At 71.6% G+C, this 56,535-nt stretch carries 53 protein-coding genes (2 of these 53 running past the window's edge); 28 read left to right on the top strand and 25 right to left on the bottom strand.

Features of this window, described 5'->3' with window-relative positions:
- The 3 genes from ACLJT4_RS01915 to ACLJT4_RS01905 all read left to right on the top strand — a co-directional run.
- Positions 1-352: the 3' portion of a RidA family protein gene (locus ACLJT4_RS01915; protein ID WP_411120680.1), read on the top strand. It extends 59 nt beyond the left edge of the window; 352 of the gene's 411 nt are visible here — the last part of the coding sequence; its start codon lies off the left edge, out of view; it ends in the stop codon at positions 350-352.
- 142 nt (positions 353-494) lie between these two features.
- Positions 495-1,970 carry a GntP family permease gene (locus ACLJT4_RS01910; protein ID WP_411120679.1) on the top strand — a complete coding sequence of 492 codons (1,476 nt, stop codon included), beginning with the start codon at positions 495-497 and terminating at the stop codon, positions 1,968-1,970.
- Positions 1,971-2,242: 272 nt separating this feature from the next.
- Positions 2,243-3,124, top strand: coding sequence for a serine protease (locus tag ACLJT4_RS01905; protein ID WP_411120678.1), 882 nt, complete (start codon positions 2,243-2,245; stop codon positions 3,122-3,124).
- Positions 3,125-3,211: 87 nt separating this feature from the next.
- Here ACLJT4_RS01905 and ACLJT4_RS01900 read toward each other — a convergent pair whose 3' ends face one another.
- A complete protein-coding gene (locus ACLJT4_RS01900; RefSeq protein ID WP_411120677.1) occupies positions 3,212-4,252 on the bottom strand; it encodes a chitinase in 1,041 nt (346 codons plus the stop codon).
- Positions 4,253-4,602: 350 nt separating this feature from the next.
- Here ACLJT4_RS01900 and ACLJT4_RS01895 point away from each other — a divergent pair, with 350 nt between their 5' ends.
- From ACLJT4_RS01895 to ACLJT4_RS01830, 14 genes are all read left to right on the top strand, one after another.
- The gene (locus ACLJT4_RS01895) at positions 4,603-6,132 is read left to right on the top strand and encodes a hypothetical protein (protein ID WP_411120676.1); all 1,530 of its coding nucleotides are present in this window, start codon (positions 4,603-4,605) and stop codon (positions 6,130-6,132) included.
- Between the two features lie 75 nt (positions 6,133-6,207).
- On the top strand, positions 6,208-6,927 hold the full coding sequence (gene cpaB, locus ACLJT4_RS01890; RefSeq protein ID WP_016573412.1) for a Flp pilus assembly protein CpaB: 720 nt from the start codon (positions 6,208-6,210) through the stop codon (positions 6,925-6,927).
- Positions 6,928-6,940: 13 nt separating this feature from the next.
- Positions 6,941-8,380 carry a CpaE family protein gene (locus ACLJT4_RS01885; RefSeq protein WP_411120675.1) on the top strand — a complete coding sequence of 480 codons (1,440 nt, stop codon included), beginning with the start codon at positions 6,941-6,943 and terminating at the stop codon, positions 8,378-8,380.
- Positions 8,381-8,386: 6 nt separating this feature from the next.
- Complete coding sequence (locus ACLJT4_RS01880; RefSeq protein ID WP_411121060.1) at positions 8,387-8,803, top strand: TadE family protein; 417 nt, start codon at positions 8,387-8,389, stop codon at positions 8,801-8,803.
- Positions 8,800-9,210, top strand: a complete 411-nt coding sequence (locus ACLJT4_RS01875) for a TadE/TadG family type IV pilus assembly protein (protein WP_411120674.1) — start codon at positions 8,800-8,802, stop codon at positions 9,208-9,210. Before ACLJT4_RS01880 ends, ACLJT4_RS01875 begins: the two co-directional genes overlap by 4 nt.
- Positions 9,207-10,547, top strand: a complete 1,341-nt coding sequence (locus ACLJT4_RS01870; protein WP_411120673.1) for a CpaF family protein — start codon at positions 9,207-9,209, stop codon at positions 10,545-10,547. The genes ACLJT4_RS01875 and ACLJT4_RS01870 overlap by 4 nt, the downstream gene beginning before the upstream one ends.
- On the top strand, positions 10,544-11,491 hold the full coding sequence (locus ACLJT4_RS01865) for a type II secretion system F family protein (protein ID WP_016573407.1): 948 nt from the start codon (positions 10,544-10,546) through the stop codon (positions 11,489-11,491). The genes ACLJT4_RS01870 and ACLJT4_RS01865 overlap by 4 nt, the downstream gene beginning before the upstream one ends.
- Before the next feature lie 29 nt (positions 11,492-11,520).
- Entirely contained in the window at positions 11,521-12,414 is an 894-nt protein-coding gene (locus ACLJT4_RS01860) for a DUF5936 domain-containing protein (RefSeq protein ID WP_411120672.1), read from the top strand.
- 437 nt (positions 12,415-12,851) lie between these two features.
- Positions 12,852-13,016 carry a hypothetical protein gene (locus tag ACLJT4_RS01855; RefSeq protein WP_016573405.1) on the top strand — a complete coding sequence of 55 codons (165 nt, stop codon included), beginning with the start codon at positions 12,852-12,854 and terminating at the stop codon, positions 13,014-13,016.
- A 17-nt stretch (positions 13,017-13,033) separates the two neighbouring features.
- The gene (locus ACLJT4_RS01850; protein WP_411120671.1) at positions 13,034-13,708 is read left to right on the top strand and encodes a pilus assembly protein TadG-related protein; all 675 of its coding nucleotides are present in this window, start codon (positions 13,034-13,036) and stop codon (positions 13,706-13,708) included.
- Between the two features lie 100 nt (positions 13,709-13,808).
- On the top strand, positions 13,809-14,399 hold the full coding sequence (locus ACLJT4_RS01845; protein WP_038521498.1) for a hypothetical protein: 591 nt from the start codon (positions 13,809-13,811) through the stop codon (positions 14,397-14,399).
- A gap of 8 nt (positions 14,400-14,407) precedes the next feature.
- A complete protein-coding gene (locus ACLJT4_RS01840; RefSeq protein WP_411120670.1) occupies positions 14,408-15,010 on the top strand; it encodes an OmpA family protein in 603 nt (200 codons plus the stop codon).
- Positions 15,011-15,071: 61 nt separating this feature from the next.
- The gene (locus tag ACLJT4_RS01835) at positions 15,072-15,656 is read left to right on the top strand and encodes a TetR/AcrR family transcriptional regulator (RefSeq protein WP_411120669.1); all 585 of its coding nucleotides are present in this window, start codon (positions 15,072-15,074) and stop codon (positions 15,654-15,656) included.
- 142 nt (positions 15,657-15,798) lie between these two features.
- On the top strand, positions 15,799-17,019 hold the full coding sequence (locus ACLJT4_RS01830) for a Cmx/CmrA family chloramphenicol efflux MFS transporter (RefSeq protein ID WP_411120668.1): 1,221 nt from the start codon (positions 15,799-15,801) through the stop codon (positions 17,017-17,019).
- A gap of 32 nt (positions 17,020-17,051) precedes the next feature.
- Here ACLJT4_RS01830 and ACLJT4_RS01825 read toward each other — a convergent pair whose 3' ends face one another.
- Positions 17,052-17,396 (bottom strand): DUF192 domain-containing protein, encoded by a 345-nt coding sequence (locus ACLJT4_RS01825; RefSeq protein WP_037633098.1) that lies wholly within the window; start codon positions 17,394-17,396, stop codon positions 17,052-17,054.
- A gap of 40 nt (positions 17,397-17,436) precedes the next feature.
- Between ACLJT4_RS01825 and ACLJT4_RS01820 the strand changes: the two genes are divergently transcribed.
- Positions 17,437-18,174, top strand: a complete 738-nt coding sequence (locus ACLJT4_RS01820; RefSeq protein ID WP_411120667.1) for a prepilin peptidase — start codon at positions 17,437-17,439, stop codon at positions 18,172-18,174.
- Positions 18,175-18,399: 225 nt separating this feature from the next.
- On the opposite strand, the gene mgrA is transcribed toward ACLJT4_RS01820, so the two are convergent.
- Entirely contained in the window at positions 18,400-19,434 is a 1,035-nt protein-coding gene (gene mgrA / locus ACLJT4_RS01815) for an L-glyceraldehyde 3-phosphate reductase (RefSeq protein WP_411120666.1), read from the bottom strand.
- Positions 19,435-19,573: 139 nt separating this feature from the next.
- On the opposite strand from mgrA, the gene ACLJT4_RS01810 reads away from it, so the two are divergent.
- The 4 genes from ACLJT4_RS01810 to ACLJT4_RS01795 all read left to right on the top strand — a co-directional run bounded on the left by ACLJT4_RS01810 (position 19,574) and on the right by ACLJT4_RS01795 (position 25,236).
- Entirely contained in the window at positions 19,574-20,353 is a 780-nt protein-coding gene (locus tag ACLJT4_RS01810; RefSeq protein ID WP_016570306.1) for an isoprenyl transferase, read from the top strand.
- A gap of 624 nt (positions 20,354-20,977) precedes the next feature.
- The gene (locus tag ACLJT4_RS01805; protein WP_016570305.1) at positions 20,978-22,315 is read left to right on the top strand and encodes a PhoH family protein; all 1,338 of its coding nucleotides are present in this window, start codon (positions 20,978-20,980) and stop codon (positions 22,313-22,315) included.
- A 409-nt stretch (positions 22,316-22,724) separates the two neighbouring features.
- Positions 22,725-23,420: a transglycosylase SLT domain-containing protein gene (locus ACLJT4_RS01800; protein WP_411120665.1), complete on the top strand. Its 696-nt coding sequence runs from the start codon at positions 22,725-22,727 to the stop codon at positions 23,418-23,420.
- A gap of 136 nt (positions 23,421-23,556) precedes the next feature.
- On the top strand, positions 23,557-25,236 hold the full coding sequence (locus ACLJT4_RS01795; protein ID WP_411120664.1) for an AI-2E family transporter: 1,680 nt from the start codon (positions 23,557-23,559) through the stop codon (positions 25,234-25,236).
- 134 nt (positions 25,237-25,370) lie between these two features.
- Here ACLJT4_RS01795 and ACLJT4_RS01790 read toward each other — a convergent pair whose 3' ends face one another.
- Both ACLJT4_RS01790 and ACLJT4_RS01785 read right to left on the bottom strand, forming a co-directional pair.
- On the bottom strand, positions 25,371-25,904 hold the full coding sequence (locus tag ACLJT4_RS01790; RefSeq protein ID WP_411120663.1) for an alkyl hydroperoxide reductase: 534 nt from the start codon (positions 25,902-25,904) through the stop codon (positions 25,371-25,373).
- A 5-nt stretch (positions 25,905-25,909) separates the two neighbouring features.
- Positions 25,910-26,464 carry a peroxiredoxin gene (locus ACLJT4_RS01785; RefSeq protein WP_351463051.1) on the bottom strand — a complete coding sequence of 185 codons (555 nt, stop codon included), beginning with the start codon at positions 26,462-26,464 and terminating at the stop codon, positions 25,910-25,912.
- Positions 26,465-26,605: 141 nt separating this feature from the next.
- On the opposite strand from ACLJT4_RS01785, the gene ACLJT4_RS01780 reads away from it, so the two are divergent.
- Positions 26,606-27,565 (top strand): LysR substrate-binding domain-containing protein, encoded by a 960-nt coding sequence (locus ACLJT4_RS01780; RefSeq protein ID WP_411120662.1) that lies wholly within the window; start codon positions 26,606-26,608, stop codon positions 27,563-27,565.
- A gap of 6 nt (positions 27,566-27,571) precedes the next feature.
- Here ACLJT4_RS01780 and ACLJT4_RS01775 read toward each other — a convergent pair whose 3' ends face one another.
- The 8 genes from ACLJT4_RS01775 to ACLJT4_RS01740 form a co-directional block, all read right to left on the bottom strand.
- Positions 27,572-28,171, bottom strand: a complete 600-nt coding sequence (locus ACLJT4_RS01775) for a Uma2 family endonuclease (protein ID WP_411120661.1) — start codon at positions 28,169-28,171, stop codon at positions 27,572-27,574.
- 95 nt (positions 28,172-28,266) lie between these two features.
- Positions 28,267-30,687, bottom strand: coding sequence for an FtsX-like permease family protein (locus ACLJT4_RS01770; protein WP_411120660.1), 2,421 nt, complete (start codon positions 30,685-30,687; stop codon positions 28,267-28,269).
- Positions 30,684-31,370, bottom strand: coding sequence for an ABC transporter ATP-binding protein (locus tag ACLJT4_RS01765; protein ID WP_016570297.1), 687 nt, complete (start codon positions 31,368-31,370; stop codon positions 30,684-30,686). Before ACLJT4_RS01765 ends, ACLJT4_RS01770 begins: the two co-directional genes overlap by 4 nt.
- Positions 31,367-31,891: a PadR family transcriptional regulator gene (locus ACLJT4_RS01760; protein WP_016570296.1), complete on the bottom strand. Its 525-nt coding sequence runs from the start codon at positions 31,889-31,891 to the stop codon at positions 31,367-31,369. Before ACLJT4_RS01760 ends, ACLJT4_RS01765 begins: the two co-directional genes overlap by 4 nt.
- Positions 31,892-32,036: 145 nt before the next feature.
- Entirely contained in the window at positions 32,037-34,409 is a 2,373-nt protein-coding gene (locus ACLJT4_RS01755) for an FtsX-like permease family protein (protein ID WP_411120659.1), read from the bottom strand.
- Positions 34,406-35,092: an ABC transporter ATP-binding protein gene (locus ACLJT4_RS01750; protein ID WP_016570294.1), complete on the bottom strand. Its 687-nt coding sequence runs from the start codon at positions 35,090-35,092 to the stop codon at positions 34,406-34,408. Before ACLJT4_RS01750 ends, ACLJT4_RS01755 begins: the two co-directional genes overlap by 4 nt.
- Before the next feature lie 144 nt (positions 35,093-35,236).
- Positions 35,237-35,581 carry a hypothetical protein gene (locus ACLJT4_RS01745; protein WP_411120658.1) on the bottom strand — a complete coding sequence of 115 codons (345 nt, stop codon included), beginning with the start codon at positions 35,579-35,581 and terminating at the stop codon, positions 35,237-35,239.
- Positions 35,578-36,522 carry an SPFH domain-containing protein gene (locus ACLJT4_RS01740; protein ID WP_411120657.1) on the bottom strand — a complete coding sequence of 315 codons (945 nt, stop codon included), beginning with the start codon at positions 36,520-36,522 and terminating at the stop codon, positions 35,578-35,580. The genes ACLJT4_RS01745 and ACLJT4_RS01740 overlap by 4 nt, the downstream gene beginning before the upstream one ends.
- A gap of 272 nt (positions 36,523-36,794) precedes the next feature.
- Here ACLJT4_RS01740 and ACLJT4_RS01735 point away from each other — a divergent pair, with 272 nt between their 5' ends.
- Positions 36,795-39,107: a transglycosylase domain-containing protein gene (locus ACLJT4_RS01735; protein WP_411120656.1), complete on the top strand. Its 2,313-nt coding sequence runs from the start codon at positions 36,795-36,797 to the stop codon at positions 39,105-39,107.
- Positions 39,108-39,177: 70 nt separating this feature from the next.
- On the opposite strand, the gene ACLJT4_RS01730 is transcribed toward ACLJT4_RS01735, so the two are convergent.
- From ACLJT4_RS01730 to ACLJT4_RS01705, 6 genes are all read right to left on the bottom strand, one after another.
- Positions 39,178-40,641 (bottom strand): catalase, encoded by a 1,464-nt coding sequence (locus ACLJT4_RS01730; protein WP_411120655.1) that lies wholly within the window; start codon positions 40,639-40,641, stop codon positions 39,178-39,180.
- A gap of 231 nt (positions 40,642-40,872) precedes the next feature.
- Positions 40,873-43,368: a SpoIIE family protein phosphatase gene (locus ACLJT4_RS01725; protein ID WP_411120654.1), complete on the bottom strand. Its 2,496-nt coding sequence runs from the start codon at positions 43,366-43,368 to the stop codon at positions 40,873-40,875.
- A gap of 87 nt (positions 43,369-43,455) precedes the next feature.
- Complete coding sequence (locus ACLJT4_RS01720) at positions 43,456-44,139, bottom strand: class I SAM-dependent DNA methyltransferase (protein WP_411120653.1); 684 nt, start codon at positions 44,137-44,139, stop codon at positions 43,456-43,458.
- Positions 44,140-44,385: 246 nt separating this feature from the next.
- Positions 44,386-45,120, bottom strand: coding sequence for a DUF402 domain-containing protein (locus ACLJT4_RS01715; RefSeq protein WP_411120652.1), 735 nt, complete (start codon positions 45,118-45,120; stop codon positions 44,386-44,388).
- 56 nt (positions 45,121-45,176) lie between these two features.
- Complete coding sequence (locus ACLJT4_RS01710) at positions 45,177-46,571, bottom strand: class II fumarate hydratase (RefSeq protein WP_411120651.1); 1,395 nt, start codon at positions 46,569-46,571, stop codon at positions 45,177-45,179.
- Between the two features lie 300 nt (positions 46,572-46,871).
- Entirely contained in the window at positions 46,872-47,075 is a 204-nt protein-coding gene (locus ACLJT4_RS01705; RefSeq protein ID WP_411120650.1) for a hypothetical protein, read from the bottom strand.
- A 217-nt stretch (positions 47,076-47,292) separates the two neighbouring features.
- On the opposite strand from ACLJT4_RS01705, the gene ACLJT4_RS01700 reads away from it, so the two are divergent.
- The gene (locus ACLJT4_RS01700) at positions 47,293-47,496 is read left to right on the top strand and encodes a hypothetical protein (RefSeq protein WP_411120649.1); all 204 of its coding nucleotides are present in this window, start codon (positions 47,293-47,295) and stop codon (positions 47,494-47,496) included.
- Positions 47,497-47,535: 39 nt separating this feature from the next.
- Here the strand turns inward: ACLJT4_RS01700 and ACLJT4_RS01695 are convergent, their stop codons facing one another.
- The 4 genes from ACLJT4_RS01695 to ACLJT4_RS01680 form a co-directional block, all read right to left on the bottom strand.
- Positions 47,536-48,276: a hypothetical protein gene (locus ACLJT4_RS01695; RefSeq protein ID WP_411120648.1), complete on the bottom strand. Its 741-nt coding sequence runs from the start codon at positions 48,274-48,276 to the stop codon at positions 47,536-47,538.
- Between the two features lie 660 nt (positions 48,277-48,936).
- Complete coding sequence (locus tag ACLJT4_RS01690; protein ID WP_411120647.1) at positions 48,937-50,139, bottom strand: putative T7SS-secreted protein; 1,203 nt, start codon at positions 50,137-50,139, stop codon at positions 48,937-48,939.
- A 57-nt stretch (positions 50,140-50,196) separates the two neighbouring features.
- On the bottom strand, positions 50,197-50,541 hold the full coding sequence (locus tag ACLJT4_RS01685) for a WXG100 family type VII secretion target (protein ID WP_411120646.1): 345 nt from the start codon (positions 50,539-50,541) through the stop codon (positions 50,197-50,199).
- A gap of 251 nt (positions 50,542-50,792) precedes the next feature.
- Positions 50,793-52,469: a fumarate hydratase gene (locus ACLJT4_RS01680; protein WP_411120645.1), complete on the bottom strand. Its 1,677-nt coding sequence runs from the start codon at positions 52,467-52,469 to the stop codon at positions 50,793-50,795.
- A 289-nt stretch (positions 52,470-52,758) separates the two neighbouring features.
- On the opposite strand from ACLJT4_RS01680, the gene ACLJT4_RS01675 reads away from it, so the two are divergent.
- The gene (locus ACLJT4_RS01675) at positions 52,759-53,544 is read left to right on the top strand and encodes a DUF1707 domain-containing protein (RefSeq protein ID WP_411121059.1); all 786 of its coding nucleotides are present in this window, start codon (positions 52,759-52,761) and stop codon (positions 53,542-53,544) included.
- A gap of 203 nt (positions 53,545-53,747) precedes the next feature.
- Positions 53,748-54,107, top strand: a complete 360-nt coding sequence (locus tag ACLJT4_RS01670; RefSeq protein WP_020929595.1) for a WhiB family transcriptional regulator — start codon at positions 53,748-53,750, stop codon at positions 54,105-54,107.
- A gap of 124 nt (positions 54,108-54,231) precedes the next feature.
- On the opposite strand, the gene glpX is transcribed toward ACLJT4_RS01670, so the two are convergent.
- Entirely contained in the window at positions 54,232-55,263 is a 1,032-nt protein-coding gene (glpX, locus tag ACLJT4_RS01665) for a class II fructose-bisphosphatase (protein ID WP_016570439.1), read from the bottom strand.
- Between the two features lie 228 nt (positions 55,264-55,491).
- Here glpX and ACLJT4_RS01660 point away from each other — a divergent pair, with 228 nt between their 5' ends.
- Positions 55,492-56,028 carry a DUF4245 domain-containing protein gene (locus tag ACLJT4_RS01660; RefSeq protein ID WP_411121058.1) on the top strand — a complete coding sequence of 179 codons (537 nt, stop codon included), beginning with the start codon at positions 55,492-55,494 and terminating at the stop codon, positions 56,026-56,028.
- 197 nt (positions 56,029-56,225) lie between these two features.
- Here ACLJT4_RS01660 and ACLJT4_RS01655 read toward each other — a convergent pair whose 3' ends face one another.
- On the bottom strand, positions 56,226-56,535 hold the 3' portion of the coding sequence (locus ACLJT4_RS01655; RefSeq protein ID WP_411120644.1) for a malonic semialdehyde reductase. Its footprint extends 284 nt past the window's final position; 310 of the gene's 594 nt are visible here — the last part of the coding sequence; the start codon falls outside the window, past its right edge — the gene reads right to left on this strand; its stop codon occupies positions 56,226-56,228.

Genomic DNA, 56,535 nt, shown 5'->3' with positions numbered 1-56,535 from the left:
GCACGGCGTCAAGAAGGGCAACATCCTCCAGGTCGCCGGCCAGGTCGGCTTCCTGCCGGCCGTCGCGGGCCAGCCCCCGACGCCGGCCGGCCCGACGCTGCGCGAGCAGACCCTCCAGACCTTCGCCAACGTCAAGGCGATCCTCGAAGAGGGCGGCGCCACCTGGGACGACGTGATGATGATGCGCGTCTACCTCACGGACGTGGACCACTTCGCCGAGATGAACGAGATCTACAACGCCTACTTCGAGGAGCAGGACCTGACGGCCCCGCCGGCCGCCCGGACCACCGTCTACGTGGGCCTGCCCAAGGGCCTGCTCATCGAGATCGACGCCCTCGCCGTCCTGAGCTGAGGCACCAACCCCCTTGCTCCGCCCGCCGTTAGCGCACCGCCGCGCGCACCGCCCGCCGCACGGCACGGCACCCCGTAATGCCGGGGTGCCGTGCCGCGGTCCCCCCTGCCTGGACACACCCGGCCTGACAACGGAGTCACCCATGGTCCTTGCTGCCGCGACCCCCGCCCCGCCCGCACCACCACACACCGGTGGACTGCTCGCCCTGATACCGGGCACGCCCGGCCTGTTGGCCGTCGCCGCCCTCGGCATCGCCCTGCTGCTCTTCCTGATCATGAAGGTCAGGCTGCAGCCCTTCGTCGCCCTGCTCGGCGTCTCCGTCGCGGTCGGCCTGGCCGCCGGCCTCTCCGTCACCGAACTCTTCGGCACGGTCCAGAAGTCCGACGCGGTCTCCATGATCGAGGCCGGTATGGGGGGCATCCTCGGCCACGTCGCCATCATCATCGGCCTGGGCACCATGCTCGGCGCGATCCTCGAAGTGTCGGGTGGCGCCGAGGTGTTGAGCGCCCGGCTGCTGGCCCTCTTCGGCGAGCGGCGCGCCCCGCTGGCGATGGGCCTGACCGGCCTGATCTTCGGCATCCCGGTCTTCTTCGACGTCGGCATCTTCGTCCTGGCGCCGCTGGTCTACGCGGCCGCCAGGAAGAGCGGCAAGTCGGTCGTGCTCTACGCCATGCCGCTGCTGGCCGGACTGTCCATGACGCACGCGTTCCTGCCGCCGCACCCCGGACCGGTGGCCGCGGCCGGCCTGTTCAAGGTCGACCTGGGCTGGGTCATCCTGATGGGCGTGGTGTGCGGGGTGCCCGCGGTGCTCGCGGCCTGGGGGTACGCCGCCTGGATCGGCAAGCGGCTGTTCGTGCCCGTCCCGCAGGACATGGCCGAGGCCGCCGAGGAGGCGCGGGCCGCGGTCGCCGCCGAGCAGGCGGCTTCGGGAAGCGCCCCGCGGGAGCGGCCGGTCGCGCTGGCCACCGTCCTCGCCATCATCGGCACCCCGCTGGTGCTGATCCTGCTGGCGACCTTCTCCTCCATCGCGCTGGCCCCGTCCACCGGCCGCTCGGTGATCGAGTTCTTCGGCCACCCCTTCGTCGCCCTGACGCTCGCCCTGCTGCTGGCGTACTACCTGCTGGGCGTGCGGCGCGGCTGGTCCCGCAAGTCCCTGGAGACGGTCTCCACCGCGTCCCTCAAGCCGGTCGGCAACATCCTGCTGGTCGTCGGCGCCGGCGGGATCTTCGGCGCGGTGCTCAAGGGCAGCGGGGTGGCCGCCGCGCTGTCGGACACCTTCCACCACGTCGGCCTGCCGGTGATCGTGCTGGCCTACCTGCTCTCGCTGGTGCTGCGGGTGGCCCAGGGCTCGGCGACGGTGGCGATCGTGACCACCGCCGGCATCGTGCTGCCGCTGGTCGAGGCGCAGGGGCTCTCCCAGGCGCACCTGGCCCTGGTCATCATGGCGATCTCGGCCGGCTCGATCTTCGCCTCGCATGTGAACGACGGCGGGTTCTGGATGGTCAGCAAGTACTTCGGGATCTCCGAGCGGGACACGCTGAAGTCCTGGACGGTGCTGGAATCGGTGCTCTCGCTCGCCGGGTTCGCGGTGGCGGCCGTGGTGAGCCTGCTCGTCTAGGGAGCCGTCGGGGGAGGGCCGGGCGGTGCCCCGGAGCGCGACGCGGCGCTCCGGGGCACCGCTCTTCCGTGTCCGCCGGGGTGGTCGAGTGGGTGGCGTGGGTAGGGAACACCGGCGTCCGCTCGTGGGTGCGGCGCGGGGCGGGTCACCGATTTACGGAAAATCCTTGCCGCGCGGTCCCCGTCAGCGAACAATGCGCATGACAAATCCGGAGCGGTGCACGGAAACTGACGCCGCGGAACTCCGGACACACAGCTGAGAGGACCCCCCACATGTATCGACCTCTCGTCGGCACCCTGGCCACCGCCGTCATGGGAGCCGCCGCCCTGGTGACCGCCGCCAGCCCGGCGGGCGCCGCCCCGGCCGGCGCCCCCGCGCACCACGCCCCGAAGCCCCCGCACACCAAGGCCGTTGACTTCGCCGGCACGGTGGCGCTGGACGACTGCTCCGGATCGATCGTCAAGATGCCCACCTCCCAGCCGAACGACCCGGCGCTGGTGATGACCAACGGGCACTGCCTGGAGAGCGGCATGCCCGACCCGGGCCAGGTGATAGTCGACCAGCCCTCCAGCCGCAGCTTCACCGTCCTGGACAAGTCCGCCGGCGACCTCGGCACGCTCCAGGCCACCAAGATCGTCTACGCGACGATGACCGACACCGATGTGACGCTGTATCAGACCGGCTCGACCTACGCGCAGATCGAGCAGAAGTACGGCATCAAGCCGCTGGAGCTGTCCACCGACCACCCCGCCAAGGGTGCCGGGATCACCGTCGTCTCCGGCTACTGGAAGAAGACCTACACCTGTAGCGTCGACGGCTTCGTGCCCACCCTCAAGGAGGGCGGCTGGTCCTGGAAGGACTCGGTCCGCTACACCCCGGAGTGCAAGACGATCGGCGGGACCTCCGGCTCGCCGGTGGTCGACAACACCACCGGCAAGGTCACCGCCATCAACAACACGGGCAACGAGAACGGTGAGCGCTGCACCGAGAACAACCCGTGCGAGGTCGACGAGAACGGCAACGTCACCGTCCACAAGGGCATCAACTACGCCGAGGAGACCTACTTCATCCCCAAGTGCTTCGGCGCCGGCAACACGCTGGACCTGAACGCCTCGGGCTGCACCCTGCCCAAGCCGTCGGGCGTCCGGCACTGACCCGCACGACGCGCGACCGGGCCCCGCGCACCTCGTGCACGGGGCCCGGCCCTTTCAGGGGGGTGGCGTCTCATGGGAGGGCGCCGGCTACGGCAGCCCGTGGACGTGGCCGCCCACCTGACTCGCGAAGGCACCGCCGTTCGCGGCGTCCCAGTTCGTCGACCAGGTCATCGCGCCCCGCAGCCCCGGATACGTCCTGGCGGGCTTGAACGAGCCGCAGTTGGTGCCCGTGGTCAGGCAGTCCAGCGCCGCGTTGACCACGGCCGGCGCGACGTACCCGCCGCCCGCCGCGCTCGGGGAGGCCGGCAGGCCCAGGCCGACCTGGGACGGGTCCAGACCGCCCTCCAACTGGGTGCAGGCGAGCGAGGTGAGGAAGTCCACCGTGCCCTGGGAGTAGACCTTGCCGTCGCAGCCGTTCATCGCACCGCTGTTGTAGAACTGCGTGTTGACGACGGTGAGGAAGTCCTTGATGCCCAGTGCGGTCTTGAAGTACTCGTTCTGCGGCGACAGCATGTCGATGGTCTGCGGGGCCATCGTCACCACGACGCCGGGGTGCTTGGCGTGCACGGCCTTCAACGCCTGTGTCATGTAGGTGGAGTTGAGGCCGTTCTCCAGGTCGATGTCGACGCCGTCGAAGCCGTACTCGTCCATCAGGCCGTTGATCGAATCGGCGAAGTTCTGCGCGGACGTGCCGTCGTTGACCGCCACCGCGCCCTTCTCGCCGCCGACCGAGAGCACCACCGACTTGCCGGCCGCCTGCTTGGCCTTGACGTCGGCCTTGAAGTCGGCCGCCGAGCCGTAGCCGACCGCCGGATCGAGGGTGAAGGTGACGGCGCCCGGCTGCCCGGTCGCGTCGGCGAAGGCCACCGCGATGATGTCGTAGGCGTCGTCGACGTCCTTCAACTTCTGCACTTTGGCACCGTTGTTGAAGTTCTGCCAGTACCCCGTCAGGGCGTGCTTGGGGACGGCCGCGGTGCGGGCCGTCGGGCCGACCGCCCCGGCGGTGGCGGCCGGGCCGGCCGCCACCAGGCCGGCCGAGGTCAACACGGCGGCGGCCACCCCGGCCAGCAGCCGTCCGCGGGCGTACCGCGACCGTGCCGCGCGGGTCGTGCGTGTCCTGACCGTCATCCTCGTCGTACCTGTTCCTCCATGTGCGCGAACCACGACTGCCTCCGTGTGGGGGGTGGTTGGGGGAGTGGTGCCGTGTGCGCTCAGGGGCCCCTGGGCTTGTCGTACAAGGTGGTCCAGACCAATAAACGGTGTCAAGGGTCCGGTCGGAAGCCGGTGTTCCGATGCTCGCCGCTTGAGGGGTATGGGGGGGTTCCCTGTGGACCAACGGGCAAGACGAGTAGCCCAGAACGTGTTCTCCGGGACGTATCTCTGTGGATAAAGTGCAGAGCGTATGGCGCCGATGGCGCAGAGCTGTGCCGATCCGCGGTCCCGGGAGCCCCGGAGGCCGGAAGGAGTGGGGGAGCGACGTGCCGACCGCGATTGCCGTCACCAGCCCGGACCTCGCGCTGCCCGCGACGGATCGCCAGACCCCCGCCGCGGTCGTGCTGCGCGCCCCGCACCTGGCGCCGCTGGACGAGGCGTTGGCGGAGACCAGCGCGGTCCTCGAACACCACGGCCACCTCATCGTGCTGTACTCCACCGCCTGCCCGCCGGAGCACGTCCGTCGCCTGCACACCCTGCGCTCCGTCCTGGAGAGCGACCGGATCGCGATCCTGCCCAGCGCCCTGCCGCCGCTCGGCGTCGCCGTACTCGCCCGCCAGCTGAGGCAGTTGTCGATGTGCGGCTTCAGCCCCGGCGTGCTGGCCTGCGCCGCCCGGCTGCTCGCGCACTACGTCCACGCCGGGGCCCTGCTGGGCAGCGTCAGCGGCTTGGACCGGGTCGAGGTGGACCTGCGCTCCCACATGAAGTCCTGGCTGCCCGGCGTGCACTTCGCGGTCCTCGCCACCCCGCAGCCCCAACTGCTCCACCTCGACCGGCACAGCACCCGGGCCGGCCTGCGCCCGCCCGGCTTCGCCACCCAACTCGCGGTCGCCCGCGGCCAGCTCAGTGCCGACTGGGTGACCTCCGCGCTGGCCCCGGCCTGGCAGGTGCAGGGCGTCTACGAGGCGCGGCTGCCCGGCGAGTCCGCCCGCTGGTGGGGCACCCAGAAACTGATCGAATTCGCCGCCGCCATCCCCGATCCGGCGCTGCTGAGCCGTCTGGTGGCCTCCGTCCGGCGCGAGGAATGCGACTGGTGCGGCCAGGAAGTCATCGGCGACCGCTGCGCGTTCTGCGCGGCGCCGCTGGCCCGGGACCGGGCGGGCAGCGGCTCCGCGGGACGGGAACCCGCCGCCATAGCCGGGGCGCCGGCCGCGGTCGCCGCGCCGGCGCCCGCGCTGGAGCCGCCCCCCGCCGCGTCCGACCCGGCCGGGTCGCCGCTGCGGCAGCGCGGGCTGTCACCCGTGGCGCCCGCCGGCGTCCCCGGGGTGGTCGGGGTGGTCGGCTTCAACGGCGTGCCGCTGCCGGGACCGCCGGACGCCCCCCGCGGCACCGACGCCCCACACGCCGCTCATGCCCCGCACGTCACCGACGTCCCGCCCGCCGCGAACTCCCCGCACCTGGCCAACTCCCCGCGCGCCACGGGTACCCCGCACGGCGCCGGGGGCCCGCCGGAGACGGGCGTCCCCGGAAACACGGGCGTCCCCCGCGCCACGGGGGGCGCGCCCGTCCCGGGCACCCCGCCCGCCACCGGAGCGCCCCACGGCACAGGCGCGCCCCACGGCGCCGGAGTTCCCGGTGGCGCGGGCGGACCGAGCCTGACCGGCGTCCGCGGCGGCGCCCCCGGCGTCCGCGGCCAACTCGACGTCCGCGGACCGGACGTGATGGGCGCGGGCCAGCGGCCGCTCGGCCCCCCGAGCGCCGGGCCGCGCGGCCTGCCCGGCCACCCGGACTACTCCGGCCACCCCGACCTCCGCACCCTCCCCGGCGGCGCGCGTCCGGTGGCCCACGTGCGCTGAACCGCCCCCGTACCGCGTCCCGCCGCCGTCCACCGCCCGCCCTGACCGCCCCGTCCCGATCGAGGTCCCGCGCCCATGAACTCACGCCAGCGCCGCGGAGTGATCCTGCTGCTCCTGTCCGTCCTCTGTGCGGTCGGCGCCTTCATCGGCGTGCTGTCGGTGATCCACAACGTGGAGTCCAAGGTCGGACCGGAACGCACCGCCTACCGGCTCAAAACGGATGTCGCGGCCTATAGAACGCTGGATCCGGGGCAGTTCGAAGAGGTGAGGATCCCGCAGCGGTGGCTGCCGCCCACCGCCGTCACCGACCTGGACAAGGTCAGCGGCAAGATCGCGGTGACCCCGCTCAGGAAGGGCTCGCTGCTCCAGGACGACATGATCGTCGACCGGCCGGCGCTCCAACCGGGACAGCAGGAGATCGCCATCATGATCGACGCCGCCACCGGCGTGGCCGGCAAGATCAACCCCGGTTCGCGGGTCAACATCTTCGCCACCTTCGACGGCCGGCGTCCCGAGGACAAGCCGGTCTCCAAGGTCATCGTCGCCGGTGCCCAGGTCATCGACGTCGGCAAGCTGTCCCCCCTGGAGGCCAAGGACCCCGGCAGCGCCGGCGCCACCAGCCGCCAGCCCGGCCAGGCCGTCCCGATCACCTTCGCGCTCGACACCCAGGACGCCCAACGGGTCGCCTACGCGGAGTCGTTCGCCTCCCACGTACGGCTCGCCCTGCTCGCCCCCGGCACCCAGGCCACCATCCCGCCCGGCGAGCGCACGTACACCCTCGACGGCGACAAGTGACCAGGAGGCCCAGGTGACCATCCGCATCCTCCCGGCAGTCGGCGACCCGGACGCCGCCCGGGCCCTGGCCGCCCTGCTCGGCCAGATGCCGGACGCCGAACCGGCACCCGCCGTCCCCGACGGGACCGCGCTGCTCAATGCGCTGGCCGGGGCCGCCGGACAGACCGGCCCGGCGTCGTCGGCCCCCACCGGCGGCTCCGCCGGCCCGGTGGCAGTCCAGGCGCTCCCCGAGGTCGTCCTGGTCCACGAGGGCATCGGCCCCGGCCCGGCCCTGGAGCTGATCCGCGAGGTGGCCCTCCGGTTCCCCGCCGTCGGCGTCGTCCTGATCACCGCCGACGCCGGCCCCGCCCTGTTCTCCGCCGCGATGGACGCCGGCGCCCGGGGCATCGTCGCCCTCCCGCTGGGCTACGACGAACTGGTCGCCCGGGTGCAGGCCGCGGCCCAGTGGGCGGCCGGGGTCCGCGTCCACCTCGGCGGCAACCCGGACGCGCTGCCCGCACCGACCGGCACCCTGGTCACCGTCACCGGCGCCAAGGGCGGCGTCGGCACCACCGTGACCGCCGTCCACCTGGCGCTCGCCGCCCGGGCCGCCGGCCGCCGGGTCGCGCTGGTCGACCTCGACCTGCAGTCCGGCGACCTCGGCTCCTACCTGGACGTGCAGTTCCGCCGCTCGGTGGTGGACCTCGCCGGGATCCAGGACATCTCCGCCCGGGTCCTGAAGGAGGCGGTGCACGCCCACCACACCGGGCTCGGACTGCTGCTCGCCCCCGAGGAGGGCGAACGCGGCGAGGAGGTCGACGACCGCGCCGCCCGCCAGATCGTCACCGCCCTGCGCGGCCGCTACGACGTGGTGATCGCGGACTGCGGCTCCCAGATGCAGTCCGCCAACGCCGCCGCCGTCGAACTCGCCGACACCGCCCTGCTGGTGATCACCCCCGACGTGGTCTGCGTGCGCGCCGCCAAGCGGCAGGTGCGCCTGTGGGACCGGCTCCGGATCCGCAAGGCGGAGGACACCACCACCGTCGTCAACCGCCTCACCCGCCACACCGAGATCCAGCCGCCGCTGGTCGCCAAGGCCACCGGCACCCACGTCGCCCGGACCCCGGTACCGGCCGCCTTCAAGGAACTCCAGCCCTGCGTCGACGCGGGCCGGCTCCAAGACCTCGACGCCCGCTCCACGGTCCGCGCGGCCCTGTGGGAACTCGCCGCCGAACTCGGCCTGACCGGCGCCGAGGCCGCCCCGCCGGGCCGCGGCGGCCACCGCAACCGCCCCATGCTGACCGGGCGCAAGCGCAAGGCCCTCCCGCTCGGCACGGCGGCCCCGGCCGGAACGGGCCCGGGGGCGGCGCCGGGCTCCGGCCCCGGCGGCCCGTTCGGCGCCCGGCGCGGCAACCCGGCCGGCCCCGGCGGCGCCGGCCCGTTCGACCAGGCCGGCCCCTACGAGGAGGGCTGAGGGATGATGCGGCGTCCCCGAGGGACCGGCCGGTCGCCGGACGACCGCGGCCGCGCCGACGACCGCGGTCAGGTCTCGGTCGAGTTCCTCGGACTGCTCCCGCTGATCCTCGTCGTCCTCGCCCTGCTGTGGCAGTGCGCGCTGACCGGCTACACCTACGCCCTGGCCGCGCACGCCGCCGACCGGGGCGCGCGGGCCGCCACCGCCCTGGAGGACGGCGGCAGCGGCGCCTGCCGGGCCGCCGCCACCCACCAACTCCCGCACGCCTGGCTGGGCGGCGCCAGCACCGACTGCACCACCGTGGCCGGCCTGTGGAAGGCCACGGTCCGGATCAAGGTCCCGGTGCTCTTCCCCGGCGCCGGCGACTTCCCGTGGACGGTCACCGGCACCGCCGGCGCCGCCAAGGAGGCACGCGACGGATGACCCACCGGCCCCCCACCCCCGCACGGAGCAGCCGGCGCGCCCGCGACCGCGGCTCCGCCTCCCTGGAGTTCCTCGGCATCCTCCCGGTCCTGCTGGTCGTCGCGCTCGCCGCCGTCCAACTGGGCCTGGCCGCCTACGCCGTCCAACAGGCCGGCACCGCAGCCCGCGCCGCGGCCCGCACCGCCTCGATGGACCGCGCCGACCAGGAGACCGACCCGCAGACCGCCGGCCTCGCCGCGATCAGCGGTTGGCTCGCCGAGCACGCCGCGATCGCCGTCGGCGGCTCCGGCGACAGCGTCAGCGCCACCGCGACCGTGCAGATCCCCTCGATCGTCCCCGGCGCGGACTTCGGCTCCGCCCGCCGCAGCGCCACCATGCCCCGCCCCGAAGGAGCGCCACCGCGATGAGCCTGAAAGCCCGGATCGTCGCACCCGAACCGGCCGGCGAGGAGCACCAGGACGGCCACCTGGTCGCCGTCTACCGCGCCAAACTGCTGGAGGAGATCGACCTCGCCGAGATGTCCTCGCTGACCGCCGCCGAGCGCCGCTCCCGGCTGGAACGCGTCCTGGGACACATCATCAGCCGCGAGGGCCCGGTCCTGTCCACCGCGGAACGCGCCCAGCTGATCCGCCGGGTGGTCGACGAGGCGCTCGGCCTCGGCGTGCTCGAACCGCTCCTGGAGGACGCCTCGGTCACCGAGATCATGGTCAACGGCCCCGACCAGGTCTACGTCGAACGGCACGGGCGGGTCGAGCTGGTGCCCGTCCGCTTCGCCTCCCACGAACAGCTCATGCAGACCATCGAGCGGATCGTCTCCACCGTCAACCGCCGCGTGGACGAGTCCAATCCCATGGTCGACGCCCGCCTGCCCACCGGCGAACGCGTCAACGTCATCATCCCGCCGCTGGCCCTCAACGGCGCCACCCTCACCATCCGCCGCTTCCCCCGCGCCTACACCCTCGCCGAACTCCTCGGCATCGGCACCCTCGACGAGCAGATGCTGATGCTGCTGGCGGGGCTGGTGCGCGCCAAGTTCAACGTGGTGGTCTCCGGCGCCACCGGAGCCGGCAAGACCACCCTGCTCAACGCCCTGTCCGGACTCATCCCGGACGGCGAGCGGATCATCACCGTCGAGGACGCCGCCGAGCTCCAGCTCCAGCAGACCCACGTCATCCGGCTGGAGTCCCGCCCGCCCAACGTCGAGGGCAAGGGCCGGATCACCATCCGCGACCTGGTCCGCAACTCACTGCGGATGCGCCCCGACCGGATCATCGTCGGCGAGGTCCGCGGCGGCGAGACCCTCGACATGCTCCAGGCGATGTCCACCGGCCACGACGGTTCGCTCGCCACCGTCCACGCCAACAGCACCGAGGACGCCCTGATGCGGCTCCAGACGCTCGCCTCCATGTCGGACGTCACCATCCCCTTCGAGGCGCTGCGCGACCAGATCAACAGCGCCGTCGACTGCCTGGTCCAACTCACCCGGCACGCCGACGGCACCCGCCGGATCAGCGAGGTCGCCCTGCTGGACTCCCGGGGCCACGAGGACTACCGGCTCGTGACCATCTGCCGCTTCGAGGCCGAACCGATGGGCGCCGACCGCGTGGTGCACGGCGCGTTCCGCTACTACCCGCTGCCCCGCCGGGTCGCCGAACGCCTCTTCATGGCCGGCGAGCCCACCCCGCCCGCCTACGGCGTCGCGGCCACCGACGACCAACTCGCCACCCGGAAGGCCACCGCATGACCGGCGGCAGCACCCTCGCCCTGCTCGCCCTCGGCGCCACCGTGCTCTGCGGCGCGCTCGCCGTCGCGGGGGTCCGCAGCTACGCCGCCGGGCGGGCCCAGCGGCAGGCCATCGTCGACCGGCTCGACGACGCCCGCGGACTGCCCGTGGTCGGCCGGCGCCGCCGCTTCCCGTCCGTCGACCGCACCCTGCGCACCACCCGCTTCGGCCGCCGCCTCGCGCTGCGGCTGGCCGCCACCGGACTGGACCTCACCCCGGGCGAGTTCTTCGTCTCCATGGTCGCCGCGGTGATCGGACTGTGGGTGGCCGCGCAGGCCGTCCTCGCCCCGTTCTTCGGGCCGATCGCCGCGGTGATCGGGGTCTGGGCGGCGTTCGCCTTCCTCAACTGGCAGCGGCAGAAGCGCATCGAGAAGTTCATCAACCAACTCCCCGAACTCTCCCGGATCCTCGCCAACGCCACCCAGGCCGGCCTCGCCCTGCGCACCGCCCTGGCCATGGCCGCCGAGGAACTGGAGGCCCCCGCCGGCGAGGAGCTGGCCAAGGTCTCCGACAAGCTCGCCGTCGGCCACTCCGTCGACGACGCCCTCGGGGAGCTGGCCGAGCGGCTGCCCTCGCGCGAACTGGTCGTCCTGGTCACCACGTTGGTGCTCGCCAACCGCGCCGGCGGCACCGTCGTCGGCTCGCTGCGCAACCTCACCAAGACCCTGGAGGAGCGCAAGGAGACCCGCCGCGAGGTCCGCACCCAGCTCTCCCAGGTCGTGGTCACCGCCTACGTCGTCCCGCTCCTCGGCATCGGCACCCTGTTGCTGATGAACCGCATCGCGCCGGGCGCCATCGACCGGATGACGTCGTCCTTCCTCGGCCAACTCGCGGTCGTGGTGGCCTTCGTCCTGTACGGGTTCGGCTTCTTCCTCATCCGCCGGCTCTCCAAGATCGACGTCTAGGCGTCCGTCAGCTGCCGAAAGAAGGACTGATGGCAATCGGAATCGCGCTGGCCCTCGCCCTGGCCCTGTCGGTCGCCGGCGTCTGCTGCGGGATCGCGCTCTACCGCCGCGAGGCCCGGCTGCCGCCCGACCTCGCGCTGTCCCTGGAGGTCGGCGCGAGCCGGGCCACCGTCGTCGGCTCGGCCGTGGACCGCACCGGCATGCGCTACGCCCCGCTCGTCCTGCGGCTGATGGGCGAGAAGCGGGTGTCCCGGATCCGCCGCCGGATCGACCTGGCCGGCAACCCCGGCGGGCTCACCGTCGACCGCTACGCCGCCCGCCGCGCGGTCTACGGCGCGCTGGGGTTCTTCGGCGCGCTGGTGATGTTCCTGAAGGGGCAACCCCTCCTGGGCGTCCTCATGGTGCTGTTCGGCCTCTTCTGGACCGAGGTGGGCATCTGGGCGGCCATCCGGCAGCGCAAGGACACCATCGAGCGCACGCTTCCGGACTTTCTCGACGTGCTGGCGGTCGTGGTGAGCGCCGGCCTGAGTTTCCGGCAGGCGCTGGACCGGGTCGCCGAGAAGTACGAGGGCCCCTGGGCCGACGAACTGCGCATCACCCTGCGCCAGATGGACATGGGCGTCAGCCGCCGCGCCGCCTTCGAGGAGCTGCGAAAACGCAACGACTCCGAGCAGGTCGCGCAGTTCGTCACCGCCCTCCAGCAGGGCGAGGAACTCGGTTCGCCGATCGTCGAGACGCTCATCCAGATCGCCAACGACATGCGCCGCACGGACGCCCAGAACGCCCGGCGACGGGCGGCCCGCGCGGTCCCCAAGGCCACCATGGTCGTCACCACGTTCATGGTCCCGGCCACGATGATCCTGCTCATCGCCGGTTTCTTCCTCGGCTCGGGCACCGACTTCGGCTCCCTGATGAACAAGTGAGCCGCCACGCCCCTGAACCCGCGCACCGTCCTTGCGGATGCACATCGCCGTCGCGGCCGGATGAGACCGGTGCGCACTGCGCGTTCCCGTCAAACTCTTCGCAGGCGCAACGAGTTGTGCCACAGTGGTGGCGCCGTTCGGCCGGCGCACACCGCGGTGCGTGCGACGAACGGGCCGCATGGGCAGCAAGGCCGCGACGACGGGCGGCGCTCCGGGGGATTCCGGAGGGGGAGCGGGGGTGGCTGAGGTGGCGCACGGTGGCCAAAACGTGATGCCCGTTCCCTCGTTGGTGGTTTCGAACGAGGGGCAGGTTCGGAACCTCTGTTCCGGGAGCGCCGTTCCGGCGTACTTTTCTCGTGTCATGCGCGCGGACGAGCGCACCACGGGGACTCACCGGCCGGACCAGAGCGGGACGGCGGCCCATGGAGGGGTGGACGATGGCGAAGCGGATCGTACGGAACGACCGGGGACAGACCTCGATCGAGTACCTCGGCATCATCGCGGTGGTCGTGGCGATCGTCCTGGTCCTGTCGACCACCGACTTCGGCAGTCAGATCGCCAACGCCATCGCCAACAAGATCTCCGACGTCGTCGGGATCTAGCCCCCGACGCTCCGCCCGTGCCGGCCACCTCCGTCACGCGCCGCCACCGGCGCGACGCCGGGCAGACCCTGCCGATCTACGTCGTCGCGATCGGGGGCCTGCTCTTCCTCGCGCTCGCCTTCTTCGCCGTGGGCCAGGCGGCGGCGACCCGCAACGGCGCCCAGACCGCCGCGGACGCCGCCGCGCTCGCCGCCGGCCAGAAGTACCGCGACGACCTGCGCAAGGGCTTCCTCGACGAGCTCCGCGGCGGCGGCGCGGCCGACCCGGTGGCCTGGGAAGAGCTCCTCAACGGCCGCGGCGTCCCCTCCGGCGCGGCCTGCGAGAACGCCGGTTGGTTCGCCGGCCGCAACGACGCCGCGGTGTCGTCCTGCACGCCGGACTCCTGGCCGACGTCGTTCGCCGTCACCGTCAAGACCCGGCACGCGGTGGGCGATTCGGTGATCCCGGGCACCGGGAACACCCACGCCGAGGCCGAGGCGAAGGCGGTCGTCGCCCCCCGCTGCACCGTCGGACCGCCCGCCGGCGGCCCCACCGCCGGGCCCGCCCCGTCCCCCGGCGGCAAGGACGGCCCGGCCCCCGCGCCCGCCCCCCGCACCCTCACCTGCGACGGCAAGGGCTGGACGCTCGACCCCGACCGCCCCCAGGACCTCCCCACGGCCGCCGACCTGTTCTCCGTACGCCTGGCCCGGTGACCACCGCCCCGCCCGTGCCCCCACCACCCACTGCCCCGGGATCCCGCCGCCCATGACCCCCCACCGACCTCCCGACCGCACTGAGCGAAGGAACGCATCCATGAGCATTCGGCGCACCACGAAGGCCGCCAGGGGAGCGGTCGCCACGGCGAGCGCGGTCGGCCTGGCCCTCCTCGTGGCCGGCTGCGGTGGGGGCGGCGACGGCGGCGACGCGCCCGGCAAGGACGGCCGGAAGCCGGCCGCCCACAGCGCCACCCCCGACGGCGGCGGTGCCGGTTCCCCCGCGGCCGACGCCGACAAGGTGATCGGCGAGATGAAGGGCCCGGACGGCGTCGTGGTCACCCTGAACTCCGCGGTCCGCGACTCCGGTGGCTTCGTCACCGTCGAGGGCACCGTCACCAACCACGGCACCCGCGCCTTCAACGCCATCGACTGGCGCTCCAACGAGACCGAGCTGAAGTCGCGTTCGTCGATCTCCGGCGCCACCCTGGTCGACAAACTGGGCAAGAAGCGCTACCTGGTGCTCCGCGACACCAACGGCGAGTGTCTGTGCACGACGGGCCTGAGTGGACTGCTGCCGGGGCAGAGCCGGCCCATCTTCGCGCAGTTCCCGGCGCCACCCGCGAAGGTGACCGAGGTCGACTTCCAACTGCCGACGCTGCCGCCGGCCACCCTCAAGATCACCGACTGAGCCCCGCGATGACCGCCTCCCGCACGGCCCTCACGGCCACCGCCGCGCTCCTGTTGACCGTCGCCCTGACCGTCCCCGCCGCCCACGCCGACCCGCCGGGCATCACGGAGGACACCACCGCGCCGGTGCACATCGACCCCACCAACCCCAACCTGCGGATGGTCCAGGGCGCCAAGCTCGCCCCGCCCAAGGTCCTCAACATCAAGTCCATCGTGGAGTCCGACGACGGCTCCGAGCGCCGGCAGGACACCAACGACAACATCACCTTCGCGCTCCAGGCCGAGGTCCTCTTCAGCAAGGACAGCGCCGAACTGTCGACCGACGCGCTGGCCCGGATCAGTGCCATCGCCGACGAGGTCCGCCAGCGGCACGCCACCAACCTGCGGGTGTTCGGCTTCACCGACAACCTCGGCTCCGCCGCGCACGGGCTGGTCCTCTCCAAGCAGCGGGCCAACGCCGTGCAACGCGAACTCGCCGTCGACCTCGGCTCCTCGGTCACCTTCCAGATCCGCGGCTACGGCGAGCAGTACCCGATCGCCGACAACAGCACCGAGGCCGGCCGCCGGAAGAACCGCCGGGTCGAGGTGAGCTTCCCGCGCGGCGGCGGATAGTCCCGGACCGCCACCCGGCCCGTATTGGACTGATCGATCCAATAGGTGTTAGCGTTCCCTCATGGCCCGACCCAGGAAGTTCGAAGAGGAACGGGCGGTCGACGCCGCGATGCAGGCGTTCTGGGCCGCCGGCTACGAAGCCACGTCCACCCAGGACCTGTGCGACGCCACCGGCCTGGGGCGCAGCAGCATCTACAACGCCTTCACGAGCAAGCACGACCTCTTCGAGCGCGCCCTGGCCCGCTACATGGAGCACAAGAACGGCGAGCTGGCCGAACTCCTCGACGACGACGCCCGCACCGCCCGCCAGAAGCTCCGCGCCGTCCTCCAGCGGATCATCGACGAGGAGTTCACCCGCTACCCCGACGGTCGCGGCTGTCTCGTCGTCAACACCGCCATCGAGGTCTCGTCCCACGACGCCTCGGTGGCCGCGACCCTGGAGCGGGACTACGGCGTGCGCCTGGAGATGCTCCGCGCCGTGATCGAGTCCGGACAGCGTGACGGCCACATCGCCGCCGACCGGGACTCCCGCACCCTCGCCCACCTCCTCATCGCCGCGGTCGGCGGCATCCGCGTCTCGGCCCGCGCCGGCGTCGACCGGCCGACCCTGGAGGGCGTCGCCGACGCGACCCTGGCGGCCTTCTAGGTCACCCCGCGGCCCGCGCCGTACCGGCATTCACCCCTGGCCGCCCCCTGTCCCAGTTTTGAACTGGTCAATCCAAAACGGTCCGCGGCGCCGCGCCGCCCCGCCCGTTCACCCACCCACCGCTCCGACCCGAGAAGGAACCATGCCCCCAGCCGTCCACCTCCTCGGCCTGGCGATCTTCGCCCAGGGCACCTCCGAGTTCATGCTCTCCGGCCTCCTGCCCAACGTCGCCGCCGACCTCGGGGTCTCCCTCCCCGACGCCGGCCTCCTGGTCTCCGCCTTCGCCGTCGGCATGGTCCTCGGCGCCCCCGTGCTCGCCGTCGCCACCCTCCGGATCCCCCGGCGCACCGCGCTCGTCGCCTTCCAACTCGCCTTCGTCGTCGGCCACGTCGTCGGCGCCCTGGCCCCCGGATACGGAGTCCTCTTCGCCACCCGCATCCTCAGCGCCGTCGCCTACGCCGGCTTCTGGTCGGTGGCCGCCGCGACCGCGGTGGCCCTGGTGCCGCCGCAGGCCAAGGGCAAGGCGCTCGCCGTCGTCGGCACGGGCCTCACCCTCGCCACCGTCGTGGGTGTGCCCGCCGGAACGGTGCTGAGCCAACACGCCGGCTGGCGCACGGCGTTCTGGGCCGTGGCCGGCCTCACCGTGCTCAGCGCCCTCTCCCTCCTCATCGCCCTCCCGGCTCCCCGGCAGGCGCCCACACCCACCCGACGTCCGTCCATACGAGGCGAGTTGGCGGCCATGACGCGCCCCCGGCTCTGGCTCTCCTACCTCATCACCGCACTGACCTTCGGCGCCGGCGTCGTCACCTTCAGCTACCTCGCGCCCCTCCTGACCGAGGTGACCGGACTCCCCGCCGGCTGGGTCCCCGCGGTGCTCTCGCTCTACGGCGTCGGCGGCCTGATCGGCGTCACCGTCGGCGGCCGCTTCGCCGACACCGCGCCGCTGCGCACCCTCGCCCTCGGCATCGCCGTGCTCACCCTCGCCTCCGCAGCCCTGGCTCGAACCGCCACCCAACTGCCCGCCACCCTCGCCCTGGTCCTCGTCCTCGGTTGCGCCTCCTACGTCACCAACCCGGTCCTGCAGTCCCGGGTCTTCCGCCTCGCGCCCGAAGCCCCCACCCTGGTGCCCGCGGTCAACACGTCGGCCTTCAACGTCGGCATCACCCTCACCCCCGCGCTCGGCGGACTCGCCCTCGACGCCGGCCTCGGCTTCCCCGCCGTCGCGTGGGTCGGCGCCGCCACCGGCCTCCTGGGCCTCGCCGCCACGCTCTGGGCCGCCGCCCTCCAACGCCGCGACCACCCCGCCCCGCCGACCGTCCCCACCCGCACCCCGGTCGCCGCCACCGCCCCCACGGACGGCTGAACCCCGCCACGCCCCGGAACCCGGCGGCTCCGCTACCGCACCCGCACCCGCACCCCGCGGCGCACGCCCCACCGGGCCAGCTCCCCGGCCTCCGCCTCCAGCACGTGCCGGGCCCGCAGCCGCGGCCGCCCCAGCCGCCCCGGCCGCATGGTGCGGACGTCCAGCACGGTCAAGTCCCGGCTCAGATAGGCGACATCGATCGCGAACCGCATCCCGAACGTGTGCACCCCGCTCGCCGGGGTCAGCAACAACGCCCCCACGATCCCGTCCCGGCCCAACAGCCCCCGGGTCCGCGCCCGGTAGGACGCCGCGACCTCCACCGGAACCTCGACGTCCGCGCCCTGGAGCACACCCCGCCCATCCGCCCAACTCCCCATGCCCGCCGTTGTATCAACCACCGCGCTCTAGGGTCGAGAGGTGTCCGTCACGCTGATCGCCCTCGCCGCCGCCTACGGGGCCGTCGCCGGCCTGTTCCTGCCGCGGCCCGCGCACCGGTTCGCCGTGCCGCCCGAGGAGGAGTGGCGCGGGCACTGCCCCGACGGCCACCCGCTCACCGGACCGGGCCGCGGCTGGCTGGGCCGCGCCCGCTGCCCGACCTGCGGGACGTCCTACGGACCGGCCGCCGGGCCGGCCGCAACGGCCACCGCACTGGCCTGCGCGGCGCTGGCCGCCGCCACCGGAGCCCGTCCGGAGCTCGCCGTCTGGCTGCTCGGGGCGCCCGTGGCGGTGCTCCTGACCCTCGTCGACCGGCGGGTGCAGCGCCTCCCCGACGCCCTGACCCTGCCCCTGGCCGCCGGCACGGCCGCGGCCCTCGGTGCCGTCGGCTGGCTCACCGGCGCGCCGGCCGACGCCCTGCGCGCCCTCCTCGCCGGCCCGGCCCTCGCCGGCTGCTACCTGCTCCTGTCCCTCCTCAACCCCTCGGGCCTCGGTCTCGGGGACGTCAAGCTGGCGCTCGGCCTCGGGGTCGCCCTTGGGTGGTACGGCTGGCCCACCCTGGTCACCGGGGGCGCGGCCGGCGTGCTCCTCGCCGCGCTCTACGCCACGTACCTGCTGGTGACCCGCCGCGCGGGCCGCAAGGCGACCATGCCGCTGGGCCCGTTCATGATCGTCGGGGCCCTCTGCGGCCTGCTGCTGGGCGCCACCGCACCCCCCTGACCCCGCCCGCCACCGCCCCGAGCCACGCCGGTCACCCCGCGGTGCACCGAGCACTCCCCGCACGGGGTTATGGTGGAAGCCCCCCCTCGGGCCGGTCCGTATCCCCCCCCACGGACCGGCCCGCTTTTCGTTTCCCCCCGCCCCGCTCCTGCCCGGCAGCCGCCGAAAAAGCCGCTGACCAGCAGGAACGTCGTACGGGTCGGCTGCGGCCCGCGGGCCCTCAGCTCAGCGCCGGGCCCAGATGTTCACGCCCTCCGTGGTCCGGGCGAACTCGTCGATCTGGGCCAGCTCCGCATCGGAGAGCGCGGGGGCACCCAGCGCCGCGACATTGGCCTCCAACTGGGCGACGCTGCTGGCGCCGATCAGTGCGGAGGTCATCCGCGGATCCCGCAGCACCCAGTTCAACGCGAGCTGCGCCAGCGACTGGCCGCGCCGGGCGGCGATCTCGTGGAGCCCGCGCAGGCGGCGGACGACCTCGTCGGTGAGGAGGTTCGGGTCCAGGGACTTGCCCTGCGCGGCGCGCGAGCCGTCGGGGACGCCGTGGAGGTACTTGTCGGTGAGCATGCCCTGGGCCAGCGGGGCGAAGGAGATGCAGCCCATGTCGGCCTCGTCCAGCGCGTCCAGCAGCCCGTCGTCCTCGATCCAGCGGTTGATCATCGAGTACGAGGGCTGGTGGATCAGCGGGCGCACGCCCATCTCGCGCAGGATGCGGACCGCCTCCCGGGTCTGCTCCGCGTTGTAGGAGGAGACCCCGACGTACAGGGCCTTGCCCTGCTGGACGGCGGACGCCAGCGCGCCCATCGTCTCCTCCAGCGGGGTGTCCGGATCGAAGCGGTGCGAGTAGAAGATATCGACGTAATCCACGCCCATCCGCTTCAGCGAGGCGTCCAGCGAGGAGAGCAGGTATTTCCGGGAGCCCCATTCGCCGTAAGGGCCGGGGTGCATCAGATATCCGGCTTTTGTCGAGAGAATGATCTCGTCGCGGTAGCCGCGGAAGTCCTGCGCGAAGATCTTTCCGAAGTTCAGCTCGGCGGACCCGGGCGGCGGCCCGTAGTTGTTGGCCAGGTCGAAGTGGGTGATGCCCAGGTCGAAGGCGCGGCGCAGAATGGCCCGCTGCGAGCCGAGGGTGCGATCGTCCCCGAAGTTGTGCCAGAGTCCGAGGGAGATGGCGGGGAGTTTGAGGCCGCTGCGGCCGGTACGCCGGTACTCCATGGAGGCATAGCGTGAATCCGCGGCGCGGTAGTCGGTGCCAGTGGTCATGCTCCTCTCCCTATCACGGACTTGTGACGTACCTGATTGGGCTGTCGAGACAGCCGAGAAGTAAAGTTGCCCCCTTAGGCGACGGGGCGATGGCCATCGGCACGGAGGGGCTGGACCACACATGCTGCGATCTTCCGGGATGCGCATCCCGTATCCGCCGGCACTGCGCGATCTCGTCTACCGGCTGTACGCCCGTCGGGTGGAGGGCCGGCTGGACCACACCCAGGTGCCCAAGCACATCGGCGTCATCCTCGACGGCAACCGGCGCTGGGCCCGGGCCGACGGGCTGTCGGCCGAGCAGGGCCACCTGGCCGGTGCCGCCAAGATCGACGAGCTGCTGGGCTGGTGCGCGGAGACCGATGTGGAGGTCGTCACGCTCTGGCTGCTGTCCACGGACAACCTCGACCGGCCGGCGGACGAGCTGACCCCGCTGCTGGGGATCATCGAGAACACCGTGCGCAACCTGGCCGCGGACGGCCGTTGGCGGGTGCACCACGTCGGCAACCGCGACCTGCTGCCCGACGAGACCCAGCGGGTCCTCAAGCAGGCCGAGCAGGACACCCTCGACAACAAGGGCGTCCTGGTGAACGTCGCGGTCGGCTACGGCGGCCGCCAGGAGATCGCGGACGCGGTCCGCTCGCTGCTGCTGGAGCACGCCGAGCGCGGCACGAGCTTCGAGGAGCTGGCCGAGATCGTCGACATCGACCTGATCTCGGAGCACCTCTACACCCGCGGCCAGCCCGACCCGGACCTGGTGATCCGCACCAGCGGCGAGCAGCGGCTGTCGGGCTTCATGCTCTGGCAGAGCGCCCATTCGGAGTACTACTTCTGCGAGGTCTTCTGGCCGGCGTTCCGGAAGGTCGACTTCCTGCGGGCCCTGCGCGACTACGCGGCCCGGCACCGGCGCTTCGGCTTCTAGGGCGGGTCGGCGGGTCGGCGTGTCGGTGTGTTCTAGGCCCCGCCTCCAAGGGGCGGAACCCGGGCCGGGGGCCGCCCCGACACTCCGACAGATGACTTTCAGCCACGCCGTAGCGTGTGATCCGGCCAACTTTGACGGGTGCGTTCCGGTCACGGCGCGCCGTGTGGACCGCGGGCGCCACCGGGGTTCGCGCCTCCGGGGCGCATGCTCCGCGGGCTGACGGCGCTTCTCCTGACGCCCCTTCCGGCGCCCCTGGGCCCGGGGCGCTTCCGGGCGCCCCACCTGCGCCCCGTGGCTGCTTCGCCCGCCTTTCCGCCGGTCAGCGGGCACCTGTAACCAAAGGTTCATCGAGCGTGTGTCATATGCCGTGGCATGGGCGCGGGGGTTGAAGGGAATATCCCTGGCAGGTCGGTGCCCGGAACAAACAAGCCAGTGGGCACCGGATCTCAGTGGACGGCATGGGGCCGTCCGCCCGGGAGGCCCTTTGCGCATCACGGACGCTCGTGCCTTGAGCACGGACGACGCGGAGGGCCGGCGTTCGGCCCGCGCAGCGTGGCCAGAACCCGGTCCTGTCCCCGGCGACGTCGTCGCACCCCAACCTCATCCGAGGGGGTTCGTCCACCCGTGGTGAACAGCAAGAAGCGCCGTGAGAGCGACCGGCGCACCTATGTCCTCGACACCAGCGTCCTGCTGGCGGATCCGGCCGCCATGTCCCGCTTCGACGAACACGAAGTGGTGCTGCCGGTCGTCGTGGTCACGGAGTTGGAGGCCAAGCGGCACCATCCCGAACTCGGGTACTTCGCGCGGCAGGCGCTGCGCCGGCTGGACGAGTACCGGGTGCAGTACGGGCGGTTGGACGCCCCCATCCCCATCGGGGAGCTGGGTGGGACCCTCCGGGTCGAGCTCAACCACTCCGACCCCGGACTGCTGCCCGCCGCCTTCCTCAACGGACACAGTCGACCGGGCGACAACGACTCGCGGATCCTCGCGGTCGCCCGCAACCTCCAGGCCGAGGGGTTCGACGTCACCGTCGTCTCCAAGGACCTGCCGATGCGCATCAAGGCGTCCGCGGTGGGGCTGCTGGCCGAGGAGTACCGCGCCGAGCTGGCGATCACCGACTCCGGTTGGACCGGCATGGCCGAACTCGCCCTCTCCGCCGAGCAGGTGGACGATCTGTTCGCCGTGGAGACCGCCCACGTCCCGGGCGCGGAGGAGTTCCCGGTGCACACCGGGCTCGTCCTGCAGTCCGAGCGCGGCAAGGCCCTCGGCCGGGTCACCCCGGAGGGGGCGGTCCGGCTGGTGCGCGGCGACCGGGAGGCGTTCGGGATCCACGGCCGCAGTGCCGAGCAGCGGATCGCGCTGGACCTCCTGCTCGACCCGGAGGTCGGCATCGTGTCGATGGGTGGTCGGGCCGGCACCGGCAAGTCGGCGCTGGCCCTGTGCGCCGGACTGGAGGCGGTGCTGGAACGCCGTCAGCACAGCAAGGTGATGGTGTTCCGGCCGCTGTACGCGGTCGGCGGGCAGGAACTGGGGTACCTGCCGGGCACCGAGGCGGAGAAGATGAGCCCCTGGGCCCAGGCCGTCTTCGACACGCTGTCCGCGGTGACCACCAAGGACGTCATCGAAGAGGTGGTCGCCCGCGGGATGCTGGAGGTGCTGCCGCTGACCCACATCCGGGGCCGGTCGCTGCACGACGCGTTCGTGATCGTGGACGAGGCCCAGTCGCTGGAGCGGAACGTCCTGTTGACCGTGCTGTCCCGGATCGGCGCCAACTCCCGGGTCGTGCTGACGCACGACGTCGCCCAGCGCGACAACCTCCGCGTCGGGCGGTACGACGGAGTCGTCGCCGTCGTGGAGAAGCTGAAGGGGCATCCGCTCTTCGCGCACGTGACCCTGAACCGTTCGGAGCGGTCGCCGATCGCCGCACTGGTGACCGAAATGCTGGAGGACGACAGGATCTGACCGGTTGTGGAACGGTACGCCGCCCGGAAGAGCGAAGGAGCTTAGCCGGGCGGCGTTCGCGTGCGCTCGAATATCCGGAAATTCCGGGGGGTAAACGAGGTGTGAGCTTTCACACCCGGTAGGGAATTGCTTCCCGGTAGCCCGTTCGGGCAAAGTCTGGGTCCTGTCAGGCCCCGCATACGGCCCAGACGCACCCTCCAGGGTGTATGGACGACCCGAACTTCATAGCGAGTTGCCGTATGCCGCCCGAGCACCACGCGGACCCCCGAGGGGGTCGCACCGGGCCCGTGCCTCCCGTGACCAGCCGGTGCCCACCGCTCAACAGGTGCCGGAACAAGGGGAGGCCAGCGCCAGGGGCACGATTGCGTCCGCGAGGTCACCTAAGCGGGCGATGCTGGAAGGAAAACGTGTGAGCCGGATCTCGGTCCGGGGATTCGCAGTGGCCTCCGCCACCGCGGTCACCACCGTCGGCGCCGTCGTCGGCGTCGCATCGGGCAGCCAGGCATCGGTGGGCAACACCGAGGCCACGGCGGCCGACGCGACCATTGCCGACATCCCCGCGGGCCAGCAGGCCCAGGTGCAGACTGCGTCGCTGACGCAGCAGGCAGACACCGCGTCCACCCAGGCGGACACGGCGGCGCTGAAGTCCGCACAGGAGTCGGCTCGCAAGGCAGCCGCTGAGACCGCGCAGAGCAAGAAGGACGCGGCCGACAAGGCGAAGGCCGACAAGGAGGCCAAGGACCGCGAGAAGGCGCTGGCCGTCTCCCGCTCGGCCGTCCGGGACGCCAGCGACTTCGTTTCCAAGGCCTCGTACAGCATCGCCGAGACGCAGTCGATGGCGCGCCAGATGATCGCGTCCGACCAGTTCCAGTGCTTCAGCAACATCGTGGACCACGAGTCCGGCTGGAACTACCGCGCCACCAACGCCTCTTCCGGCGCCTACGGCCTGGTCCAGGCTCTGCCCGGCTCCAAGATGTCCTCCGCGGGGTCCGACTGGCAGACCAACCCGGCCACCCAGATCAAGTGGGGCCTGAACTACATGAACAGCCGGTACGGCAGCCCCTGCGGTGCCTGGTCGTTCTGGCAGGCGAACAGCTGGTACTAGGCCGCTGCACGGCCCGAACCAGCCGTGTCACCGTGCTCCGAAACCCCCGAACGCGACGCGTTCGGGGGTTTCGCACGTCCGGCACGGGTAACGTCGGGGCGTCAGATGGCCGCAAGGGCGGGGAAGAGGAAGCGACATGTCCAGATTGCCTCAGTGGGTCGGTGGCCTAGGCGCCGGTCTGACCCGGCTCTCGCAGCGGCTGGAGGAGCAGCGCCGCCGTGCGGAGTCGGAGCTGGAGGCCACCTCTGACCGGAGCCCGGCGGCACCCGCCGACGCGTCCGACGACGGGCGGGCGCCGGGGCGCGCCGGGCGCGCCGCCGGCCCCGGCGGGTACGGCGTGCGGGTTCCGGCGAACGGGGCACCCGCGGAGGGCGTGCCGGCCGGCCGCACCGCGACGGTCGCCTGGGGGCCGGATGCCATGACCGCCGCGGACGCGGTGGACGCGGTGGACGCCGTGGCGACCGACACCGCCGATGCCGCCGATGCCGCCGATGCCGCCGATGCCGCCGACACCGCGGGCGTCGCGAACGGGGCGCCGCGGCGCCGGCCGGAGGCGCCGGCCGAGCCCGAGGCCGCACCGCAGGAGACGGCGCCGGCCCCCGCCGCCGTCCGGGCGCCCGAATCGGTGCCCGCGCCGCCGACCTACGCGCCGGCCGTCGCCGCCCGTCCGGATCCGGTGGCCGCGGTGCCCTGGGGCGTCCGGGTCGCGGCCGAGGCCGGTTGGCGACTGCTGGTGCTGGCCGGGACGTTGTGGGTGCTGGCGAAGGCGATCACCACCGTCTCGCTGGTGGTGCTGGCCTTCGTCGCGGCGCTGCTGATCACGGCGCTGCTCCAGCCCACCGTGGCCTGGCTGCGGCAGCGCAAAGTGCCGCGCGGGCCGGCGACCGCGCTGACCTTCATCGGCGGCTTCGTGGTGATGGGCCTGGTCGGCTGGTTCGTCGTGTGGCAGGTCCAGGACAACATCGACTCGGTGTCCAGCCGCATCCAGGAGGGCATCACCGAGCTGAAGGGCTGGCTGCTCAAGAGCCCGTTCCATGTGACCGAGAGTCAGATCAACCACATCGCCAAGAACCTCCAGGACGCGATCGGCGCCAACACCGAGGCGATCACCTCGGCCGGGTTGGAGGGCGTCACGGTCGTCCTGGAGGTGTTCACCGGCATCCTGCTGGCGATGTTCACCACGCTGTTCCTGCTCTACGACGGCCGGCGCATCTGGGAGTGGACGCTCAAGCTCGTGCCGGGCGCGGCCCGCGAGGGGGTGGCGGGCGCCGGCCCGCGCGCCTGGCGGACGCTGACCGCCTACATCCGCGGGACGGTCCTGGTCGCGTTGATCGACGCCATCTTCATCGGCATCGGGCTGTACTTCCTCGACGTGCCGCTGGCCGTCCCGCTCGCCGTCTTCATCTTCCTGTTCGCCTTCATCCCGCTGATCGGCGCGGTGGTCTCGGGCGCGCTGGCGTGCGTGGTCGCGCTGGTCACCCAGGGCGTCTTCACGGCGCTGCTGGTGCTGGCCGTGGTGCTGGCGGTGAACCAGATCGAGAGCCATGTGCTCCAGCCGTTCATCCTGGGCCGGGCGGTCCGGGTGCACCCGCTGGCGGTGATCCTGTCGGTCGCCGCGGGCAGCCTGATCGCCGGCATCGGCGGTGCGGTGGTGGCGGTTCCGCTGGTGGCGGTCACCAACACCGTCGTCGGCTACCTCCGCTCGTACTCCCGGGAGCAGGCGCTGCGGATGACGGTGCCGCCGCGCGGCGCGACCGCGATCGCGGTCGCGCCGACCCGGCCGCCGCGGCACCGCGAGTCGCCGACGGAGGAGTGACGCCGGGCGGTCCCGGCGGCGCCCACGCGCCGCAGGGACCGCCCGGCGAACGCCACGAACCCCCGCGGACCCGAGGTCCGCGGGGGTTCGTTCGTGCGTGGTGCGGGGGTCGACGACGCCCGCCGCGCCCTGCCTTACTCGGCGAGCACGGCCTCGGCGTCGAGGACGGCGCCGACGGCCTGCAGGACGGACGCGATCTTGACGGCCTCCTGGATCGTCTCGCGCTCGACACCGGCCTTGCGCAGGACCTGCTCGTGCGAGTCCAGGCACATGCCGCAGCCGTTGATGGCGGAGACGGCGAGCGACCACAGCTCGAAGTCGACCTTGTCGACGCCCGGGTTGCCGATGACGTTCATCCGCAGACCGGCGCGCAGGTTGCCGTACTCCGGGTCGGAGAGCAGGTGGCGCGTCCGGTAGAAGACGTTGTTCATCCCCATGATGGCGGCGGCCGACTTGGCGGCGGTGTACGCCTCGGCGGAGAGGTTGGCCTTCGCCTCCGGCTCCAGCTCGCGCAGCACCTTGGGCGAGCGCGAGGCGATCGCGCAGGCCAGCACGGTGCCCCACAGCTGCTGCTGCGGAAGGTCGCTGTTGCCGATCACCGAACCGAGGTTCAGCTTCAGGTCCTTGGCGTAGTCCGGAACCGCGGACTTCAGGTCATCGAGAGCCATGGGTGTCACTCACCAGCCAGCAGGGCGACCGGGTCCAGGGTGTTCTCGCCCTTGCTCCAGTTGCAGGGGCACAGCTCGTCGGTCTGCAGGGCGTCCAGGACCCGCAGGACCTCCTTGGGGTTACGGCCGACGGAGCCGGCGGTCACCATGGTGAACTGGATCTCGTTGTTCTGGTCGACGATGAAGACGGCGCGCTGCGCGAAGCCGTCCTCGCCCTCGATGCCCAGGTCGCGCATGAGCTCGTGCTTGGAGTCCGCGAGCATCGGGAAGGGCAGGTCGGTCAGGTCCGGGTGGTCCTTGCGCCAGGCGTGGTGCACGAACTCGGAGTCGCCGGAGAAGCCGAGGATCTGGGCGTCGCGGTCGGCGAACTCCTCGTTCAGCTTGCCGAACGCGGCGATCTCGGTCGGGCACACGAAGGTGAAGTCCTTGGGCCAGGCGAAGACGATCTTCCACTTGCCTTCGTAGGTCTTGTGGTTGATCTGCTCGAACTCCTTGCCCTTCTCCAGCGAGACGCAGGCGGTCAGGTCGAACTCGGGGAACTTGTCACCGACAGTGAGCACGCGCTCTCCTTGTTGCAAGAAAGTCCCTTATGGGGGTCTTTCTGGTCTTTCCTTGAGGCTTGGACGGTTCACACAGTGCCACAGGAGGTATTGATCAGGGAAATAGCTAGACTTGTGGATGTTGATCGGAGGTGGTTATCAGTGGCATCCCCCACGAGCCCCGGCGGACGGACCCGCCAACCCAGCCTGGCCCAGCTGCGGGCGTTCGCCGCGGTCGCCGAGCACCTGCACTTCCGCGAGGCGGCGGCCGAGATCGGCATGAGCCAGCCCGCGCTCTCCGGCGCCGTCTCCGCGCTGGAGGAGGCCCTCGGCGTGCAACTCCTGGAGCGTACGACGCGCAAGGTGCTGCTCTCGCCGGCGGGGGAGCGGGTGGCGGCCCGCGCCCGGGCGGTCCTGGACGCGGTCGGCGCGCTGATGGAGGAGGCGGAGGCGGCCCGCGCGCCCTTCACCGGCGTACTGCGCCTCGGCGTCATCCCGACCGTCGCCCCGTACCTGCTGCCCGCCGTGCTCCGCCTCGTCCACGACACCTACCCGGACCTCGACCTCCAGGTGCACGAGGAGCAGACCGCCTCGCTGCTGGACGGCCTGGCGCACGGCCGGCTGGACCTGCTGCTGCTCGCGGTGCCGCTCGGCGCCCCACAGGTCACCGAAATCCCGCTGTTCGACGAGGACTTCGTGCTGGTCGCCCCGAAGGAGCACTGGCTCGGCGGCCGCGGCGACATCCCCCGCGCGGCGCTGAAGGAACTCGACCTGCTGCTCCTGGACGAGGGCCACTGCCTGCGGGACCAGGCCCTGGACATCTGCCGCGAGGCGGGCCGGGACGACAACACCCCGGTCACGACGAGCGCGGCCGGCCTGTCCACGCTGGTCCAACTGGTCGCCGGCGGCCTCGGCGTCACGCTCCTGCCGCGCACCGCACTGCGCGTCGAGACGGCCCGCAACGACCTGTTGACCACGGGCTACTTCGCCGATCCGGCGCCCTCCCGGCGGATCGCCCTGGCGATGCGCGCGGGCTCGGCCCGCCAACCGGAGTTCGAGGAGTTCGCGGCGGCGCTTCGCAGGACGCTGCGGGGGCTGCCGGTGCGGATCGTGCGGGGGTGAGGGGAGTTAGGGGCGGGCGGCTTCGAGGATCGCGCCGACGTCGAGGGTGACCTCGGCGCCGATCGAGTCGGGCAGCGTGACGTGCTGCCCTGCGGCGTGGAGTTCGTGGTGGTTGTACTCGTTGGCGAACGGATCCGTCAGGACGTGGATGCGCTCCGCGCGGCGGTCGACGATGACGTAGACAGGGACCTTGGCGACGGCGTAGGCGGCGACCTTCGTCCGGAGGTCGGTGGCGTAGTTGGAGGACGTCACCTCCACCACCAAGCGGAAGATCGCGGGGTCGTAGCAGTTGGCCTCGATGAGGTGGTCGCGGTAGTCGGCGTCCACCACGGCGAGATCTGGAACGGCATAGTCCTCGGGGCCGTCGGGGAGCCAGAGGCCGATGGCCTGGGCCACTCGTGTCTGCCCTTGGTGCGCCGGCGCGAACGCGAAGGTGAGGTTGGTCAGCGACTCGGCGTGCGAGCCGTCGGCGGGCGGTGTCACGGTGAGGTTTCCCCCGAGGATCTCGACGCGGTGCCCGGGCAGCAAGTGAGTGAGCTTCTCGGCCTCCTCGAGCAGACTCGGCAGCTTGCCCACATGAGGTCGTTCGACTGCTGCTGCAGACATGTGGTGCCTCCTGATGGCTGGTGTCGAGGTCATCATCGTAGGCAGAGGCGCCCGCACGCGTCGCGTACGACAAGCGTTCGCTCGTTCGGTGACGCCTACTCCGTCCGAAGCCCCTCCGGGCGCATCATGCGCCACAGCGGCGGCAGGCTCAGCGCGGTGACGAAGAGGATCACGCCGCCGCCGATGCCGATCATGCCGGCGACCACCGGCCAGTCGACCGTCACGTCGCTGTCGATGACCGAGAGCAGCAGCGAGCCCAGGGACAGGCCGCAGGCCAGCGCCAGGCCCAGACCGAGCGCGACCGGCAGGGCCGTCTGCCACAGCACGGACCAGCCGAGGGTGGCGCGGCGGATGCCGTACGCGTCGAGGGTGGAGAGCAGGCGGCGGCGTTCGTGGAGCTGCTCGATGGTGGAGATGATCAGGCCCGTGCCGATCAGCAGCAGGGTGATCGCCGCGCCGATGAAGACCGCCTTGCGGACGCCGTCGTACTGCCGGTCGTGCGGGTTGTCGAGGGACGCGCCCCCGTGCATCGTCGGGTCGATCCGGGTCGCGGTGTTGCGGATGTGCTCGACGGCGTCGGGGACGTCGCGGTCGAAGCGGACGAGGACTTCCATGGTGGGGTTGGTGAGCCGGGCCGCGTCGAGGACCGAGGGGGTCAGGAGCAGGTCGTAGTAGAGGCGGTGGCCGTCTTCGAGCGGGGCGAGGCGGGCGGCGCGGGCGGACGGCGGGACCGTCCAGGGCCGTGGGGTCGGGTGGAGGTTGTTGTAGGCGTCCGGCGGGTTGAGGTCGATGGTGGCGCCGGGGGTGACGCCTCGATCCGTGCCGGAGGCCCGGCGGGCGTCGGTGACGAAGGAGTCGCCGTCCCGGCAGGACGGCAGCCGGGCCACCTTGCGCAGCTCGGCGCAGGTGCCGACGCCGATGATGCTGGGGAAGTCGCGGCTGGGGTCGCGGTCCGGGGCGGGCATCCGGCCGGCGTTGGCGTCGAGGAGGGCGCGGGCCGTGGTGACCCCGGGGGTGGCGCGCAGTGCGTCCAGCGTCCGTGCGGTCTGCTGCCAGCTCGTGGTGTCGCCCCAGATGGTGATCAGCGGCACCCGGCCGGACTTGGCGTACGCGGCGGCGAACCCGGCCTGCGAGGCGGTCATCAGCATGTGGATGGCGATGGCGCCGGCCAACGCGACGGTGATGCCGCTGACCGCACGGGTCGCCGAGCCGCTGCTCAACTGGAGCCGGCGGATCGCCAACTGCCAGGGCACCGGGCCGCCGCGCAGCCGGCCGACGACCCGTTCGACCAGCCAGGGCAGCAGCGCCGTGACGCCGAACAGCAGCAGCGTCGAACCGGCCGCGAGCCGGGTGGTGGCGAGCGGATCGTCGATCGGGCCCGGCTGCACCGCCATCGGCACCAGCAGGCCCGCGCCGACGAGCGGCAGCGCGACGCGCCACCACAGCCGGCGGCGGACCGGCGGGCGGTTGCGGACGATGCCGAGCGGTTCGACGGTGATGCCGCGTTGGGCGACCAGGGTGACCAGTACCGCCGCGGTCGGGACGAGCACCGTGATCAGAAGCGCGGCGAGCGGGGCGGGGGCCACGTCCGCGGCGAAGACGTTGATGTCCCAGAGCGTGACGAGCGGGGCCAGCTGGCGGCCGAGCAGGAACAGCGCGGCGCCGCCCACCAGCCCGAGGAGCGATCCGAACAGCGCCTCGCCGGAGGCGATCCGCCGGGTGGTGCGGACGTCCGCGCCGACCAGTCGGAGGGCGGCCAGGCGCCGTTCCCGGCGTTCGTTGCCGAAGCGCACGGAGGTGCCGATGAAGACCATCACCGGCGTCATCAGCGCCACGCACGTCATGATCACCAGGACCAGGCCGGGCGTGGACAGCGGCTGCGCCTCCCAGTTCTTGCCGAAGTGGTCGATGCGGTAGCTGTTGCGCTCGTCGAGGGCGTCGTCGTGCGCGAGGTAGGTGAGCTCCCGGGGGCCCGCCAGGCCGCGGTCGCCGATCACGCCGACGATCCGGTAGGCGCTCAGCCGCTCGCGCAGCAGCGCGCTGTCGGGGGCGGCCAGCAGGTCCTTCAGGGCCGGCGAGACCACCATCTCGCCCGGGCCGGGGAGGTGCGCGACGCCGGGCGGCACCGGCGGGTGCGTGCCGTCCGGGTCGACCAGCCGGCCGCGGATGCCGGTGCCGTGGAAGGTGGTGTCCACCGTGGAGTAGAGGAGGGTGCGGTCGCTGCGCGGCGGCGGGTGCGCCTGGCCGAGGTTCTCGCGGGCCTTCTCCCGGCCGTGCCAGGCGTTCATCAGGGTCGGTGCGGAGGCGCACAGCAGCAGGATCGCCACGCCGAGGGCGACCCCGGCGGCCGTCAGTGCGGTGCGGATCCAGCCCTCCCGTCCACCGCTGGCGGCGAACCGCATGCCCATGGCGAGGTCGCGGGCCCAGGTGAGCGGGCCCGTCCGTCGGGGTACGGAGGGCAGTGCGGGTGCGGCGGTGTCCCGCTCGCCCTCGGGCTGCGAGCGGAGCAGGGTCATATCCGGCCCGCCATGTCCTTCACCCGGCCGTCGCGCACGACGATCTCCCGGTCGGAGTAGGCGGCGACCCGGGCCTCGTGGGTGACCAGGACCACCGCGGCGTTGGTGTCGCGGGCGGCGTTGGTCAGCAGCGTCAGCACCCGTTCGCCGTTGAGGGAGTCCAGGGCGCCGGTGGGTTCGTCGGCGAAGATCACCCGGGGCGTGGTGGCCAGCGCGCGGGCGACCGCGACCCGCTGGCCCTGGCCGCCGGAGATCTCACCGGGGCGCTGCTTGCCCACGCCCTCGACCTCCAGCTGCGCCAGCCAGTCGTGGGCGCGGCGTTCGGCTTCCTTGCGCTTGGTGCCGTTCAGGCGCAGCGGCAGGGCGACGTTCTCCAGGCAGGTCAACTCCGGTACCAGTTGGCCGAATTGGAAGACGAAGCCGAAGTCGGTGCGGCGCAGCGCGCTGCGCTGGGCGTCGCTGAGGTCGGTGAGGGCGTGCGGGCCGTAGCGGACCGTGCCGGAGTCGGGGCGGACGATGCCGGCGAGGCAGTGCAGCAGCGTGGACTTGCCGGACCCGGACGGGCCCAGCACGGCGACCACCTCGCCGGGGTGGATGGAGAAGTCCGCGCCGTCCAGGGCGGGCGTCGGCCCGTACGCCTTGCACAGGGCCTCCGCGGCGAGCAGGGATCCCTCGGGGGTCATCCGCCGACCGCCTCCGCGAGTTTGTCCAGGCGGGCCGCGGTCAGCTCCAGCCAGCGCAGGTCGGCTTCCAGGTGGAACAGGGCGTGGTCGCAGATCAACTGGTCGGCGAGGTCGCCGGTGCGCTTGCGCTCGGTCAGGCCGCGCATCAGCCGCAGGTGCTCGGCGCGCTGGGTGTCGAGGAGTTCGGCGGCGTCCCGGTCGGTCAGCAGGGCCAGCACGACCTTGGTGTAGAGCGTGGACTGGAGGTACGGCTCGGGCTTCTCCGGCCGGGCCAGCCACTGGGCGACGTCGGTGATCCCGGCGTCGGTGATGGCGTACCGCTTACGCTCCGGGCCCGCCCCGGCCTCCACGCCGTCGACCTCGACCAGGCCGTTCTTCAACAGCCGGGACATCGTGGAGTAGACCTGCCCGTAATGCAGCGGGCGGTCCTGTCCGAAGTGTTCGTCGAAGGCCCGCTTGAGGTCGTAGCCATGGCGGGGGCCGGACTCCAGGAGGCCCAGCAGCGTATGACCGATTGACATGCGGACCACCTTACTCGGGGGTGTATTGCTGGTGTATACGCGTGATGTATAGGTGTGCGGAACGGGTGGCGGAACGTACGGGTCGACGACGGTGCGGGGCAGCGGCCGCGGGCTCCCGCCGGCCACCGCCCCGCACCGTCCGCGCTCACTCCGTGCGCAGTCCGTCCGGGCGCATCATCCGCCACAGCGGCGGCAGGCTGAGCAACGTCACCACCAGGACCAGGCCGCTCCCGGCGGCGGCCAGCGGCCAGATCACCGACCAGTCGACGGTGCTCTTCCCGGCCATCCGCAGCAGGGCCAGGCCCAGTCCGGCGCCGCCGGCCACCGACAGGACCAGCCCCAGGGCCACCGGGACGGCGGTCTGCCACAGCACCGACCAGGCCAGCGTGGCCCGCCGGGTGCCGAAGGCGAGCAGGACCGAGAGCAGCCGGCGGCGCTCGCGCAGCTGCTCCACCATCGTCACCAGCATGCTGGCGGCGATCAGCGCCAGGGTGGCGGTGGAGGCGACCAGCAGCCCGGTCCGCACGCTGGTGTACTGGGCGTCCCGCTCCATGTTCTGCAGCGCGTGCACCGAGGTGAGCGGGTCGATCCGGGCCGCGGTGTTCCGGGCGTGCTCGACGGCGTCGGGGAACTGCGGGTCGATCTTGATCATGGCGCGGGCCTGGGGGTCGTCGAACAGCGTGGTGTCCAGCGCGCCCGGAGTGGCGAAGAGGCCGAACGACGGCATGCCCATGGGGTCGGGACGCGACTCGATGGTGCGGGCGTCCTTCGGGATGGTCCACAGCCGCGGGCGGGGCGGCTGCCCGGTGCGGTCGGGCCAGGCGAAGTCCACCGCGGCGCCGGGCCGTGCGGTCTGGCGGATGTAGGAGTCGTCGACCTGGCCGGTGTGGTCCCGGACGATGAAGACGTCGCCGTCCTTGCAGGGACCGGTGCGCGCCAGCTCGCCCAGCGAGGCGCAGTCGCCGACGGTGACCGACGTGGACGGGATGAACGGCTCGCCCTTGCGGAGCGGGCCGGGCCGGCTCGCGGTGGTGTCGATGGCGGCGATGACGCCGCGGACGCCCGGGGTCCGCTGGTACTCGCGGGTCATCTTCCGGATGGTCGCGACGTCGTGCGTCGGCAGCGACACCTCCAGCTGCGCCCGCTTCGAGTCCTGCCCGGTGATCTTCATGAAGTCGCCCTGGATCGCGGAGAACAGCAGCTGGAGCGCGATCGCCCCGGCCACCGCGACGGTGATCCCGCTGACCGCGCGGGCCGCGGCGCCCCCGCTGAGCTGGAGCCGCCGCACGGCCAACTGCCAGGGCACCGGGCCGCCGCGGAAGAGCCCCACCACCGCGTCCACGACCCACGGCAGCAGCAGCGTCACGCCGAGCAGGAACAGCGTCGCGCCGCCCGCGATGAGGAACGGGTTGACGACGCTCTGCGCGCCGCTGGTCCGGCCGTTGGCCAACAGCAGCGCCAGGCCGCCCAGGGGGAACGGCAGCCGCCACCACAGGCGCCGGCGGCGGCCCGCGCCGCTGCGGACGACGCCCAGCGGTTCGATGGCGACCCGGCGCAGCGCCAGAAGCGTGACCGCGACCGCGGCGAGCGGCACGACGAGCACGATGAGCGCCGCCAGCAGCGGGTTCGGGGTCAGGTCGGACGGGAAGGCGTTGGTGTCCCAGATGGTGATCCCGCCGACGAACTGCCGGCCGACCAGGAACAGCGCGGCGCCCACCAGCACCCCGCACACCGATCCGAACAGGGCTTCGCCGGCCGCCGTCCGCCGGGCCATCCGGGCGTCGGCGCCGATCAGCCGCAGCGCGGCCAGCCGGCGGTCCCGGCGCTCGCCGCCGAACCGGACGGCGGTCGCGATGAAGATCGCCACCGGCATCAGCAGCACCACGCACCCCACGATGACCAGCATCAGCAGCTGCGGGTCCAGCGGTTCGCTCTTCTGCTCGACGCCGAACCCGGCGACCCGGACCCCGCCGTTGTCCGTGCTCAACGTGGCGCTGCCCAGGTAGTACTTCAGCTCGGCGGGTCCGGCCAGGCCGGCCGGCCCGATCGTGCCGGTGTCCCGGAACGGCAGCCGCTGGCGCAGCAGCGCGTTGCCCGGTTCGGCGAGGAACTCCCGCAGCGCGGGGGAGAGCACCATCTCGCCCGGCTTCGGCAGCGCGGCCACCCCGGGCGGGGCGGGCGCCGCGGGACCGTCCGGCCGCAGCATCCGCCCGGTGAGGGGCCGGTCCCGGAACTGGGTCCGCAGGTCGGCCACGACCAGCGTCGACGCGCTCGGCGCCAGCGGCCCGTCGGCCTCCGTCGGCGTCGCGGCCAGTCGGCGCTCCGTGCGGTGCGCCTGGATCGCCGGGATCGTCGACGCGGCGAGCAGCAGCGTCACGCCGAGGCCCACGCCCAGCGTGGTGAGCAGGGTGCGGATCCACCCCTCGCGCCCGCCGCCGACGGCGAACCGGACCCCCATGCCGAGGTCCCGGGCCCAGCCGCGCAGACCGCCCCCGGAGGTCGTCGCATCGGTGCTCATGCCGCGCCCACCGCCTCGCGGGCGATGCCGTCCCGCACCACGACCTCGCGGTCCGCGTACGCGGCGACCCGGGCCTCGTGGGTGACCAGCACCACCGCCGCGCGGGTGTCCCGGGCGGCTTCGGTCAGCAGGCCCATCACGCGCTCGCCGTTGAGGGAGTCCAGGGCGCCGGTGGGTTCGTCGGCGAAGATCACCCGGGGCGTGGTGGCCAGTGCGCGGGCGATCGCGACCCGCTGACCCTGCCCGCCGGAGACGTCGCCGGGCCGCTTGGCGGCGAGGTCGTCCACCTCCAGCCGGGTCAGCCAGTCGCGGGCGCGGCGTTCGGCTTCCTTGCGCTTGGTGCCGTTCAGGCGCAGCGGCAGGGCGACGTTCTCCAGGCAGGTCAACTCCGGTACCAGTTGGCCGAATTGGAAGACGAAGCCGAAGTCGCTGCGGCGCAGTGCGCTGCACCGCGCGTCGCTGAGGTCGGTGAGGGCGTGCGGGCCGTAGCGGACCGTGCCGGAGTCGGGGCGGATGATCCCGGCGAGGCAGTGCAGCAGCGTGGACTTGCCGGACCCGGAGGGGCCCATGACGGCGACCACCTCGCCGGGGTGGATGGCGAAGTCCGCGCCGTCGAGCGCGGGCGTCGGCCCGTACGCCTTGTGCAGCGCACGGGCTTCGAGGAGGGAGCCGGCCGGGTTCATGTGGGGGCCTTCGGGAGTGCGAACAGGGCATGGCGAGGGGTGCGCGCGGTAGACGCAGCGCCGTCCCAGAGACATGGAACGCACTCTACATGAGGTGTATACGCGAGATGTATAGACGGCGTTTCTACTGGTGCGCCGCCCCCTTCACCGCCCGCCCGCCGCGCCGTCGGTCCCGTCCGCCGAATGTCCCCGCGGACCCACCGCCGCGTCGGGGTCCGTCTCCGGCGCCGGCTCGCGCCGCTTGGGCGGCCGGCCCCGCCGCGCCGGTCCGCCCGCACCGCGCGGCAGCCGCCCCGCCTCGGCCAGCGCCTTGCGGAGCAGGAACTCGATCTGTGCGTTGGTGCTGCGCAGCTCGTCGTTGGCCCAGCGGCTCAGGGCGTCGTGCAGGAGCGGGTCCAGCCGCAGCAGCACCTGCTTGCGCTGCTGCGGCCGGCGGCCCGCGGGCCGTTCGGGGTCCGTGCCGGCCCCTTGGGGAGCGTCGGCACTCACTGGTAGAGCGAGCCCGTGTTCAGGACCGGCTGGGCGGCCCGGTCGCCGCACAGCACCACCATCAGGTTGCTGACCATGGCCGCCTTGCGCTCCTCGTCCAGTTCGACGATGCCCTGCTCGTTGATGCGCTCCAGGGCCGACTCGACCATGCCCACCGCGCCCTCGACGATCTGCTGGCGGGCCGCGACGACCGCGCCGGCCTGCTGCCGCTGGAGCATCGCGGAGGCGATCTCCGGGGCGTAGGCGAGGTGGCTGAAGCGGGTCTCGATGATCTGCACGCCGGCGGCCTGCACCCGGGCGGTCAGCTCCACGGCGAGCTTCTCGGTGATCTCCTCGGCGTTGCCGCGCAGCGAGAGGCCGTCCTCGTCGTGGGCGTCGTAGGGGTACTCGATGGCGATGTGCCGGACGGCCGCCTCGGTCTGGGTGGCGACGAACTCCAGGAAGTCGTCGACCTCGAAGAGTGCCTGGGCGGTGTCCTCGACCTTCCAGACGACGATCGAGGCGAGTTCGATCGGGTTGCCGTAGGCGTCGTTGACCTTGAGGACCGAGGTCTCGTGGTTACGGACCCGGGTGGAGATCTTGCGGGCCGAGGTGAGCGGGTTGACCCAGCGCAGGCCGTCGGTGCGGATGGTGCCGACGTAGCGCCCGAAGAGCTGGATCACCCGGGCCTCGCCCGGCGCGACCATCTTCACGCCCGTCATGCAGAAGAACGAGCCCAGCAGCAACAGGATCCCGACGATCACCAGGGGGGCGGCGGCCGCGGCGTTCCCGTTGTTGCCCAGGACGCCGCCGGTGACGATCACGGCGATGCCGAGGGCGACGCCCAGGACGGTCAGCAGCAGGGCCAGCCCGCCCGGGATGCTGTGCGCGGCCCGCTCGCGGACCTGCGGCGCCGGCATCTCCGGGGTGTCCGCGGAGGCGGCGGGTGTCGTGTCGGTCATGGGGTCCCCGTTTCGTGGAGGGCGCGCGCCGAAGGGCGTGATGTGCGCCGCAGCGCGCGCTTTCGCTGGTCTAGCAAAGTGATATCACTTTAACGCGCTGGCCTGCTGCGGTCCAGAGCGATACGGTCCGGCGGCAGGGGGGTTGCCCTCGTCCCCCGTGCTCTTTGTCACGTCGGGAAAAGCCTTGATCGATGAGTATTTGTTGTCAGATGCGGTGTTAGCTTCAACAGCTGAGTTATGCCGGGGGCGGAACGACTGGAGTTGCACGAGCGATGGGCCGAGCTGATGCGAGGCGAGCGCGGCAGGGCAGCGCCCGCCGGGCCGGGAAGAACACCAAGAAGTCCGGCATAGGCCGCTTCTTCACCTGGAAGAAGGTCCTCGGGACCTTCCTCGGCGCGTGCCTGCTGGGGATCGTCGGATTCATCGGGCTCTACCTCTACGTGGACGTCCCGGCCGGCAACAAGCAGGCCAAGCTCCAGAGCAACGTCTTCAAGTACGCGGACGGCTCGGTCATGGCCCGGGTCGGCCAGGTCAACCGCGAGACGGTCCCGCTCAGCCGGATACCCAAGGCCGTCCAGCACACCTTCGTCGCCGCCGAGAACAAGACGTTCTACAACGACTCCGGCGTCGACCTGAAGGGCACCCTCCGCGGCGTCGTCAACACCCTGAGCGGCAAGGGCAAGCAGGGCGGCTCGACGATCACCCAGCAGTACGTCAAGAACTACTACCTGAGCCAGGAGCAGACGGTCTCCCGCAAGCTCCAGGAGATCGTCATCTCCCTCAAGGTGGACCAGAAGTTCTCCAAGGACGAGATCCTCGCCGGCTACATCAACACCAGCTTCTACGGCCGCGGCGCCTACGGCATCCAGGCCGCCGCCCAGGCCTACTACGGCGTGGACTCCGACAAGCTCACCGTCGCCCAGGGCGCCTACCTCGCCTCGCTGCTGCAGGCGCCCAACCAGTACGACTGGGCCATCGCCAGCGACGCCGGCAAGAAGCTGGTCCAGGAACGTTGGGCGTACACGCTCGACAACATGGTCGAGATGAAGTGGATCACGCCCCAGGAGCGTGCCCAGCAGAAGTTCCCGGTGCCCAAGCCGCCCAAGCCGCTGCCCGGCCTGTCCGGCCAGGCCAGCTACATCATCGACGCCGCCAAGAAGGAGCTCTTCGCGCACGGCGTCGACGAGAACGAATTCGAGGCCGGCGGCTGGACCGTCACCCTCGGCATCGAGAAGAACCGGCAGAAGGCGCTGGAGGAGTCGGTCAAGCGCAAGCTCACCGACGACCTGGAGCCCGGCCAGCGCCCGGTCGACCGCGACGTCCAGCTCGGCGCCACCTCGGTGGACCCGAAGACCGGCTACGTCGTGGCGCTGTACGGCGGCGCCGGCTACCCGAAGCACTACACCAACAACGCCACCCGCTCCGACTACCAGCCGGCCTCCACCTTCAAGCCGCTGATCCTGGCGTCGGCCATGGAGAACCACGCGGTCACCAAGGGCGGCGTCCCGATCAACCCGAACACGATCTACGACGGCCGCAACCGCCGTCCGGTCGTCGGCGGCACCACGCCCTTCGCCCCGCCCAACGAGGACGAGCACAGCTACGGGAAGATCAGCGCCCAGGTCGCGATGAACAACTCCGTGAACGCGGTGTTCGCGCAGATGGGCGCCGACGTCGGCCTGGACCAGGTCAAGAAGACGGCGGTCAGCCTGGGCATGGACGGCGCCAAGATGGACGTCCAGCCGGCCATGACCCTGGGCACCATGGGTGCCAGCCCGCTCCAGATGGCCGGGGCGTACGCCACCTTCGACAACCACGGGCAGAAGGTCACCCCGTCGCTGGTGAAGAAGGCCGTGCACACCCAGGACGGCACCGACAAGGAAGTCGACCTCAAGAACCCGATCGGCGAGCAGGTGCTGTCCCGGACCACCGCCGACACCGTCACCTCCGTCCTGACCGGCGTGGTCAACGACGGCACCGCCTCGGAAGCGGTGAAGAACACCGACTACAAGGCGGCGGGCAAGACCGGCACCTCCGACGACAACAAGTCGGCCTGGTTCGTGGGCTACACCCCCAACCTCGTCACCGCGGTCGGCATGTTCGGCGAGTCGCCCAACGGCGGCACCCAGGTCACCCTCAAGGGCGCCGGCGGCGGCGGCCGCGTCAACGGCGGCGGCTACCCGGCGCGGGTCTGGGCCGACTACACCCAGGCCGCGCTCGGCGACGGCACCGGCGGCGACTTCGACCTGGAGACCGACATGGGCGCCGCGGCACCCCCGCCGCCCAGCCCGACGGCGACCCCGACCGTGCCGGTCACCCCGACGCCGACCCCGACGCACTCCGCGACGACCTCGCCGACGCCGTCCACGTCCCCGTCGGACACCACCTCCGGCCGGCCGTCCGGCAGGCCCACGCCGACCGGCGGCGGCTCCACCCCGCCCGACGGCGGCACCGGCGGCAACCCCGGCGGTAACACCGGCACCGGCGGAAACACCGGTACCGGCGGCACCGGCGACGGCGGCACCGGTGGCAACCCCGGCGGCAACACCAGCAACGGCAGCAACGGTCTGCCGAACTTCGGCTGACCCACCGGCCCCCGGCAAGCGCCGCGGCCCGCACCCCTCGGGGTGCGGGCCGCAGCGCTTCCTGCGCGGCTCAGCCGCCGTTGACCTTCTTCGCGATCCGATCGCCGAGCTGCTTGTCGATGTTCCGCCAGTACTGGAGCGCCCGGTCCAGCACCGGCCGGCTCACCCCGCCGAGCAGGTGCCCGGCGACGTTGTCGACCAGCCGGTCGCGGGCCGCGTCGTCCAGCACCTCGCGGACCATCGTGCCCGGCTGCCCGAAGTCGTCGTCGTCCCGGCGCAGCGTGTACGCCTTGCGCACCATCGCCCCGCTGCTCTCCCAGCCCGCCGGCTCCCCGTACCGCACGGTGTCGGCCGCCGGGCCGCCGTAGGAGTTCGGGGCGTACGGCCGGGCCGCGCGCGACGGGTCGAAGCGCATCGGGCCGTCCTTGGCGTACGAGTGCGCCGGCACGTGCGGCCGGTTGGGCGGCAGCTGCGCGTAGTTGGGGCCGATCCGGTACCGGTGGGTGTCCGGGTACGAGAACAGCCGGCCGAGGAGCATCTTGTCCGGGGACGGGCCGACGCCCGGCACCATGTTGGACGGCTCGAACGCGGCCTGCTCGATGTGGATGAAGTAGTCCTCCGGATTCCGGTTGAGCGTCATGCGGCCGACCTCGATCAACGGGTAGTCGCCGTGCGGCCACACCTTGGTCAGGTCGAACGGGTTGAAGCGGTAGTCCGGGGCGTCGTCGAACGGCATGACCTGCACGTAGAGCGTCCACGACGGGGCGTTGCCGCTCTCGATGGCGTCGAAGAGATCCCGGCGGTGGTAGTCGGCGTCCTCACCGGCCAGCCGGTCGGCGTCGGCCTGGGTGAGGAAGTCGATGCCCTGGTCGGTCTTGAAGTGGTACTTGATCCAGAACTTCTCGCCGCCCGCGTTGACCCACATGTAGGTGTGCGAGCCGTACCCGTTCATGTGCCGGTACGTCTTGGGGATGCCGCGGTCGCCCATCAACCAGGTCACCTGGTGGGCCGACTCCGGCGAGAGCGTCCAGAAGTCCCACTGCATGTCGTTGTCGCGCAGCCCGCTGTCGGGACGGCGCTTCTGCGACCGGATGAAGTCCTGGAACTTGATCGTGTCCCGTACGAAGAAGACCGGGGTGTTGTTGCCCACCAGGTCGTAATTGCCCTGCTCGGTATAGAACTTGAGCGCGAAGCCGCGCGGGTCGCGCCAGGTGTCGGGGGAGCCCTGCTCGCCGGCGACGGTCGAGAAGCGGGCCAGCATCTCGGTTTCCTTGCCCGGCTGGAAGAGGTCCGCCTTGGTGAACTGGCTGACGTCGTTGGTGACCTTGAAGAAGCCGTACGCGCCGCTCCCCTTGGCGTGCACCACCCGCTCGGGGACCCGCTCGCGGTTGAACTGGGCCATCTTCTCGATCAGGTAGTGGTCATGGAGCAGGATCGGACCGTCCGGGCTCACGGTCAGCGAGTGCTCGTCGCTCTCCACCGGGATGCCGGTGTTGGTCGTCGTGTGCGGGACGTTGTGCGCGGTGCTGGTCATTGGAGGAATGCCTCCCGTTCGATGACTGGCGGTGGGTGGGTGGGGGCCGTCAGTCCCTTCCGGGGGCAGCTGGTCCCTTCAGTCCCTTTTGACCCACCCAAGCAGTCAACGCCCCCGACGGCATGTCGGCAAGGGGTCCCGGGCGTCCGGACGGGTCCGACCCGCCCCGCACACGAAGGGACCCCGCCCGAAACCGGACGGGGCCCTCGACACAACACACCGCGGACCGCCTCAGCGGCGCGCCCCCGGCGGCATCGACAGCTCGAACCAGACGACCTTGCCCATGCTCAACCGGGTCGCGCCCCACCGCCGGGCCATCCGATTGACCAGATACAGCCCCCGACCACCCTCGTCGGACGGCCGGGCATGCCGCAGCCGCGGCAGCTGCGGAACGTCGTCCCCGACCTCACAGCGCAGCACGTCGGTCCGCAGCAACCGCAACGTCACCGGCCGCTCGGCGTACCGCACCGCATTGGTCACCACCTCGCTGACCAGCAACTCCAACTGGTCCGACAGCTCGTCCAGGCCCCAGCGGGCGAGCGCCCGGCGGGCCAGCCGGCGGGCCTGCCCCGCGGTCTGCGCCTTCGGATCGAGATACCAGTACGCGACATCGCTCGGCGCGATGCCGTCGAACCGGGCCGCCAACAGCGCGATGTCGTCATCGCGGTCACCCGGCCCGAGCATGTCCAACACCTCGTCGCACAACGGCTCCAGCGGCGGCGGATTGGGCCCGGTCAGCCGGGCCGTCTCGGCCAGCCGCTCGCGCAACTGCTCGATGCCGGTCCACACGTCCCGGATCCGCGACTCCACCAGCCCGTCGGTGTACAGCACCAGCGTGGCGCCCGCCGGGGCGTCCAGCTCCACCGCCTCGAAGTCCACCCCGCCGACGCCGATCGGCGCGCCCGACGGCACCCGCAGCACCTCCGCACGCCCACCACGGTGCAGCATCACCGGCGGCGGATGCCCCGCGTTCGCGACGGTGATCCGGTGCGCCACCGGGTCGTAGACCGCGTACAGGCAGGTCGCCATCCGGTCCGAGCCCAGGCGCTGGGCCTGTTCGTCGAGGTGGTGCAGCACCTCCTGCGGCGGCAGGTCCAGCCCCGCGAGAGTCTGCGCGGTGGTCCGCAGCTGCCCCATGATCGCGGCCGACGTCATCGAGTGGCCCATCACGTCACCGACGACCAGCGCCACCCGGCTGCCCGGCAGCGGGATCGCGTCGTACCAGTCACCACCCACCCGGGCGGTCTCCGCGGCCGGCAGGTAACGGCTGGCCAGCCGCACCCCCGTCGGCTGCGGCAACGAGTCCGGCAGCATGGTGCGCTGCAACGCGTCGGCGATGTACGCCTCGCGGCCGTAGAGCACCGCCTTGTCCACGCCCAGCGCGGTGTGCGTCGCCAGCTGGGCCGCCACCAACAGATCATCCGGCTCGAACGCCGGCCGGTCCGGACGGCGCAGGAACACCGCCGCGCCGATCACCCGCCGGCGCCCGCGCAGCGGCGCCAGCACCACCCGGTGACCGCCCGGCAGCCGAGTGTCCGGACCCAACAGCTCGGGCAGCGCGGTGCGCGCCGCCTGGGCCTCGCCGAACAGCGGCCGCACCCCCCGCAGCACCTCCGCCAGCGGCCCGCCCGGGCGCACCTCGGCCAGCTCCGCGGCGCTGCCGCCCATCGCCGGCCCCAGGTCCGGCTGCGCCGGCAGCACCGGCAGCCGCAGCCCGTTCGTGTCCGGCTCCTCCGGGATCCGGTCGGTGCGGCGCAACCGCAGCACCACCGGGCCGGTCGGCCGCTCGTCACCCACCGGCAACGGATCGCGCAGGTAGACGAGGATCGCGTCGGCGAAGGTCGGCACCGTCGCCCGGCACAGCCCCAGCACGATCTCGTCCAGGTCTATGCCGCGGGCGATCCGCCGGGTCGCCGCCCCGATGAACCGCAACCGGTCCCCGCTCGCCTGCCGCGCCGCCGCGACCTCCCGGCTCTCCTGGCCCTCGCCCGGATGCGCCGACCGCGCGGGCGGCACCGTGGGCGGCCCCGCCGGAGGCGGCAGCTCCCCGTCGGCCGGACCGGACCGACCGCCGCCCCGCACGCCCGGCGGCGACCCCGGCGGCAACCCGCCCCGGCCCGACTCACCCCCGTGCGCCCGAGACCCCGAACCGCCCTCGCGCGGCCGCCCGATGCCCTCACCGCCGGGGCGCGGCTGCGCGTGCCCCGGCTCCTCGTCCGGCTCCGGCGCACCGGCGCGGTCCACCGCACCCTGCGCCACCGGCCGGCCCGCACGGACCGCCGCGCGCTCCGCGCCCGACTCTCCGTCCGGCCGCCCCTCCGCGGGCATGGCCACCTCCCCGTACGGGTCGTACGCGGCTCCGTACGCCCCGGTGTATCCACCGTAGAAACTGTCGCGGGACGCCCGGGCGGCGCCGTACGCCCGCGCGCCGTCACCGGCCGGGCCGTGATCGGCGGCCGGCTCGGCGTCCCCCTGCCCGCCCGGCGGCCCCGCCGCGGCCGTGGCGGCCAGCCCGCCGGCCGCGCCGCCGCAGCCGGTGTCGTCGTCCCCGCGCACCGCGAACCCGCTCCCCGGCGCCGGCTCGTGGCCGGCGTCGGAGGGTTGCTGGAGGGCGCTGCGCGGGTCGGGAACGCCGCCGAGCGGCGCCGTCCCCGCAGCAGGGGACGCCGAGGACGCGGCGGTCGGGGCCGACTGCCGCGTTTCGTGGGAGGTGGGATGCTCCGTCACGCGTGGGATTCCATCCGTCCGGGGCTGGCGCAGGCGCGCCGCGTTCGGTGCGCGCCGCCCGAGCGGACGCGCCTGACGCGGTGCGTCTCAAGCGCGTCGCAGGTGCAGGAAGAGCTGGATTTCGGGTGGTACGTCCGTACTCGACGGGGCATACGCATACGAGTCCTCCCCGACGATGTCGAAACCCGCGTCGCGCACGACCCGGCGCAGGTCGTCCCGCAGATATCCCGATACCCGGATCGTGCTGCCGAGGAACGGAATGGGGAAGTCGTCAATATCGGCCTCGACCATCGCCAGGGCCAGCAACCCGCCGGGTCGCAGGAGGTCGTGCAGCATGCCCAGGGCACACGGAATTTCCGCGCGAGGCATCATCAACAGGGAGAAATAGGCGGTGATTCCGTCGAAGGAACCCGGACCGCCCAGCCGGCCACCGCGCAGATCGGCGATGTCCAGTCGGTGGAATTCGCCGGCCGGGGCGTTGGCCTGGGCGATTTTGACCATCCCGGGGGAGAGGTCGATCCCCACGACCCGATGGCCCGCGTCGCAGAGTTGACGGGCGGTCGGCAGGCCGGTGCCGCAGCCGGCATCGAGGATCCGCGACCCGGCCGGCAGTTCGCCACTCAACCACGCGCCCGAAGCGATCTGACCTTCCTTATGCGGAAAAGCCGTTTCGTACTGGTCACCGATCGCGTCGAACGCCTCGGCCTGTCCGGCCCGGTCAAGTGCTAACCGGTTCAGGCCCTCGTACGCGTCGTAGCTCGTCGCGCTCACGACTTCGCCCCTCCTGCGACCGCAGTCAAGTTCGTTTTCTCGTTCTGGAGTTGCGCCTGTGCAGTCTTGCGGAGGACGATCCTACGTTTGAAGGCCCAGGGCACAGCAAGGGGGCTGGGTACCGCTTCTCGTCCGGTGGGACCCCCAAGGGAACCCGGCGGGAAACGGTTTCGCCCATAGGCGCACCTTTCCACCGTTCGCCCCCTTCACTCTCTTCACTCTCTTCTTTTCACGTTTGCTGTCTCGCTACCGCAAACAATCCGGCGGTCGATCCCAGTTCTCCGGAAGCGCGGGAACCTCCCAGGCCGGATCGGGCCGCCAGTCCTCCCAGCCGTCCGCGAACGGCCCTTCCCACGCCGCGATCTGTGCGACCGCGGCGCGTCCGGCGGACCGGACGGCGACCTCCTGGGCATCCGTCACCAGCCCGTCCCGCCGAGCCTGGGCGAACTCGTCCTCGTCCCGCCACTCCCAGCGCCGATCCGGATAGACGCAGATGTCGAGGAAATGATCGAGCGAGTCGATACCGCCCGACCAACGGTCGCGCGGCTCCTCCAGATTGACGTACCAATTCTTGAAGTGCCAGCCGCTCTCCCAGAACAGCCAGACCGACCAGGGATCTCCCGGGCGGGCCAACTTCAGCACGCCGTTGCCGAACCAATGGTCGCGCACGGTCCGCCGCGGTGTGGTGTAGCGGGTGGCCAGCGGCTCGTGGTGCACCGGGGTGCCGTCGGCGAGCACCGGCTTGATGCACGGCGTGCCGGGCGCCATCCACACCGCGAGCAGCTCCTCGGTGTCCTGGACGACGGTCATCGGCCGACAGATGTGGAACCGGCGGGGATCGGCGTTGTCGCGGTAACGCCACAGGACCTGGTCGCCGGGCGCCCAGCGCCCCGCTTCCGCCGCGCCCCGACCCGCCCCGGCCGCCGGCGCGGGCACGCCGGTCGTCTCACCCTCCGCCGTCTCCACCATGTCCGCTGTCATGCGCAGATCTTAGGGGCGTCGCGTTACGCGTGCGGTGACATGCGCCGCACTGGTGGTTACGGGTGGGTCATCCGCAACACGTCCAGCGCCTCGTCGAGCTGCTGCACCGTCAGCAGTCCACGCTCGACGTAACCCCCTTCGAGCACCACTTCCCGGATCGTCTTCCGCTCCGCCAACGACTGCTTGGCGACCTTCGCGGCCTCCTCGTAACCGAGGTACCTGTTCAGCGGCGTCACCACCGACGGCGACGATTCGGCGTATTCCCGGGCCCGCGCCACGTTCGCGGTGATGCCGTCCACCGTGCGGTCCGCCAGCAGCCGCGACACGTTGGACAGCAGCCGCACCGACTCCAGCACGTTCCGCGCGATCACCGGCAGCATGACGTTCAGCTCGAAATTGCCGGCCGCGCCGGCCGCGGCGACCGTCGCGTCATTGCCGGTGACCTGCGCGGCGACCATCAGCACCGCCTCCGGAAGCACCGGATTGACCTTCCCCGGCATGATCGACGAGCCGGGCTGGAGGTCCGGCAGGTTGATCTCGGCGAGCCCGGTGCGCGGGCCCGACGCCATCCACCGCAGATCGTTGGCGATCTTCGTCAGGCCGACCGCGACGGTCCGCAACTGACCGCTGGTCTCCACGATCCCGTCCCGCGCCCCCTGCGCCTCGAAGTGGTTGCGCGCCTCGGTCAGCGGCAGCCCGGTGGCCCGCGCCACCTCCGCGATCACCGCCGCCGAGAACCCCGGCGGCGTGTTGATCCCGGTGCCCACCGCCGTGCCGCCCAGCGGGAGTTCGGCCAGCCGCGGCAGCGACGCCCGCAGCCGCTCGACGCCGTAGCGCACCTGCGCCGCGTAGCCCCCGAACTCCTGCCCCAGCGTCACCGGCGTCGCGTCCATCAGGTGCGTGCGCCCCGACTTGACCACCTCGGCGAACTCCGCCGCCTTCCGCTCCAACGCCTCCGCCAGGTGCTCCAGCGCCGGAACCAGGTCGTTCAGGACCGCCGACGTCGCCGCGACGTGGATCGACGACGGGAACACGTCGTTCGACGACTGGCTCGCGTTGACGTGGTCATTGGGGTGCACATCCCGCCCCAACCGCTCGCTGGCGAGGGTGGCGAGCACCTCGTTGACGTTCATGTTCGACGACGTCCCCGACCCCGTCTGGAACACGTCGACCGGGAAGTCCTCGTCCCACCGCCCCTCGGCGACCTCGGCGGCCGCCTCCACGATGGCCTCCGCGACGTCCTTGCCCAGCACGCCCAACTCGGCGTTGACCTTGGCGGCCGCCCCCTTGATCCGCGCCAGCGCCTCGATGTGCGCCCGCTCCAGCCGCTGCCCGGAGATCGGGAAGTTCTCCACCGCCCGCTGGGTCTGGGCCCGCCATTTGGCGTGCGCGGGAACCCGCACCTCACCCATCGAGTCGTGCTCGATCCTGAATGCGCCGTTATCGCTCATGCCTATGACAGTGCCCGCGGACCGGGATCTGTTCCCGACCCACGCCGGATGTCACCTGCCTGCGCCCCGGCCCACCGCCACCCCGGGCGGCCCAGGCGGCCCGGGCTCTCGGCGGCCGGGGACCGGCCTTCTGACGGGACGTCGGCGAGGCTTCCCCCGGCCCCGCCAGGGGCCCCCGCCCCCGCCCCCCAGCCCTCCCCCTCCCCCCACCGCGCGGAACGCCCCAGACCGACCGGACATCGGCCACCTCGTCCGCCCACACCTCACCCCGCCCGCACCGCAAGCCACTCGTACGGCAGCTCACCCGCACCGCACCACCGCCGAGCCCACCACCCGCCCCCCGACACTCGGCGCCACTCCCGCACCCGCCGGCCCGAGTTGGCCGCGCCCCGCAAGCCCCGCGACCACCCGCAGCCGCACGAACTGCACCTGCCTCACGGTGCGTTCGCCGACCAGCTCCACCGCCGTCTCCAACGCCCGCGCCCGCACGGTCCCGACGTCCACCGCTCCGGATCAAATCCCTTGGCCACGGCCTCACTTCCATTCTTACGCCTGTAGGAATCAGTACTCACTCCCTTCCCAAGGTTACGGCGGAGGGTGACGATGGGAACACGGAACGTAGTAATCCGCTGGAAGTTGAGGGGATCCCACGACGACATCCGGGAGCCGCCCTAGCCACTAACGGGACAACTCCACGACCCCATCGAACAGGAGCGTCACCATGGCCACGAGCGCCGGCCACACCCCGTCGGGCCCGCGATCCCGGCAGTCGCTGATGACCCTGCGCGTCTACACCACGACCCGCGACGGCGTCGTCACCCAGGAACGCGCCCAGATCCACGTCGTCGCCGGCGACCGCTTCGACCTCTACGGCCTCACCCAGACCTGGCCACCGTGCGCGTGCCCGCGGCACCGGAGGCGGTAGTCACGCGCCCTGTCGTGGGTCGATCGGTGACATCGGAGGTCAGCCGAAGGGTGTCCGGCGCCGTTCTCCTCCGGTAGGAGGTGTAGCCGTGTCAGGCTCGGCCGGGGTGGACGAGGGCGCCCTCTCCTCCCTCTCCGCCTCGCGCATGCGTGTGCCGGGCGGATGGGGCGATGGCTCGTCGAACGTGATGCTTCGCATGAGGTCCGCCATGTCGTCGCAGTACTCGTCCCAGTGGCCCTCGCGAGGGGTCGTGAAATTGATGCAGACGAGGCACTGTTGCTGGCATTCGCTCCCTTTGGGAACGGGCAGGAAGGCCTGCATTTCAGCGACGGCCACGTCCAGTTCCTCGCCCGACGGAGAGGCCCCCGCAGGGATCTGGAGGTTTTTCACGCCGGACACCACGGCCATGGGGCCGTTGGGGGTGTCGAAGACACTCCCGGTCCAAGAGTCACCGCGCCCGGCGGTGAGGGAGCGGATTATGCCGTTTGTCGCCACGGTTGCATCGCCGAACTCGAAAGGTGTGACGGTGACTAACAGTGTGCCGAACGAGAGCTCGCCGTCGTAGGTGCGCACACACGTCCCGGCGTACAGGGTGCCCGACCTTTCGAGCGCCTGCGACACCTTCTGGACATCTTCCACGAGATTCTGGAATGCTCGCGGGTCCGAGTCGAGGGCTTCTCTGGCCTCCTTGGTCATGCGTGCGATGACCGCCGCTTCGGCCTCTTTGGCGCTCGCCCCTACGGGCATGGCGGCGAACCCCGCTGGCACGGTGAATTGCACAGCTACATCCCAGTCTGGTCGTGAGGTGGGCTGCCCGGGGGTAGGGGAGGAGGCGGGGGCGGGGGAGGGACCCAGAAGCGAGCCGCTTCCTGTTGTCGAAACTTTTCGAGCAGCTCTAGATTTCTTTTTTGGCGATTTCTTGCGTAGCGAGGGCCCAGAACGGCTCCGATGACGAACAGGGCTCCGATGACGCATGAGGCCATGCTGACGGCTGCCGAATCGTGAGCTGCCAATGCCATGGAGAAGCACATGAGTGCGCCGAAGGTGAACGTGATGACCACTTGGGACGGGTGCAACCCTTCGGATCCCTTGGTCTCGCGTGTGGCCTTCGCTGCGCGAAGCGGTGTGACTAAGTGCGGATCGGATGCCTGGGAAACCGACCAGTTCTGCGTTGTCAGCGCCTGCCAATTCCCTGCGGCCTGTACGCGGGCAATTGCCGCCTGGGCGCGTTGGCGAGCTGTGGGGCTGTCATCGCGTATGAAATTCAAGCGGATCGCTCCGCGCCCCTGAATTTCCTCGCCGGAGAGTGCGTAGCCAAGTTCTGTGGCTATCCAGGTAATGCGGTCGATGCGGTGCGCCGTGAGTCCAGGAACTATTATTTCGACGGAGGGTCTTCCGTCGAAACCAGCGGCTATGGCGTCGTCATTCATGGAACCACCATCACCTGTCGCCACCGGCCCCATCCTTCTCGCTTCCCTTGTTCCAGGCGTTCTCAAGCGCCGGCAGCAAAGGGCCGACACCCAGCTCGATGGCCTGTCGCGGGTTCTTTGGTACAAAATTATCGAAAACGGAAGGATCCCCGAAAAGGCTGGCGACGGAATCGACGAGACCGAAGTTCGATGCCCCGTCCGCAGCCCGACTGCTGAGTATCGCCGTGCCCAGTTTGCCCCCGACGCGGGCGCCGGCGGCAAGGGGAACCAAGCCCAGAGAATCCTGCGCCAGGGTGCGGTTCGACACAACGTCTTCACCGCCCGCTGCGCGGGCCACGCCGTGCAAGGCAAGTGCTCCTGCCGCGAACACGGATGATGCGACCCCGATTTGCCCCGCCAGCGGAGCGTTACCCATCATGCCGACCCCGAGTCCGACCGCGCCTACCACAGCGCTGACCGTTGACAAGACGTCTCCGACGGCAGAGATGGCATTGGCGTGGTCCTTGGCCCATTGGCAGATCTGGCGGGCAGCGATCTCTTGGCCTTTGACCAGTTGACTCAAGCCGTGCTTCAGATCGTCGAAGAATCCTGGCCCCTTCGGCGCTTGTTCGCTTGCGGCCTTCAACACTGCGGCGACGGTCCCCGCCAGTTCCTCGTGCTGGCTTCGGATGTTCTTGGCGGAGGCGATGATGCCTGCCAACTCCTCACGTGCAGCTCCGAGCTCGTTGAGGGCTGCGGTGTAGCGCTGCTTGGCCTCTTCGGCCTCCGCGTCAGTCATCCCGATGCCGCCGTAGCGGAAGAGCTGTAAGTCCTCGCTTTTCTCTGCTCGTTCGGCGCGCTTGCGGGAGGCATGGGCCTCGGTTTCGTACGAGTGCGCCTTGGGCTGCATCGTGCCCAGCTGCTTTTCCCACATCTGCAGCACACCGTGAGCCAGCTTGAAGCTTTCGCCGGCATCATGGAGCAGCTTGGGAAGTGCTGCGGTCTTGGCGCGGAATGCGTCCGCGGAGGCGCCGGTCCAGCCGCCGTCGCTGACGTTGCGCAGTGCTTCGGAGGCGCTCGTGATGTTCCTGTGTGCGCGGTTCAGATCCTCGACCAGGTCACCCACGGCCTGAGGGACGCCAGGCGCCGGATTGAACTGCAAACCGGGAAAATTGCCGTTGTCCTCGTACGGATCGCCGCCCCCGTACCCCCACAGCTGTTCACCGAGTGACACTTCTCTTCCCCCGTTGCCTTTCACTAAAAACCTACGCTGTGTGCGGTGTTCTGTTTCTCACCCGAAGGGATTGTTTCCCGTGCCGCCATTGTTGCTGCTGCGTCGGGTTGCCTTTGAAAATGCCTGCTGTACGGCGTCGTCCGTCTCGCTGTACGCCCGCGCCGTGAGGTGCAGGCCCTGTTTGATGGCATCGGTCAATTGAGTGATCTGATCGATGCCGTATTCCCAGGAGCTTTTGAAATCTGCTCCGGACTTATCGATCTGCCCGTTGCCGAGATTTCCGGTGGTCGCACTCCGTAGATCACCGCTCGCGCTTTTCATTGACTCCGTGCAGCGCTCCAAGCGCGTCGCCAGAGACCCCAACTCTTCGACATCGACCGTGAATTCCCCTGCGCCGGACACTGGCCCCCGCCCCTTTGGTGTGACGTCCTCTACTGCTTGGCCGGCGAGAATAACACCTGTGTGTTTCCACTGGTCAAGTACTTTCCGCCACGCATGCGGCGGCACGGGACAGCAAGGGGGATTCCGGTCGCGTCAACGCCGGCTGGAAAATTGGCGAAAAGCCAGCGGCCGCCACCCGTGTGCTGCAGGTGACGGCCGTAAACCGTACTTTCCGGAACGTTATGTGTTGTTCGGGAGGTTGTGCCGGGCGATTACTTCCCCTGTCGCACCGGAATGCTGGTGAACGTCGGCGTGGTCGGGGCCGGGTCCTGGAAGAAGTCGTTGCCCTTGTCGTCGACGACGATGAAGGCGGGGAAGTTCTCGACCTCGATCTTCCAGACGGCTTCCATGCCGAGCTCTTCGTATTCGAGGACCTCGACCTTCTTGATGCAGTCCTGGGCGAGGCGGGCGGCGGGGCCGCCGATGGAGCCCAGGTAGAAGCCGCCGTGCGCGGCGCAGGCGTCGGTGACCTGCTGGGACCGGTTGCCCTTGGCGAGCATGACCTTGGAGCCGCCGGCGGCCTGGAACTGCTCGACGTAGGCGTCCATCCGGCCCGCCGTGGTCGGGCCGAAGGAGCCGGAGGCGTAGCCCTCGGGGGTTTTGGCCGGGCCGGCGTAGTAGACCGGGTGGTCCTTGAGGTACTGCGGCATCTCCTCGCCCGCGTCCAGCCGTTCCTTGATCTTGGCGTGGGCGATGTCGCGGGCGACGACCAGGGTGCCGGTCAGCGAGAGCCGGGTCTTGACCGGGTGCTTGGTCAGCTCGGCGAGGACGTCGGCCATCGGGCGGTTGAGGTCGACGGCGACCGCGTCGAGGTCGGCGCCGGCGCCCTTGGTCAGTTCCTCGTCGGTGGTGTCGGGGAGGAAGCGGGCCGGGTCGGTCTCCAGCTGCTCCAGGAAGACGCCCTCTGCGGTGATCTTGGCGACGGCCTGGCGGTCGGCGGAGCAGGAGACGGCGATGGCGACCGGGCAGGAGGCGCCGTGCCGGGGCAGGCGGACCACGCGGACGTCGTGGCAGAAGTACTTGCCGCCGAACTGGGCGCCGATGCCGATCTTCTGGGTCAGCTCGAAGACCTTGTCCTCCAGCTCCTTGTCGCGGAAGCCGTGGCCGGTCGGCGAGCCCTCGGCGGGCAGCTCGTCCAGGTAGTGCGCGGACGCGTACTTGGCGGTCTTGAGCGCGTACTCGGCCGACGTGCCGCCGACGACGATGGCGAGGTGGTACGGCGGGCAGGCGGCCGTGCCGAGCGAACGGATCTTCTGCTCCAGGAACTTCATCATGGACGCCTCGTTGAGGACGGCCTTGGTCTCCTGGAAGAGGAAGGACTTGTTGGCCGAGCCGCCGCCCTTGGCCATGAAGAGGAACTTGTAGGCGCCGCCGTCGGTCGCGTACAGCTCGATCTGGGCCGGGAGGTTGGAGCCGGTGTTCTTCTCGTCCCACATGGTCAGCGGCGCCATCTGCGAGTAGCGCAGGTTGAGCTGGGTGTACGCGTCGTAGATGCCGCGGGACAGGGCCGCCTCGTCGCCGCCCTCGGTCAGCACCTGCTGGCCGCGCTTGCCCATGACGATCGCGGTGCCGGTGTCCTGGCACATCGGCAGCACGCCGGCCGCGGCGATGTTGGCGTTCTTGAGCAGGTCGAGGGCGACGAAGCGGTCGTTGGCGCTGGCCTCCGGGTCGTCCAGGATCTTGCGCAGCTGGGCCAGGTGGGTCGGCCGCAGGTAGTGCGCAATGTCGTGCATCGCCTCGGCGGCGAGCTTGCGCAGCGCCTCCGGCTCGACCTTGAGGAACGTCCGGCCGTCCGCTTCGAAGGTGCTGACGCCCTCCGAGGTCACCAGACGGTAGGGGGTGTTGTCCTCGCCGGTGGGGAGCAGGTCGGTATAGGCGAATTCCGGCATGGGGGATGTGTCCTTACTCGGAGGGGTGGTGGCTGGCTTCTACGGCAGCGCCTGAACAGCGTAGAACCCCGGTGTCCGGCCGTTGCTGTGAGGTCGGGCTCAGTCCGTGGGAGACGCGTCCGCGATCCCCTAGTCGCGATCTATCGCGTTTCGGTACGCTGGGTCCGTGGACGCTTCAGGAAACGGGGGACGACCGGGCCCCGAGACCCCGCCCGGACCGCTTGCCGCGCAGCGCGACCAGCAGGCGGTGAAACTGACCAAGGGCGAGGTGGGACCGCGGGCCGAGCCGGTGGCCGAGGCCACGGTGCCCCCGGCGGCGGCCGGGAGCGACATCCGGGCCTCGGACGCGGACCGCGACCGGGTCGCGGAGATCCTGCGGGAGGCGCTCGCCGAGGGCCGGCTGGACGCCGAGGAGCACGCCGAGCGGATCGACGCGGTCTACCGCGCCAAGACCATGGGCGAGCTGGAGCCCGTCGTACGGGACCTGCCCGCCGGCGGGGCCCGCCCGCAGCCGGAGCCCTCGCCCCGCGAGTACGGCCCCGGCGGCCAGGCCGCCGACCAGAACCTCGTCGCGATCTTCAGCGCGGCCAACCGCAAGGGCCGCTGGCGGGTCCCGCCCCGGATCAACGCGGTCGCCATCTTCGGCAGCGTGGAGATCGACCTGACCGAGGCGGTCTTCCCGCAGCAGCGGGTCCAGATCAACGTCACCTCCGTCTTCGGCAGCGTCGAGGTCCGAGTGCCGGAGAACATCACGCTGCGCAGCAGCGGCTCCGGCATCCTGGGCAGCTTCGAGGTGGAGACGCACGAGGCCGCGGACGGCGAGGCGCCCGAGGTGGACGTGCAGGGCTTCGCACTGCTGGGCAGCGTCGAGGCCAAGCCCAAGCGGGGCGCCTGGATCCGCGACCTGCGGGACCGGCTGCGCGGCGAGCGGCGCGAGTGGATGGACGAACTCCGGGCCGAACGGCACGCGCGGATGGGCGAGCTCCGGGCCGAACGGCACGCGCGGTTCGACCAGTTGCGGTCGGAGCGGCACGAGCGCCGGGAGGAGCGCCGGGACCGCCGTCGCTTCGGCTAGCCGCGCCCGGCGGTGGACGCGGGGCCGGTGCGGCGGCACGTGAGGGGCCGCCGGCCCCTCGATCGCCACGGTGTGCATAAGCCCGCGTACAGCGGGTAGGGCTGGTGCATCGTCTCTCGTACGGCTGCGGGGTGCGAAAGGCCGTGCGCAGCGAGACGGGCAAGGGTGATTTCTCTCGCCGAAGCCGTCGTCAGGAGTAGACCGTGCTGCTACCGCATCAGGCCCTGCAGGATGCCGCTGTCGTTCCGTCCCAGCGCGGGCACGCTCGCGACGAGGCCGGCCCCTGGCATGCGGAGGCGGTGTGCCGCCGGGACGAGGCCGGGTTGTTCTTCGCCCCCTCCAAGGAACCCACCGCCGCACGGCTGGCCAGGGAGGAAGCCGCGAAGCGGGTCTGCGCCCGCTGTCCGGTGATGGTCGAGTGCCGGGAGCACGCCCTGCTCCAGCCCGAGCCGTACGGCGTCTGGGGCGGGTTGACCGCCGCCGAGCGCCGGGTGGTGCTGACCCGCCGGCGGCGCCGGGAGAGTGAGTTGCAGCGGGCCGCCGCGATGCCGGCGGCCGGTTGACCCCACCCGCCGCCCGGTACGAACGCCACCGCGTCCGTACGCGTCTCGCCCCCGCCGGAAGTCGCATCCGACGGGGGCGAGTCGCGTCACCGGTCCGGGGCGGCCGGTCCGGACCGGCCGGGGGTCAGCTGGGGCGCTCGAAGTCGATCGAGCTGTAGGCACGCAGCTTCGAGAGCCGGTGCTGGGAGTCGATCTGACGGATGGTGCCGGACTTGGAGCGCATCACCAGGGACTGGGTGTAGGCGGTCTCCGCGCGGTAGCGGACGCCGCGCAGCAACTCGCCGTCGGTGATGCCGGTGGCGACGAAGAAGACGTTGTCGCCGCGGACCAGGTCCTCGATCTGCAGGACCTGGTCGAGGTCGTGGCCGGCGTCGAGGGCACGCTGGCGCTCCACGTCGTCCTTGGGCCACAACTTGCCCTGGAACGTGCCGCCCAGGCACTTCAGCGCACAGGCGGCGATGATGCCCTCGGGCGTTCCGCCGATGCCCAACAGCAGGTCCACGCCGGTCCCTTCGCGGGCCGCCATGATCGCACCCGCGACGTCGCCGTCGGCGATGAACTTGATCCGCGCGCCGGCCTCCCGGACCTCCTTGACCAGGCCCTCGTGGCGCGGCCGGTCCAGGATGACGACGGTGACGTCCTCGACCGCGGACCGCTTCGCCTTGGCGATCCGCTTGATGTTCACCGCCACCGGGGCGGTGATGTCGACGAAGTCCGCCGCCTCCGGGCCGGTGGCGAGCTTGTCCATGTAGAAGACCGCGGACGGGTCGAACATCGAACCGCGCTCGGCGACGGCCATTACGGACACCGCGTTGGCCATGCCCTTGGCGGTCAGCGTGGTGCCGTCCACCGGGTCCACGGCCACGTCGCACTCCGGGCCGGTCCCGTCGCCGACCCGCTCGCCGTTGTAGAGCATCGGGGCGTTGTCCTTCTCGCCCTCCCCGATGACCACGACGCCGTTCATCGACACGGTGTGGATCAGTGCGCGCATGGCCTTCACCGCCGCGCCGTCCGCGCCGTTCTTGTCGCCCCGGCCGACCCAGCGGCCCGACGCCATGGCACCGGCCTCGGTCACCCGGACCAGTTCCAGGGCGAGGTTGCGGTCGGGGGCCTCCGGGCTGACCTCGAGGGGGGACGGCAGATGATGCTCGGTCATCGAGCGCACCTTTCTGTACGGCGACGGCCGGATTGATGAGGGTGCTTATGACTTTATCGGTAGGTCGCGAAAATGAGCAGGGGGGCCTTCGCATGAGCAAGCCAATGGCTGGGTAGCGCCCGCGCCGGGCGGCCGACGACCGCAGAACCGTTTGCCCAGGTGAGTGGGGTCCGAGGGGGGTGCGTCCGGGTGCCGGCGGGCATAGGGGACCATAGGGACGTGGCTGGTATGCGAGGCAGGCAAAGAGTGGCGGACATGGTCCTGTCGCTGGCGGTGATCGGCGTCCTGGTCGGGGCGATCTACTTCTTCATCCCGCACGACGACAGCGCGACCGCGGAGAAGAACGCGGTCCAGACCGTCGACACCCGCGTCGAGATCATCACCGCCCGGCGCGCCGCCCCGTACCCGGTCGCCGCGCCCGAGGGCCTGCCCAAGGGCTGGCGGCCCACCTCCGTCTCCTACGAGGCCAGCAACGACGGCAAGGGCGGCGCCTGGCACCTGGGGATGCTCGACCCGGAGCAGCAGTACGCGGCCATCGAGCAGAGCGACGCACCGGCCAAGCAGTTCATCCAGGACGTCACGCTGGGCGCCGCCAAGGTCGAGGGCCAGCAGGCCGTCGGCAGCAAGAAGTGGGACCGCTACCAGGGCGACACCTACAAGGCGCTGGTCCACCAGGAGCCCGGGGTGACCACGGTCGTCACCGGCACCGCGCCGTACGGGCGGCTGGCCGAACTGGCCGCGGCCCTGGTGGCGAAGAAGGGCTGAGCCCGAAGGCGTCCTCGCGGCCGGGCCGTCGAGCGGTGGTCGGGCCGCCGGTGCGCGGTCGCTCGCGGACCGGCGGCCCGGGAGGCCCGCCCAGCCCGCCCCGGTGGCGGCGGAGCATGCCCCGTTCGCCCGGCAATGCCGGAAGGCCGCCGCACCCAGCCGGGTGCGGCGGCCTTCTCGCGTCGGGCCGGGGTGGCTCAGACGGTGGCGGTGGCCTCGTCGAAGGACAGGCGCGGCGAACGCGGGAAGAACGCGTCCGCGCCCGGCTTGCCGAGGTTGATGACGAGGAAGGACTTCTGCTTGCCGTCGCCGAAGAACTCCTTGTCGACGCCGGAGAAGTCGAAGCCGGTCATCGGGCCGGCGGCCAGACCGGCGGCGCGGATGCCCAGGATGAAGTAACCGGCCTGGAGGGTGGCGTTCTGGGTGCCGGCGACCTCACGGACCGCGGCCTCCGAGAAGAAGCTGTCCTTGACGCCGGGGGCGTGCGGGAAGAGCCGCGGCAGCTTC

Source organism: Streptomyces sp. x-19 (assembly GCF_046549115.1).
Classification (GTDB): Bacteria; Actinomycetota; Actinomycetes; order Streptomycetales; family Streptomycetaceae; genus Streptomyces; species Streptomyces albulus_C.
This window is presented reverse-complemented; position numbering and strand designations above follow the sequence as displayed.

Coding starts and splice junctions, on each gene's coding strand:
- ACLJT4_RS01840 (WP_411120670.1), top strand. CDS start 14,408: ATGACCGCCTCCCGCACGGCCCTCACGGCCACCGCCGCGCTCCTGTTG.
- ACLJT4_RS01770 (WP_411120660.1), bottom strand. CDS start 30,687: ATGACCCTGCTCCGCTCGCAGCCCGAGGGCGAGCGGGACACCGCCGCA.
- ACLJT4_RS01860 (WP_411120672.1), top strand. CDS start 11,521: ATGGCAATCGGAATCGCGCTGGCCCTCGCCCTGGCCCTGTCGGTCGCC.
- ACLJT4_RS01660 (WP_411121058.1), top strand. CDS start 55,492: ATGCGAGGCAGGCAAAGAGTGGCGGACATGGTCCTGTCGCTGGCGGTG.
- ACLJT4_RS01765 (WP_016570297.1), bottom strand. CDS start 31,370: ATGACCCCCGAGGGATCCCTGCTCGCCGCGGAGGCCCTGTGCAAGGCG.
- ACLJT4_RS01875 (WP_411120674.1), top strand. CDS start 8,800: ATGACCCACCGGCCCCCCACCCCCGCACGGAGCAGCCGGCGCGCCCGC.
- ACLJT4_RS01790 (WP_411120663.1), bottom strand. CDS start 25,904: ATGGCTCTCGATGACCTGAAGTCCGCGGTTCCGGACTACGCCAAGGAC.
- ACLJT4_RS01715 (WP_411120652.1), bottom strand. CDS start 45,120: ATGACAGCGGACATGGTGGAGACGGCGGAGGGTGAGACGACCGGCGTG.
- ACLJT4_RS01680 (WP_411120645.1), bottom strand. CDS start 52,469: ATGCCGGAATTCGCCTATACCGACCTGCTCCCCACCGGCGAGGACAAC.
- ACLJT4_RS01710 (WP_411120651.1), bottom strand. CDS start 46,571: ATGAGCGATAACGGCGCATTCAGGATCGAGCACGACTCGATGGGTGAG.
- glpX (WP_016570439.1), bottom strand. CDS start 55,263: ATGACCGAGCATCATCTGCCGTCCCCCCTCGAGGTCAGCCCGGAGGCC.
- ACLJT4_RS01730 (WP_411120655.1), bottom strand. CDS start 40,641: ATGACCAGCACCGCGCACAACGTCCCGCACACGACGACCAACACCGGC.
- ACLJT4_RS01760 (WP_016570296.1), bottom strand. CDS start 31,891: ATGTCAATCGGTCATACGCTGCTGGGCCTCCTGGAGTCCGGCCCCCGC.
- ACLJT4_RS01750 (WP_016570294.1), bottom strand. CDS start 35,092: ATGAACCCGGCCGGCTCCCTCCTCGAAGCCCGTGCGCTGCACAAGGCG.
- ACLJT4_RS01870 (WP_411120673.1), top strand. CDS start 9,207: ATGAGCCTGAAAGCCCGGATCGTCGCACCCGAACCGGCCGGCGAGGAG.
- ACLJT4_RS01795 (WP_411120664.1), top strand. CDS start 23,557: ATGTCCAGATTGCCTCAGTGGGTCGGTGGCCTAGGCGCCGGTCTGACC.
- ACLJT4_RS01905 (WP_411120678.1), top strand. CDS start 2,243: ATGTATCGACCTCTCGTCGGCACCCTGGCCACCGCCGTCATGGGAGCC.
- ACLJT4_RS01845 (WP_038521498.1), top strand. CDS start 13,809: ATGAGCATTCGGCGCACCACGAAGGCCGCCAGGGGAGCGGTCGCCACG.
- ACLJT4_RS01825 (WP_037633098.1), bottom strand. CDS start 17,396: ATGGGGAGTTGGGCGGATGGGCGGGGTGTGCTCCAGGGCGCGGACGTC.
- ACLJT4_RS01865 (WP_016573407.1), top strand. CDS start 10,544: ATGACCGGCGGCAGCACCCTCGCCCTGCTCGCCCTCGGCGCCACCGTG.
- ACLJT4_RS01855 (WP_016573405.1), top strand. CDS start 12,852: ATGGCGAAGCGGATCGTACGGAACGACCGGGGACAGACCTCGATCGAG.
- ACLJT4_RS01835 (WP_411120669.1), top strand. CDS start 15,072: ATGGCCCGACCCAGGAAGTTCGAAGAGGAACGGGCGGTCGACGCCGCG.
- ACLJT4_RS01880 (WP_411121060.1), top strand. CDS start 8,387: ATGCGGCGTCCCCGAGGGACCGGCCGGTCGCCGGACGACCGCGGCCGC.
- mgrA (WP_411120666.1), bottom strand. CDS start 19,434: ATGACCACTGGCACCGACTACCGCGCCGCGGATTCACGCTATGCCTCC.
- ACLJT4_RS01810 (WP_016570306.1), top strand. CDS start 19,574: ATGCGCATCCCGTATCCGCCGGCACTGCGCGATCTCGTCTACCGGCTG.
- ACLJT4_RS01900 (WP_411120677.1), bottom strand. CDS start 4,252: ATGACGGTCAGGACACGCACGACCCGCGCGGCACGGTCGCGGTACGCC.
- ACLJT4_RS01830 (WP_411120668.1), top strand. CDS start 15,799: ATGCCCCCAGCCGTCCACCTCCTCGGCCTGGCGATCTTCGCCCAGGGC.
- ACLJT4_RS01735 (WP_411120656.1), top strand. CDS start 36,795: ATGGGCCGAGCTGATGCGAGGCGAGCGCGGCAGGGCAGCGCCCGCCGG.
- ACLJT4_RS01775 (WP_411120661.1), bottom strand. CDS start 28,171: ATGTCTGCAGCAGCAGTCGAACGACCTCATGTGGGCAAGCTGCCGAGT.
- ACLJT4_RS01700 (WP_411120649.1), top strand. CDS start 47,293: ATGGCCACGAGCGCCGGCCACACCCCGTCGGGCCCGCGATCCCGGCAG.
- ACLJT4_RS01755 (WP_411120659.1), bottom strand. CDS start 34,409: ATGAGCACCGATGCGACGACCTCCGGGGGCGGTCTGCGCGGCTGGGCC.
- ACLJT4_RS01910 (WP_411120679.1), top strand. CDS start 495: ATGGTCCTTGCTGCCGCGACCCCCGCCCCGCCCGCACCACCACACACC.
- cpaB (WP_016573412.1), top strand. CDS start 6,208: ATGAACTCACGCCAGCGCCGCGGAGTGATCCTGCTGCTCCTGTCCGTC.
- ACLJT4_RS01740 (WP_411120657.1), bottom strand. CDS start 36,522: ATGACCGACACGACACCCGCCGCCTCCGCGGACACCCCGGAGATGCCG.